Below are 43,846 nucleotides of genomic sequence, written 5' to 3' on the forward strand. Positions count from 1 at the left end.
GAAGTAAACATGTAATTCTAAAGCTATTATCGTTCCAACAGAACGATAATGAATTGACTGTGCCAAATAAGTCCTCTCTCTAAAGAAAGTCATTATTCGTATTGGTCACTCAGTTCATTGATACCTAAAGTGCTTCTAAGAAGCTGCTTGACCGCTCTTTATAAAAAGAACAGAAAAGCCTTTGGATTATCATCAACGAGTGCCCACACAGATTGATAGGTTTAAATTGTTAAAGAGCTTTGCTTTTAAAGTGCTTCTTTCAGAAGCTCTCTCAAGCGGACGGCCATTTTAGCGAGTTAAGTTTGAGTGTCAACCACTTTTTCAAAACTTTATTAAGCACTTGGCTTAGCTAGATGACCTTGCTAACTCGTTCTTCGTTTCTTTCGAAGCCTTCCCGTGTCAGCGAGGGTGCATTATAGAGAACGGCCGGAACTTGGCAAGCGTTATTTGAAGAAATGCCGCCAAACGTTCAATCGTTAATCAATCTGGCTTTTTTGGAGTAAAATTTAAACATTTGAGATTAATCACACCGATAAATTGGCAAAAGTCGGCACATGTTCGTAAAATTCTTGTGTATGTTTTGTTAAAAACGATATCTACCTTTCTGTTATCTTACATATAGTATTCAAATATGAACTCTAATAAAGTTAATCTATCGATTATCGCCCTAGCTGTTCTTGGGGTTATCATTTTCTCGCAGGTTGCCGTTCCGCCTGCTGTTACTTTTATCATTGGTGTTGTTACTACCGTTCTCATCGTTAAGCTTTCTAATAACAGCAGCACCCCAGCGTCACATACATCTGCAGCAACAAAAACCCTGTATGTTGGCAATTTACCTTATAAGGCAAATGAATCTCACGTTCGTGAACTTTTCGCTGAACATGGTGAGGTCTTTGCGGTGCGCTTAATGAAGGACAAACGCACGGGAAAACGCAGAGGCTTTGGATTTGTCGTCATGGCGTCGTCAGACGTTGATGGGGCTATCGACGCCTTAAATGAACAAGATTATATGCAGCGAACCTTAAAAGTTCGGATTGCTAATGATCCTAAGCACCCAGAATCGGACATACCGTCACTGGACTAAAGCCAAGATCGGACAATGTCTCATTTAGCACCTCTGCTTGCCAGGGAGGTGCTGTGCTAAATATCGCGTGGAGCTTTGCCGAACCTTTAATGTCACTGGCGCAATCCTGCTTCTTTTCTCGTGGTTGCAAAAGTTCTTTCACTCGGCGAGCAATCGCATTTCCTGAATCAATCAAAATGACGCCTCCACCAAGTACCAATTGAATTTCTTCTTTTATCAGGGGGAAGTGTGTGCAACCAAGAACGGCTACATCTATATGGTGCGTATTAATAGGAGCCAACAAGTCAGATAATTCACTCAGATCGACAGCCTTACCACGCAGTTTTTCCTCTGCAATATCCACCAGCCGAGTCAACCCAAGCATCTCAATGGTTTTTCCGCCAGAAAAGTTATCGATCAGTTCTTGTGTATACTCTCGTTTCACTGTAGCTGGCGTCGCAATCAGTGCAACGGAGCGATTAGCTTGAATGGAGGCCGGTTTAATTGCAGGCACAACACCAACAACAGAAATAGAGAGGTGCTCTCTGAGATCAGGCAAAACTAAGGTGCTGGCGGTATTACATGCAATCACAACAAGATCGATGTCATGTAACGCTACATGCTGGATGACAATTTCCAGTACTCTGCGTTTCAACGTTTCTGGTGGTAACTCCCCATAAGGGTAAGCTGCATTGTCAAACACATAGGTATAATTGAGATTAGGCAAAAATGCTTTGATCTCTTGGAATACCGATAGGCCGCCAACGCCAGAGTCAAAAATGAGTACGTTTGATATAGATGAATTAGCCACACAGATTACCTAAAACCATAGACAAGAAGATCATACCGACTCTAATAAAATTATCAATCAACCTACCGTCTATGGTTTTGTTAGCTGCCCCCGACAATTTGCCCGTACAGCAAATTAAAAGTCGTACTGCACACTCATATAGTAGTTGCGATCTGGCGTCGCATAGCCTTCTTCCGTTTCATAATTGGTATTGAGGACGTTCCCCACTTTACCAGCAATGGAAACAGCGCTGCTTACATAGTAAGTCGCTGCGAAATCAACCAAAGAATATGGCTCTAGCACTACAGTATTATCAGCATCGTCATAGCGCTTACCTTGATATAAATAGCTCATTTCTAAACGCCAATTCTCTAACAAGTAGCTCGCATTCCATTTAGCGCTATTTTTGGCTCGGCGCACTAATTCGTTACCTGTCGATTTATCTTCAGTATCGAGGTAGTCGTAAGAGACTTCATTGTGAATTGGGCCAGTATAGAATCGACCAACAAGTTGATAGCCTGTAATACTCGCCCGCCCGATATTGGCCATTCCTGAACTGCTTCCAGAAATCATGTCTTCCACAACGTTGTGGTAAGCCGACAAACGAAGGTCTATCACGTTAAAACTGGACTCTATTGCAACTTCCCCTCCTTCCGTCTTCTCTGGCACAAGATTCGGGTTTCCAGCGTAATCTCCCGGCCAAGGGCTATACAAATCATTAAAGGTCGGGGCTTTAAACGACGTTCCATAGCTCCCCGTAAGGCGTGTAATCTGAGTCAGCCAATAGCCGGATGCGATTTGGTAAGTGGTAAAGTTTCCATACGCGCTGTTGCCATCAATGCGAACATTCGCTTCAGAGGACACTTTGCCTTTGGCGTATTTTGCTCCAGTGTAAATTGCGGTGTTATTGCGACTGTTTTGAGCAAATGGAGTCGATGTATTGTCGGCTTTGTCTTGATACCATTCCGTACCACCAAGAAGAGACAAATTCGCATTTGTCTTATAAAGATTTTGCCACGCAATAGAATAGCGGTTTGTGCTGAGAGTATATGCCGGACTAGTTCCACCATAATATTCAGTACTATCTTGGTTCGTCGCTACAGTCGCCGTACTTACTAAACGTTCTTTGTTATATTGCCCTACTAAGCCAACAGCATACTGATTTGCCTTGCTGTTATCGGAGGAGCCAACAAAGCCCCCCGTATCATAGGCCGTATTCTGCCTTTGATAGTAGCCATTAGCTTTCAATGTTAGGTGGTCAGTTTTCTTTATTCCCGTATCAATCGTCAGATACTGAGTATTAAACCCATCATCATCGGCATCTTGAGGATTCGCACTGGTTGGCTGAATATTATAACCGCGCTCTTCTTGATGCGTCGCCGACATATTCAACCAAGCTCGTTGATCGTCACTGGTACTCGCCGTATTCGCACTTAAGTCATAAAGGCCGTAGCTGCCAATACCCGCTTTTACCGAACTCTCCCCATCAACGCCACTAGTGGTAATGATATTAATCACACCTGCAACAGCATCCGAACCATAAACGGCTGCTTCTGGTCCTTGTAATACTTCTATTCTTTGTACGCCGCTGAGCGGTAATGCGGCAAGATTGGCCGCTCCAGTCGTGGCGCTACCGATGCGAACACCATTCATCAAGACAAGAACGTTCTTAGTCGCCCGCCCTCGAATAAAAACGGATTGATTTTGCCCGGCACCTCCGCTATTAGAGACTTGAATCCCAGGTAATCGCCGCAAGACATCAGACAATGAGTTGGCTTGAATCGCGGTAATATCTTGCTTCGTGATGACTTCAACGGGGGCGATCAAATCTTGAACTTGATCTTTGAAAGGGCTGGCGGTTACCACCATAGTATCGTCAGGAGAAGCCGCTATCGCTTGGCAAACGGGTATCACTGACAGTAACGACACAATAGTGAACGCTAACTTAGATTGTTTCATGCGAAATGGGTCCTATAACGCGTTAGTTTAACTGAACCCGAAATTAAATAGCCCGACGGGGTGATGAGTTCAGCTGCTGGCAGGTATTCGGACTCAAGAGCTTGGCAATCGAATTGCCACCTCACACTAGACTTCCCGCACCTTAATGCAGTGTCTTGTTAGTGCTCGTTCTCTATTACCGCTGCGCGTCAGTTCTGGATTCTCACCAGATTCCCTTTTCAGCCATCTAAACAGCTAGATGGCACCAGCTGCGACGATAGTATGGATACGGTCAATCTTTGTCTAGTGAAATTTGAGCTCTCAAGACATCGTTCCATCTCACCGACGTTGTCGCTTCCTAAATATCAACGGAGAAAATTGCTATATATAAAGAGCGACAAACAATAAATCGCTTGGGATCACGTTCAGCACTGGACATCATCTTTAGATTGACTAAAATCTGCGCTCTTAATCTTTGAGCATCTATTTAGACAGAGGCAACATGGCTACTCTTGATACAACACCTCCAAACTATGAGTTTCAGCTAGAACAGAAAGCACAACGACTGAACGATATGTTCGCCCCTTTTGGTGTTCCCGACCTCGAAGTATTTAGATCGCCGAGTCAACACTACCGGATGCGTGCAGAGTTTCGCGTGTGGCATGAAGGCGATGACCTGTATTACGTGATGTTCAATCAAGAGACTCGTGAGAAGTATCGTGTTGACCAATTCCCTGTCGCTAGCGAACTGATCAACCAGATAATGCCTAAATTGGTGGAAGAGTTAAAAGCCTGCGATTCGCTCAGACGCAAATTATTCCAAGTCGATTTCTTGTCTACGCTGAGTGGCGAGATCTTGGTTTCTTTGCTTTACCACCGCCAGCTCGATGACGAGTGGAAAGAAAACGCGCAAATACTGAAAGAGAATCTGGTATCTCAAGGTTACCAACTCAACCTAATTGGCCGTGCGAGAAAAATGAAAATCATTTTGGATCGTGATTACGTGGTGGAAAAGCTCAGCGTACACGGTCAGCCTTACCTCTATCAGCAGGTTGAAAACAGTTTTACACAGCCCAACGCCACGGTTGCAGAAAAGATGCTCGAATGGGCAGTAGATTGTACACGTGACAGTCACGGCGATTTACTAGAACTCTACTGTGGCAATGGCAACTTCTCTCTTGCCTTGGCACAAAACTTCAATCGCGTGCTCGCGACAGAGCTAGCCAAGCCTTCGGTTGACTCTGCGCAATACAACATTGCAGCCAACAAAATTGATAATGTTCAGATCATCCGCATGTCAGCAGAGGAGTTTACGCAAGCAATGGAAGGCCAGCGAGAATTCCGCCGACTCAAGCAAGCGAACATCGATCTGAGCAGCTATGATTGCCAAACCATTTTTGTCGATCCGCCGCGTTCAGGCATGGATATAGACACATGCAAAATGGTACAAAACTATCAACGCATCCTATACATCTCTTGTAACCCTGAGACGTTGCAAGAAAATTTAGAGCAGTTAAGCACCACTCATAAGGTCACACGCTTCGCTTTATTCGACCAATTCCCATTCACGCATCATATTGAAACGGGCGTGTTACTCGAAAAGAAATAAGCATAAAAAAACGAGCCAAATGGCTCGTTTTTTGTTTCTCATGAACACTTAGGCCCTAGACATAAAACCCATCTTTTTACACACCCAAAATAGAAGTGCTAATACAATCAGGATAGCGAGAAAGTTCGATCCTTCTGTTGGGTACTGCGCTTTAATAAACGCAGAATGACCAAATGCTCCGACAAAGAAGCAAGCCAAGCCAAGTAGAGGTGTTCCTTCAGAAACTGGGGTACTCAAATATTCCTGATATAGCGCTTGAAGCGCTAAAAATAACGCAATCAGTGGAAAAATAGAGAAAGACACTTCACTCATTGTCAGCCAAGACAAGATAGCATCACCACACATGCCCGCGACCAGCGCCAACACCAAAGTTTTTCTCTCTGAACCACGATTAACTAGGCTAGTTTCGTTCGACATTAGTTTGTTCTCCTTTTAATCGATGACGTTCTCGTTCTTTTCGGTACCAATAAGCACCTTTGGCAATCATCCGTAACTGTAAAATCAGTCTCTGCGCTAACTGCTCTCGTTCCAACTTGTTTAAATCTAGGGCTTCTGCTCCAGAACTAAACACTAAAGTAACGGAAGACTCCGCTTGGGTAAATGCTTCATTGCGTCCCATTCCAGAACTGACCAAATATTCCGTCAGCTCCGCCGAGAAATGCTGAATTTCTCGAGCGACGGCGGCGCGAAAAGCAAAGGTTGTACCTGAGCGTTCCCGCAATAATAGGCGAAAGACATTCGGGCTATTGTCGATAAACTCCATAAAGGTGTCGACAGAGGTTTTTATCACACTGCCTCCTTTGACAATCCTTTGTCTGGCTTGGCGCATCAACTGGCGCAGCAGCAAGCCACCTTCATCGACCATAGTCAGGCCCAGTTCATCCATATCTTTAAAGTGCCGATAGAAAGAAGTGGGTGCCAGCCCAGCTTCTCGTGACACTTCACGTAAGCTTAGATTCGAAAAACTCCGCTCAGCACTCAGCTGACAAAACGCTGCATCAATGATGGAGCGACGAGTTTTTTCTTTTTGCTGTGCTCGAATTCCCATAATCGTTTGTCTATTTCACCGTTGTTATGCGTCGCTAGCGCTCTCATTCACACCATTAACGGTTAATCTATAGTCCCTAGACCGACAGGCACAGTAAACCGTTAGGGGCCTATTTTGCAACGGTTTCACGCGACTTTATAGACATCACACCGATGATTTCTACCCGTCAAGGATGCGTGACCCATACGATGCTATTCAAGGCTACTCTTTTACCCTCTGTTCTCTATCCGTTAGAATCCCGCTACACTTTCGATTAGGCACATGAATCAAGGAATAAATATGGCTCAAGCAACACATTTTGACGTCATTGTCATTGGTAGCGGCCCTGGCGGAGAAGGGGCAGCAATGGGCCTAATCAAAGCTGGGTTTAACGTTGCTGTGATTGAAAAAGAAAGCAGCGTTGGCGGCGGCTGTACACACTGGGGCACCATTCCATCAAAATCATTGCGTCATGCCGTCAGTCGCATTACTGAATTCAACAGCAATCCACTCTTTTGCCAAAACAGCACCAGTTTACATACTACTTTTTCACATATTCTCGGCCATGCGAAAACAGTCATCGACAAACAAACTCGTTTACGACAAAGCTTTTATGATCGTAACCAATGTCATCTCATTTTTGGCACCGCTCAGTTCGTCGATAGCCACACGGTAGAAGTCACGCATGCAGATAGCAGCACGGAGCGCTTTAGTGCAGATAAATTTGTGATTGCGACGGGTTCCAGACCCTACCAACCAGATAACGTCGACTTTGCTCACCCAAGAATCTACGACAGCGATTCGATATTGAGCCTCGCGCATGACCCTCGTCATATCATCATCTACGGCGCTGGCGTGATCGGCTGTGAGTATGCGTCGATATTTCGTGGCCTAGGGGTAAAGACCGATCTCATCAATACTCGAGACCGGCTGCTATCCTTCTTGGACAATGAAATCTCGGACGCGTTGTCGTATCACTTTTGGAATAGCGGCGTCGTCATTCGTAACGACGAAACCTTCGATAACATTGAAGGCACAGAAGATGGCGTCATAATCCACCTGCAATCGGGCAAGAAAATGCGGGCCGATTGTTTACTGTATGCCAATGGCCGTACTGGTAACACCGATCTGCTGAACTTAATCACGGTCGGCCTTGAAGCGGATTCTCGCGGCCAACTGTCCGTGAATAGCAACTATCAAACCTCAGTCGCGCACATCTATGCCGTGGGCGATGTGATTGGTTACCCGAGCTTGGCAAGCGCCGCTTACGATCAAGGTCGCTTCGTCGCTCAGGCAGTGAGTCAAGGGGAAGCACAAGGACACCTAATCGAAGATATCCCAACGGGGATCTACACTATCCCAGAGATAAGCTCAGTGGGTAAAACAGAGCAAGAGTTAACTGCCGCCAAAATACCTTACGAAGTCGGGCGATCGTCATTCAAGCATTTGGCGAGAGCGCAAATCGCAGGCAAAGATGTCGGCAGCCTGAAAATCCTGTTCCATCGAGAGAACAAAGAGATTTTAGGTATTCATTGTTTTGGGGAACGCGCAGCTGAAATCATTCACATCGGCCAAGCGATCATGGAACAAAAAGGCGAAGCAAATACCATCGAATATTTCGTTAACACGACGTTCAATTACCCGACGATGGCCGAGGCGTATCGTGTCGCCGCGTTGAATGGATTAAATCGCCTCTTCTAGCTATTGACTACCCACCCAAACCGATCAGGTGGAATACTTGGCAGCGGACACCAAAAAAGTGTCACGCTGCCACTGACGAGTAAATACCACAGCTAACGTCGCACCGCGCACCGCCATAAAGCTGAGCATTGCCAACCAAAGGGCATGGTTCCCTAAGCTCTGAAAAGTGTAAAACACCAAGAAAAAACTACACATAGCAAGAAACATACTATTTCGCATCTCTCGCCCTTTCGTCGCGCCGATAAAAATGCCATCAAACAAGAAGCACCACATAGAAATGAGCGGCATCATGACTAGCCATGGCAAGTATTGTAATGCGGTGTTCCGAACATGCTGAATGTCAGTAACAAAGCTGATTAAGCCTCCCCCTGCTAGAGTAAACGCAACGGTCAGAGCCACGCAAATCAGTGCACTCCAGAAGAAGGTACCCAGTAAAGAATCCACCAACTGACTACGGCTATTCGCACCAATCGCTTTGCCCACCATGGCCTCCATGGCGTAAGCAAAACCATCCATTCCATAAGAAATCACCATCAGAAAGCTCATCAATACCGCATTCGCGGCCACGACATCATCGCCAAATGCGGCGCCGCGAAAGGTCATAAAACTGAATGCGGCTTGCAAGCACAACGAGCGCAAAAAAATATCACGATTCAATCTAAGGAAGCGACTCATGCCAGCCATCACTTCTCCCAAAAGAGAAAGAGGCGATGGTAATTGATAAGCGCGCCAAATCCCTCGAGCGCAATATAGTGCGAATATCAAACTGCTGTAATCGGCAATCACCGAGGCCAGCGCTGCGCCTTTCACCTGCCAATGGAAGCCAACCACAAATAACAAATCTAATCCAATATTGGTGACATTCGCGATAATCACCATCCACATCGGGGCTTTGGCATTCTGCGTACCGAGTAGCCAACCCAGTAATACCAAGTTGGTCAGTGCCGCAGGCGCACTCCATACTCGAATAGAAAAATACTGGCTGGCGTAATATTTCACTTGCTCACTGGCATCGCTGTACTTAAAAATCGCGTCAGACAGCCACCCATGAACCAACAACAATACGCTTGCCATCACCAATGCCATCGACAGGCCTTGCACCAGCACCAGAGACAACTTTTTATTGTCGCCCGCTCCGAGCGCTTGCGCCGTCAAGCCAGTGGTCGACATACGTAAAAAACCCAACAACCAAAACGTGACACTAATGACGGTGCTGCCTAAGGCCACCCCACCCAGATACCAAGCATGATCTAAATGGCCTACCACTGCAGCATCGACTAAACCCAGCAAGGGCACGGTAATATTTGACAGCACCATAGGTAAGGCCAACAGCAGCACTTGCTTATGAACGGCTTTATTCAGTAAAGCTTGGGGAATCATAACACTCTCAGGCATCGCGTAAATCAGCGCCTGAGTGTAACCGGATTACCAGTTGATCTGAACGACTACGGGAGTAAAACGGCATTTAAATGATGGGAGTTTGCTCAGCATCCTCTGCCAGACTTTCCATCTCTGGCATGGGCCATCTAATGGTGACCGAACCGAAATCCTCTCCAGCCAAGGAAGAAACTGCACAATGTCTCGCGTAATATCCTGATAGCCATGAGCATAAGATTCAGTACCTAACTTTCTCCCAATCGCAGAGTCACATAAATCTCCTGCCAATACTGCGCAGAGCTGTGCATGATCAAAACGACGAGCTAAAGACAGAACAAAGCGAGCGATCTGTGGATGGGCGCACGACAATAACGATTGCTCACAAATGATCATGACAGGTATGTGCTCGGGAATATGAACGACGTCTAGCCACTGTTCGCACTCTACACTACCGACTTGATGAGAATAGCGCTCGCTACGATGAAAGAGTTTATTCCGCCAAATCAGATTCTCAGTATTATCCAACTCTAGCCAGTGGCAGAGACCATTATCTAAGCGGTAAAAGCGTGTGTCTAAGCCGGCACCAACATTGATCACCCAAGCCGTTGGATGCAATTCGAGAAACTGACGGATCTGCTGATCTAACATCTGAGTTAAACTGGAATAGAGGAGTTGTTTTTGCTGCATCTGCTGAGATGGACAGGAAGTCTTGATTTGGCAGCGTTGGCACGCAGACGCCGCAATGGGATCATAAACTAGATGGTTATTAGCAAGGCTCTCTAAACTCCGAAGCCATAACGGCTGGAACAAATGTTCTGGTACCTGATAGCTAGGCTCCACACTCCTTGGAAACCGCCTCATATCTACAACTCCTCAAAAACCTGACCATTTAAATGATAATGAATATCATTTTCAAAAACAAGTCATTGAGGAGCTTTATTGAAAGGATTGATTAAAGCCAATCAGTGTTACGAATAATACCGACTGCTAGCCCTTCGATTTCAAGGTATTGCGCAGAAAGATCTACCTCGATTGGCGAATAGGCACTGTTCTCTGCGTGCAGCAACACCGTGGAGCCTTGACGCTCTAAACGTTTAACGGTGACGTCTTCATCGAGCCGAGCCACTACGACTTGCCCATCGCGGACATCCTGTGTTTTATGCACCGCGAGCAGATCTCCGTCCATAATTCCTATGTCCTTCATGCTGTCGCCCTGCACCCTCAACAGGAAATCGGCTTGTGGTTTGAACATGCCTGGGTCTACTTGATAACGACTTTCCACATGTTCTTGGGCCAAGATTGGCTCCCCTGCGGCAACTTGACCAATTAGCGGCAAGCCTGATTCGTCGTTTGCGCCGAGCAAGATTCGAATTCCTCTTGACGCTCCGGGGATAATTTCAATTGCCTGCTTTTTGGCAAGTGCTTTCAAATGTTCTTCAGCCGCATTGGCAGAGCGAAAGCCTAGGTCACGAGCGATCTCTGCCCGAGTGGGCGGCATTCCTGTATCATCAATTTTGCTTTTAATCAGGTCAAATACTTGTTGTTGGCGTGGCGTTAAGGGCTTCATAGGTCACCTGTTTTTTTATACAGCTTACTGTGAGTATATACAGTGGGCGAGTAAAATAAAAGCATCTCCAAACATTAAAAGGTGCTGTATTAACCAAATAAGATACTGACCCAGATTACAGCCGTAATTAACATGGTGATCAATACCGCAGCAGAGCCCATGTCTTTTGCTCGCCCAGACAATTCATGATGCTCTGGGCCAATACGATCGACCGCTGCTTCAATCCCACTATTCAGCAGCTCAACCACCATGATCAACAACACTGAACTAATTAGTAATGCACGTTCAAGGCTACTGACATCAACCCAGATAGCCAGCGGTAGCATAACAATCGCGAGCCCCACTTCTTGACGAAAAGCCGCTTCATTTTTAAAAGCAGCCGTCACACCTTTGCACGAATATATGAATGCTTTACCGATACGGGTTAACCCTGTTGCACTACTCTTTGGCACTTTGTTTCCTTTCTTTGGTTAGTTTGTTTCATTGCGATGTAGACCTATCGCAAGATATAAGTTAAAAGGTTCGACCAGCTTCTGCTATCCTTTGCGGAATATCGCAACTTTGATCGATTACGGTCTAGAACTATCAACGCGTCGTCGTTGATGAAATTTTTTGGTACAAGATATTATGCCGTCTCAATTGAATCTACCACATTCGCTGCTGAAATTACCGCTGGCGCTGTGTGTCAAAGAAACTACAATCCCTGCACACCCAGTGGATGAACTGGGCATTGATGTGACTAAGCCTGTCGTCTATGTGTTGCCGTTTGACTCCAGAATAGATCTACTCACATTGCAGAAGCAAGCTTTACGGCTTGGCTTGCCTGATCCGCTGACGCCATTAGAGTTAGGCGGCCAAAAATTACAGCGCTACGTATTTATTAGCGACTCTTCCGCTAAATCCGCACGTAGGCATAACGGTACTGCCAAATCGATAAATCTGTTTTCCCATCTACTCGAATGGCATAAGCAATACCCCAGCTTAGATGTACAAGTTGTGCCAATTACGATTCTATGGGGTCGAAAACCAGGTAAAGAAGCGAATTCACGCCCTTACCTAGAAGCACTCTCCACGTGGAAAAAGACGCAAGCGGTACTCACCTCAGGCAGAGATTGCCTAGTGCAAGTGAGCTCCCCCGTATCCATGCGCTACATGGCTGACAGCCATGGCACTGACAATAAAATTGCTCATAAGTTAGCAAGAGTCGCTCGCATTCACTTTTCTCGTAAGAAGCTGGCAGCCTCAGGTCCTCGCCTGCCGGTCCGCCAAGAACTCTGCCAGCGACTCGTCCGCTCCGAGACTATAGTGACAGCAATAAGCGACTATGCGCGAACCAATAATATTACCGAGGCGCAAGCCGAGGCAGAAGCGCATAAAATATTGGACGAGATCGCCGCCGACTTTTCCTATTCGCTGATCAAAAAAGGCGAACGAGTACTACGCTGGCTGTGGAATCGAATTTACCAAGGCATCACCGTAAGTAACGCCGCCACTGTACGCCAACTCGCACAAGAAGGCCATGAGCTGGTCTACGTACCTTGCCATCGTAGTCACATGGATTACCTGTTGCTGTCATACGTACTCTACCAAGAAGGCATGGTACCTCCGCACATCGCGGCCGGAATCAATCTTAATTTCTTCCCCGCAGGGCCAATTTTTCGCAAGGGGGGCGCGTTCTTTTTACGCCGTACGTTCAAGGGTAATAAACTGTATTCCACCATTTTCCGCGAATATCTGGCTGAGTTGTTTGCCAAAGGCTACTCTATCGAGTATTTCAGCGAAGGGGGACGCTCGCGTACGGGCCGTCTGCTAGAGGCTAAAACGGGCATGCTCACGATGACGATTCAAGCCATGCGGCGCGGCTTACCTCGCCCTGTGACTTTAGTTCCTGTCTATATCGGCTATGAACACGTAATGGAAGTGAGCACCTATGCCAAGGAGCTCCGCGGTAAAAACAAAGAAAAAGAAAACGTTAGCCTAGTCATCAAAACGATTAAAAAGCTGCGAAATTTTGGGCGCGGCTACGTTTCGTTTGGCGAACCTATTCCCCTTAACACTTATCTCAATGAGCAAGTGCCTGATTGGGCGAGCCCTAAGCTTGATAACCACAATGACAAACCCACTTGGATATCTCCAGTGGTGGGGCAACTAGCAAACAAAATGATGACACATATCAATGACGCTGCAGCTGTCAACGCGCTCACCCTATGCGCAACGGCTCTACTCGCGTCTAAACAAAGAGCGCTGTCGCGTCATCGCTTAATCACACAGATAAATTGCTACTTGTCATTGTTCAAGCAAATTCCATATTCAAGCGTCTGTACCATACCTGAGGAAAGCGCCGAGCAGTTACTTGCCCATGCAGAGTCCTTGAACAAATTCGTGATTGAACCAGATTCACTGGGTGATATTGTCTCGCTTGATCGCCACCAAGCAATACTAATGACGTATTACCGCAATAACATCATTCACTTATTAGCACTGCCATCTCTGATAGCTCAGCTAATCGTGCATAAAAAAACGCTGTCCACACAAGATCTACTCACGTATGTCCAGGCACTGTATCCGTTTTTACAAAAAGAACTGTTTTTGAGTACCGATCTTGACCAGTTAGAAGGAAAGGTTCTTTCTTACCTGTCAGAGCTAGCAGCACAAAACCTAGTGATCGTTGAAGGTGACGTCATCAGCGTGAATCAAGCCAACAGCCTGCCCCTGATATTACTTGGCCGCACTATTGCAGAAACTATGCAGCGCTATACGATAGCGTTGAGTCTGTTGGTTGCCCATCCATTTGCTGGCAAGTCTGAACTCGAGAAAATGAGCCAAGAGATTGCGCAAAGACTCGGCCGTCTCCATGGTGTCAACGCTCCTGAGTTTTTTGATAAGAAAGTGTTTGCAACCATGTTTACCTCATTAAAGCAGCAGCAATATATTAAGCCGTGTCATGAGGCGGATTTAGAGCAATGCCAAAACCTAGCCGCACTCTTACATAGTACTCTCGACGCCGAGGTAAGTTTAACCATACGTGAAAGTGTGTGCCAAGCTTCTCTCGCGAACGATGATGCCACTCACCAATCTTGATCAAAAAAGGGGCTCATACGGAGCCCCTCTTCATATCGATATAATACGAACCGCTACCTAGCTACAGGAACGCCACCAACAGTCCGATGGTTATCGCTCCGCCAACATAGTTATTGTTCAAGAAGGCTTGAAAGCATAGATTGCGCTCACGATGACGAATAAGATGCTGCTGAACGGCAAATAACGCTGCTGCTACCAGCACTCCCCAATAGAAGCTCGCACCTAAACTGTAGTATCCACCAAGAAAAATCAGCAGAGCTAAGACGATCAATTGCAGCGCGCCGATGATCATCTTGTCAAATCGGCCAAACAGGATTGCGGTAGACTTGATGCCAATCTTCAGATCGTCTTCTCGGTCCACCATCGCATATTGCGTATCATAGGCCACCGTCCAAAGCACGTTAATCAGAAAAATAAACCAAGCCATCACCGGAACTTCATTCGCCTGCGCCGCCCAAGCCATTGGGATCCCCCAACTAAATGCGAGGCCGAGTACCAGCTGAGGTAAGTGAGTAATGCGCTTCATAAACGGATACACGAACGCCAGCGCTAGACCGATAAATGACAGTTTTATCGCAAGCGAATTCAACATCAATACTAAGCCAAACGCCAATAAACCCAATACCACAAATAAAATAATCGCTTCTTTGCTCGATATCACGCCAGAGGGCAGAGGCCGGTTGCGAGTTCTCTCCACATGTCCATCCACCTTACGATCAGCAAAATCATTAATGACACAGCCTGCCGAGCGCATAATCAGCACCCCTAACGTAAAGACAATGACTAGCTTAAGATCTGGCAATCCTTTTGCAGCAAGGATAAGTGCCCACAACGTTGGCCATAACAGCAGTAAAGACCCAATCGGTTTGTCTAGTCGCATCAATTGTAAATAGCCTTGAAACTTAGTTACTTGAAACTTAGTTACTTGAAACTGAGTCATCTAGTCATTTTCCTTGGTAAACAGGAGATGCTGGCAAAAATAACTCCGCCACCAACATAGGTTTATTGTTCATCCACAATCGAGAGCGACGCGCTAAGAAATCGCCATCCTCGGTTTTTGCCCAGCCAACCTGCAACGCATCACGTCTCACGTTGTCGGTGCTAAATACCGTAATACCGAGAGGTATATCACCTTGCTGTTCAAGATCGTGGTCTTGGTCTGTTAGAGAAGAAGCCGGGATCAGCGTGCGCCCTAGTACCCATGGTTCACTGTCGCCACACAATACGACTTTACGAAGTAGGCAAGGTTCATCAGACAATAAATCGACTTCCTGTGAGTTGAGCTTTTCCGCTTTCACAGGACGGTTGTGCAACAAATCAACCGTCAATTGCTGACAATGTAGTTTAAGTAGTTGTGACATAGAGCCATTTTCCAACAACCAGAGTTTGGCTAAAGGGCTAGGAAAGCAAAAACTGTCCGTGGATTGCCAATTAACTTTTCGTAATGCACTAAGATAAAGAGAGGTGGATTGATTCATACTCGTATTCTATAACTGGCTTTGCTAAATGATGCGACAAAGCTTTTGTATTTAGTCGTCGCGACTGCTTTAATAACTGAACTCAATGTTATTCGCGATTGATGTTCTATTGTAACAAGACTCTAATGATTAAAGTATCGAGATTAAGAGACAAGTCATAAATATGCTTAAACGTTATTTGGTACTGATGGCACTCTCATTGAGCGTCGCTTTTCCGAGTGCAGCGGAAAACCCTGGCACTCCAAAGCTCGCCTATTTTACATTGGAGCCAGATCTGACCACCAACTTTTTCACAAAAGGTAATAAGCTCGGCTATATACAGGTGCGCATTGATATTATGGTCGCCAGCGACACCGATCTTCCGATTATCGAACTGCATCAGCCACTAATTAGAGATGCTGTCATTGAGCTGCTAGGCCAACAATCGGAAGACACAATTAAGAGCTTGGCGGGAAGAGAAGATCTGCGCAAAATCCTTGTCGAGCAGCTCAATGAAATCCTACTCCCTGAGACTGGCCGCACTATTATCGCCGATCTTCTATTTACTAAGTATTTGTACCAGTAGCTAAGCTACTGGTACTTTCGTTTACTGACGTCGATGAATGCCATCAACACGCCGGCAGCCAAACCCGTTAGGTGAGCGACGTTGGCAATGGCCATATAAGGTTGTACGAAACCAAGCACCAGCCATATCAGCATAAACACCGCTAATGCATTGGGTATCCCTAGCTTCAAATGAGGCGCTCGTACACCAATGAGCCACAGATATCCGACACAGGCATAAACGACCCCAGATAAGCCACCAAAGTTCGCACCACCAGCCCAATACTGCCCAACGCCAGACAAAACGGCCGATACCAAAAAGATCTGCATGATCTTTTTGCTCCCGAGAGTCTTCTCAATATCTCCACCCAGGTACCACCACCAAAGCAAATTAAACACAATATGCAGCAATGAAAAATGCAATAAAGCGTGCGTTACCCAGCGCCACACTTGCCACTCCTGGCTCGCTTGGGCGGGAAAGTGCAAAAAACTGAACAAGGTATTGCCCAAACCCAACAAAGACGAACCAAATATCACTAGGCAGAGGGTCATGATCGACAAGGTAAATGGTCCTGCTTTTGCTCGAACCAATGCCATCAATGATGGGGAAGAATAATGCAACACCGCTTTACGGCTATCCGCCATATCCCAAGATGCTGCTTGATACTTATCGCCTCGTGGGTTAGCGATAAATTGCTTTAGCTCGGCCTCCACCTCAACTTGATGTTGAGCATCACTCAGCCATAACGCGAATTGGCCTTCACCTTCTGGCATCAATTGGATTTCAATCTCACGTGATGCCATATAATCAATGAACGCTTGCGCCATTCTCGGGTCACGTAACACCATTAGCCTGACCATAACGTGCTACGCCTCTGCGATTGGTAGACTGGCTTTACGCCAAGCCTCAAAGCCGCCATCAACACTGTATACCTCTTCGAAACCTTGGTTGACGAGGTATTGAGCAGCGCCTTGACTACTTACGCCGTGATAACACATCACTAGAATGGGAGTGGAATAGTCAATCTGATTCGTGAATTCGACCATAGTATCATTGGTCAAATGAAATGCGTCTTGAGGGTGAGAAACCGCAAAAGATTGTGGGTCTCGAATATCGACTAGAGCGGCTTCACGCTTGGTCTGTAGCTCATAGCTATCGGTTACACTGATATGTTGAAACTGGTCCATAAATTTAATCTTTGCTCAATTTTCTTTCGCACTATTGTAACCTATCCATAGCTAGACAAGTACTACAGCGTTGCTCCCTGACCTAAATTGAACAAATTAACACCATTTGTGGATAAACTTGTGAGTTACGTGAATAAAGTGGTTAAGGATTATTTTTACCACTAGATATAGTAATGATCCTTGTTAGGATGTGCATAATTTTCTACATATCCCCAAAACAAGATTGGCGGGGAGTCCAGTTACTATGGGCGAAAGCGCTCAAAGAATGAAAATTTACCACAGAGTTACCCACAAGCTAGCGCTAAGTAGAAGATCAACACTCTTGATCTACTTGCTGATAAAACTGGATAAGATCCGCCAGCGATCGCCGCCATCATACGCAAGGGTTACCATCACACATGTGGATTATTTAAAACAGCAGCACAAACGGCGTCGCCCACCCAGAAAATCGGCTAACGCGATAGCTCCAATAACAAAAAAAAGCCGAGCTAGTAAGCTCGGCCTCGTATTTGTGTTTTCCGTCTGCGCTGACGTTTCGTACGTACTGAAGTTACATATCGCCTACGGCTAATTTCAACTTTTTCATCGCATTTTTTTCTAACTGGCGAATACGTTCGGCAGATACACCATAGGTTTCAGCTAAATCTTGCAAGGTTGATTTTTGATCATCTAACCAACGCGATCGAACAATATGCTGGCTACGCTCATCGAGACTAGCCAATGCCAGACCTAAACGGTTATTAGTGTGCGCTTCCCAGTTTGCAGCTTCTACACTGTCGGCAACATCAGAATGTTTATCTTCGAGGTAAACAACCGGAGCCGTATAAGAGGTATGCGCATCATCGTCTTCAGACGGCATCTCAAACGCAGCATCTTGTGCAGCTAATCGAGATTCCATTTCGCGTACATCAGATGGCTCTACACCCAATTCGCGAGCGACAGTTTCCACTTCGCCATTATTGAACCAGCCTAGACGTTTTTTTGATTTACGTAAATTGAAGAACAATTTGCGCTGAGCCTTCGTGGTGGCAATTTTGACAATGCGCCAATTTCGCAACACGTATTCATGAATTTCAGCTTTTATCCAATGCACAGCAAAGGAAACCAAACGCACACCCACTTCAGGGTTGAAGCGCTTAACCGCTTTCATCAAGCCAATGTTACCTTCCTGTACCAAGTCAGCCATTGGCAGACCGTAGCCTGAGTAACCACGAGCAACATGCACGACGAATCGAAGGTGTGACAGTATTAATCCTTTCGCTGCATCGATCTCAGAGCGATAGTGCAACCTCTCTGCTAGGCTACGCTCTTCATCCACAGTTAACATTGGGTAGCTATTCGCTGAACGGATGTAGCTATCTAAACTATCTTGGGTAACGAAAGCAACTGGATAAGCTTGGCTTGTCATTCAATTCCTCAATCAATTAACGCTGTGGTCCATGGTTATAACCCTGCTATGTTGAACCTAAAATGAACAAGATTCAAGCAGGGCCACTAATTATGCACAAACAAGTTGTCTATACAAGAAGTAAATAACTATCCTCTTGTTCCTTTGCAAAAGTATGACAAGCATCGATTAAACAGGTTCAATTTCCTTTAGGTGCCGTTGCGCCGAGACTTTGGCTGCCGCACCACCAAGCAGAACACCTAAAATAATCAGTAGCAAGGACTCCTGACAGCTGAAGCCGACCAAACTAAAATGGCTGTCGTACAACTTGGCCAGCTCAGTCACACTGTGGTTCAACACCAAGGTAATCACCAAAGTAATCACCCAAGCAATGACGCTCCCCAACAAGCCAAACCAAAAACCTGAATACAAATATGGCCTCAGAATAAAACCATCTGTGGCACCAATAAGCTTCATGGTTTGAATCTCTTCTTTATTTGCCAGAACATTAAATCTAAGGGTGTTGCCGACAATCAGAAAAACTGAGCCCAGCATTAATATAGACAAGGTCGCTACAATAGCAATAACCAAGGTACGAATCGCATCTAAACGTGCCAACCAATCTTCATCTAGACGTACGTCAGTGACATCTTGTTCTGAACGTAATTTATTGGCCAAGTCAGTGATCGCGGCTTGCGCCTCTTGTTGCGGAGTGACAACCAACACTCCAGGCAGTGAGTAATCATCAAGCAAGCTGATGGCCTTATTAAAGCCGGAGTAATGACTCAGGTCTGCTAGGCCTTGCTGCGGGGAAATATAATCAATGGACTTCACTTGCGGCCAGCGCTCAATCTCATCTTTGACGATCATCGCACGAGCATCAGGCGTCTGCACTCTTAAGTAAACGCTGATTTGCGCGGGACTAGACATATCGCTCGCTGCCAACGCAACATTTTTTCCCATAAGGTATAAACAGCTTGGCATAGCCAGCGCCATCGCAATTACGGCTAAAGTGAGAAGATTACTCATCGGCCTTTGCCACAATCCAGCGAAAGAGCTCTTGGCTTGTTTGAGGTGCACGGTAAAAAAACCATCTGTCTTTGGGCCGCTTTGGCCACGACCATTGGTCGCACGACGCTTCCTAGCATTAGCGTTCATAATCTTCGACCTCACTCAAAAAACCTTGATTCAATTCCAAATGACGATATTGAGGGCGTGTATTCACCAAGCTGATATCGTGCGTCGCCAGCAAGATAGTGACGCCTGCTCGATTAAACTCTTCAAACAGTTTCAATACTCTACTGGATAACTCTGGATCTAAATTTCCGGTAGGCTCATCTGCCAGCAATAACGTCGGCCGATTCACCACCGCACGTGCAATGCCCACTCGCTGTTGCTCACCGCCAGACAATTGGTTTGGTAAACAGCGGGCTTTGGCAAGTAAGCCAGTTTTATCAAGAGCTGCAGAGACACGCTTCTTGATGTCTTTTTCAGAAATCGATTCAATTCGCATTGGTAAGGCGACATTTTCATAAACCGAACGGTCCATCAGCAAACGGTGCTCTTGAAACACAATGCCAATATTACGTCGTAAAAAGGGAATGTCTTGGCTGGGAATCCGAGAAATATCGTGGCCGTTAAAACCAATTTTGCCATCCGTAGGCCGTTCAATGGCACAAATGAGTTTGAGTAGTGTGCTTTTACCTGCGCCTGAATGGCCTCCTAAAAAGGCCATTTCTCCTCGGCGTAAGTGAAAATCAACCTTCTGCAAAGCTTGCCTGCCTCCTCGATAAGCTTTGCTCACTTGTTGAAACGTTATCACTCTTACTTCCCCTTTTTGTTTGTTATCAATCCATAAGTGTTAAAGGTTATTCTTCACGACTAAAGAGCGCATCAATAAATTCCTGAGTCTCAAATGGACGCAGGTCATCAATCCCTTCACCAACCCCAATAAAGCGGATCGGGATCTGGAACTGATCAGCAACCGCGAAGATCACACCACCTTTCGCAGTACCATCAAATTTGGTGAGGGTGATTCCCGTCACGGGTGCTACTTCACTAAAAAGTTTTGCTTGGCTGATCGCATTTTGGCCCGTACCAGCATCCAATGTCAGCATGATTTCATGAGGGGCTGAGCCATCAATTTTCTTCATCACGCGGACAATCTTACGCAGCTCTTCCATCAGATTGCTTTTATTTTGCAAACGACCTGCGGTATCTGCAATCACCACGTCAACGCCTCGCGCTGTTGCCGCTTCAATCGCATCGTAGATCACCGAGGCACTGTCAGCGCCTGTATGCTGGGCAATCACTGGGACTTCATTGCGCTCACCCCAAACTTGAAGCTGCTCAACGGCCGCGGCTCTAAAGGTGTCACCTGCCGCTAACATGACTTTTTTGCCTTGGTTTTGGAACTGCTTCGCTAGCTTACCGATTGTAGTCGTCTTACCCACTCCGTTAACACCAACCATTAAGATCACATAGGGCTTTTTGCTCGTATCTACTTCTAGAGGCTGTTCTACTTGCGACAAAATTTCTGCCATTTCTTCTTTCAGCAAACCATATAGGGCTTCACCATCTTTTAATTCTTGGCGACCCGCTTTTTCGGTGAGGCTTTCAATAATCTTGAGTGTGGTATTCATGCCCACATCAGCCATGAGCAGTTGCTCTTCTAGCTCTTCAAATAAATCGTCATCGATTTTTTTACCTTTGAACAAGCCAAAAAAGCCAGCGCCAATATTGGCCTTAGTCCGACTTAGACTACGTTTAAGGCGAGCAAAAAAGCTTTCAGTTGGCTTTTCTTGTTCCTGAACGCGTACTTCTGCTTCTGCTTCTGCTTCTGCTTCTGCTTCTGCTTCTGCTTCTGCTTCTGCTTCTGCTTCTGCTTCTGCTTCTGCTTCTGCTTCTGCTTCTGCTTCTGCTTCTGCTTCTGCTTCTGCTTCTGCTTCTGCTTCTGCTTCTGCTTCTGCTTCTGCTTCTGCTTCTGGCAATGAAAAGTTTCACCTTAGGGTGATAAGCTTTGTCATAGTACAATTCGGGGTTCAGCCAAGTGAACCACTTGGCGCGACGTATAGTATCACTTTATTGACGGTCAAAGAATCTATGGGCAGACATCGCCAACAAAACCAAACACAAAAAAAAACCTCTGCGGGCTCCGTCCGTATTATTAGCGGCCTATGGCGAGGACGAAAGTTAGCAGTGCATCATGCCGACGGGCTTAGACCCACCAGTGACCGCGTCAAAGAAACCTTATTTAACTGGTTGGCTCAAGATATTGCTCAGGCCAAATGCCTCGATGTGTTTGCAGGCAGTGGTGGGTTAGGCTTTGAAGCTGCCTCTAGACAAGCTGACATGGTGACCATGCTAGAATACAACCCTGAAGCTTATCGGCAGCTACAAAGTAACATTAGCAGCTTAAACACGACCAACTTGACCGCTGTATCTTGCGATGCCCTGCAATATTTAGCCAAGCCAGGTACCCCTTACGATGTGGTATTTCTCGATCCCCCTTTCCATAAAGGGCTGCTCGCTCAGGTCATCACATTGCTAGAGAGCAACCATTGGCTAGCTGAAAATGCCTTCATCTATATTGAAACCGAAAAAGCACTGCAACTGGAAGGGATCCCAGAGCATTGGAGCCTACATCGAGAGAAAACCACCAGCCAGGTGAGTTATCGACTATTTATTAGGGAGAATAAAGAATGAAATGGCTAATTTATTTAGCAAAAGCTGGGGTTGGTTTTATTTGGTTTATTTTGATGCTCAATCTGTTTCACCCGTTTGCCGGGCGATCCGCTGTCGTGCTGTATATTTTGACGGCCTTCTTATTCATGATGCACGCACTGCAAATGATGATCTTTATTGGCGCGTTTGGCGATAAGATTTCGATGAGCCGTTGGGAGAAGTGGTCAATTCTGATTTTTGGCGTTTTCTCATTGTTAGATATCCGCCGCAAACACTTTAACTAATGGTATCGGCGCTGGCTAAACCACCCGCGCCGATAAAGCAAAAGCATTATTTTAAAAAAAGCGTTATTTGATCGATTGAACGTAGTTGAGAATACCATTCAAGAACATCTGCACAGAAAGCATCAGCAGTAGCATCCCCATCAATCGTTCGATAGCCGTTAGCCCTTTCTCACCGACCACTCGTTCAAATAGTTCACCTAGTAGTAAAATAAATGAAGATGCCGCCCAAGCAATAATCACAGATATTGCGGTCTCCCCCATATGATCAGGCCTTTGATGAGCAACCAAAATCAGAGTCGCCAAAATTGATGGCCCCGCAAGCATAGGGATTGCGAGAGGCACAATAAATGGCTCTTCTCCTGCCGCGACACCAAAAGAGCCATCTTTACTCGGGAAGATCATCTTCAGTGAAATCAAGAACAAAATAATCGCCCCAGATATCGTGATCGCCTCTTGCTGCAACGAAAGAAAACTCAAAATGCGTTCCCCTGAGTAGAGAAACAGCAGCATGACTGTCAACGCAATGATCAGCTCTCGAATCAATACAATTCGGCGCCTTTTTTTGTCTACGTTACGTAAAAGCGATGAAAAAACAGGTAAATTTCCCATCGGATCCATGATTAAAAAGAACATCACAGCCGGTGCAATAATATCCATGCAGACCCCTAACTTCACTGAAAAGAATAAAACTGGTGCGAATATATCAATAATGGGCAGTCAAGTATCGCTCTTTTTAGGATGAAACTGCTTATATTTATATCGACCATGGTGCTAAATTTTATAGTTGAATACAATCAACAACTTACATTTGAAATAACTAATCCTGCCACTCAATAACGTAAATTCATCCCAGAATAAGGTTCAACTTAAAGTCAGCTCAATCTCATCTATTCATTTATCTAAATTTCGACAAAAACCTATCGGTTTCATACGAGTAATTTGAAAACTTTAAATGAAAATATCATTTAAAAACATTATATTAACGATATTAGCATTAACAATCATAGACCAGTGAGCTTTACGTTTCGCTACCTACCTCGTTATCTAAGATTCTAGCTGGTTTATATCTTTTTAAGCACTGCCAGAAAACTCTCCGCCCTTCAGAGCAAGAAATAAATGGCCGTGACCATATGATTAACAGACAAATGACACTGCTAGCATCAAAAGCCACAAAATCAAAATAGTATACAAGAGATCGATAAACAAACAGATTGTAACGCACTGTTTTAAATAAATATAAACCAAACTCTGGATGCAAAATGAACAAACCGAGCATTATCAGAGCTATGTAAAAAAACACTAAAACACTCAACAAAACCACATTAAAAGCACACTAAACATCACAATTTAGGCATTACGAGTAGAATAAACTTGAAAAACCCTCAAAGTTAGTGCTATTATCATTCCATACGGTTACCCAATTAAACAAAGGAGCAGTGAAATGATTTCTTCCTCACAAAAACAAGGCCTTGTAATGATCGCAGTAGTGTTCGGCCTAATGACACTGCCGATTTTTTACTAGCCAAAAAGCATAGATAACAAAAAGGACGCCATGCGTCCTTTTTGTTATCTATTGTTGTTCAGCACCTTCTCCCTTATTAAGGGCGGAGGTGTTGATGCAATTCATCCCAATGCGCATAGTAAAATCCTAGTGCAGCCATCGTAATTAACATCATCAGCACAATCGCAGTGCGCCAAATAAATCGACTACTTCTTGGCGTCAATTCTTTTTCGCATTCACGACACAACAACAAAAAATCTTGCTTGGCATCACTCGGCGTTTGTTCATCTGAGGTGAGAGTATTGTGAAGCTGCGCGATCTGGTGTAGTTTCGCGATCACATCATGCGGTAGACGCTCCTCACAGCTGCTGATCAGCTGTTCTAACCCCTCGCCTTCGGCGTGGTATTGCGACCTAAGCAAGCTCTCAACTCTATGTGTCCTAAGTACTACCTTTTCAGTCTCAGACATCCGACCCTCCCTAACGATAAGTGTTGATTTTCATCACACTCGTTGTTTTCACCATCGCGCTCGTTCAATTCAGTATGCCCAGTCGCGGAGTGCAACTAAATCGATTACTATGTTGTTGATAGTCAAAATCCATCATCTCAATATTAAAGGTAACTGATGCCCCACACATGCCAACCCCCTTGTGGACGTTACAGCCAAGAATCCGACTATGCTCATACGATGGCGACTCATATCCATGATTTTTGGGAGACGCGTCAGGAAGGCTACACTAAGGCTTACGACGGGATAAAGCTGTACTGGTGCTCAATCACGTCCCCCAAGAACGACAAAGCAGTGCTGGTGGTCAACGGCCGCATAGAGTCAGCCTGGAAGTATCAAGAAGTGTTCTACGATTTATTTCAACGCGGATACAACATCTATTCATTTGATCATCGAGGCCAAGGACTTTCTCAACGACTCGTTGCAGATACTCACATGGGGCATGTGAATGAATTTGATGATTATCTGCAAGATATGAATACGATACTTAGCCAATTCGACCTTAACTCATATCGGCACCGTTATCTCTTAGCGCATTCAATGGGCGCAGCAATCAGCACTCGCTACATCCAAACTCACCCCCAACACCCTTTTCACGCAATAGCCTTAAGCGCACCTATGTTCGGCATTAATATGTCGCCTTGGCTGCAGCCTATCGCATTGGTACTGGCGCAGCTATTCACTGCCTGTACTCCGAACACGACCTATGCCCCAGGCTGCAAAGGTTATACGGACATCGCATTTTCAAGTAACAAACTGACGCAAAGCAAACAGCGCTATCAATGGATCCAAGGTTTATACCAAGCTCAACCAAAGATCCAATTAGGCGGCCCAAGCAATCGTTGGGTATGGCAAGCGTTAATGGCGTGTAAGCAATGTCTGCAATTAACTCGGCAAATTCGTATTCCTTTGCTATTACTGCAAGCGAGTCAGGACAAAATTGTTGATAACAGCAGGCAACGTAAATTCATCCGTAAGTTGCGTAAGGTAAACAAGGATTGTGATTTAAAAGTGATCGAAGGATCGCGGCACGAGCCCCTCTTTGAGCAAGATAAAGCCCGTCACACCGCATTGGACAATATCCTGTCTTTCTACACCCGTATCAAAAACGAGGAAGTCGGGAGCGAATAAGTTTACCCTCTTTTTCCTCTTTTATATCGCATACAATAGCGATCACTTTAATCATACTTTCGATGGAAATGATATGACACCAAACGATACCAAGGCTGTTTTTAAACTGGTTGCTTCCGACTTAGACGGCACATTGCTTACCCCAAATCATCAGGTCAGCGATCTCACCAAACAAACCTTACAACAGCTACACCTACAAGGTATCACGTTTGCGTTCGCGACAGGTCGCCACCATATTGACGTGGCTGGTATCCGTGAACAAGTCGGTATTCCTGCGTATATGATCACATCTAACGGGGCGCGGGTGCACGACGCCAACGACAACCTTCTTTACAGTAATAATGTTCCTGAGCACCTAGTGCAAAGCATTATTAACGTCGTGCAAGACGATCCAGAGATGAAGGTGCATGTCTATCAGGGCGATCAGTGGCTTTTAAACCAAGAAGATGAAGTGATACGTCAGTTCCACAATGAATCTGGCTTTAACTACCAGCTATTCGATTCAGAGCAAGCACCCTGCACCAATATCGCAAAAATCTTTTTTACCCACCCCAGTCATGATCACGACCATCTAGTCGAATACGAAAAAAAGCTTAACGACACCTTTGGTGATCAAATCTACGTGGTATTTTCGACGCCGTGGTGCCTAGAAGTCATGGCTGCAGGTGTGTCTAAAGGGGAAGCCCTTAAAGCCGTTGCACGCCAATTAACATACAAATTAGAAGACTGTATTGCCTTTGGCGACGGAATGAACGATGTCGAGATGCTATCGATGGCGGGCAAGGGCTTAGTAATGGGAAGTGCACATCACAAAGTATTCGATGCACTGCCTAATCAAGAAATCATAGGCACCAATTCCGAAGAAGCCGTAGCCCAGTATCTACGTCAGCACATTCTTGTGTAACGAGTAACACTATTTTGCGAGTGCCATAATAGCTTGCCACTCGCTTTCTCGGACTGGCATCACTGATAAACGAATGCCACGCTTTACCAATGGCATATCAGCAAGTTCTGCTAAACTTTTTAATTTGCTTAAGGGAATGATTCGCGAAAACTTTTCCCTAAATTCAATATCAACCATCACCCAGCGTGAACTATTTGGATCAGATTTGGGATCGTAGTATTCACTTGCAGGATCGAACGCAAAATGATCAGGATAAGCTTCTTTAATCACTCTCGCGACACCAGCAATCCCAATCGTCTTACATGAAGAGTGATAGATCAGTACCGAATCCCCCAGCTTAACCTTATCTCTCATCATATTTCTTGCTTGGTAGTTACGTACACCCTCCCAGCAAGAGGTTTGATTCACACGGAGTGAATCAATGGAAAATGTATCCGGTTCCGTTTTAAACAGCCAATACGCCATGTGAATACCTAATGATAAGTTCAGCGTGTACCCTAGCAGATTATTAAACTAGGGCGTACTCGAATCGGAAACTGGTCGCCAATAAAAACAGACTGCAAATGAAAACCGGTTGATAATCTAGGCGTAATCTTCTATAAACATCAGCAGCGTAACCTCTGCCAGTACATAACCTGAAGCCAATGCGATGAACTATATAGGAAGATGATTATACAACACATCATCTAGAACTTACGGGCCTTGGTGTCACTAGTCGCCGTGGGGCTCGTCTCCGTGTCACTAGTTGTATTATTGCTATTTTCAGTAACGCGCATCAATTGCACACACTCCGATTCCGTTATGGAGTATTCAAATTGGCAGAAATGATCAGGTAATAAATAGAATGGGTGTAACTATGACCTCCCCACATAAGTGTCCCCGCTGCGGCTTCACTCACCAGTGCATCTGCCAGCGTATCCCAACCCTAGATAGCAACACACATATCGCGCTATTAACGCACCCAAAAGAAACGACTCGCTCAACTAACACTGGGCAGTTTTTAGCAAAAAGTCTCCCTCACTGCTCAGTTCATCAATGGGATCGAGTTGCGCCACCCCAATCGCTCATCACCTTGATCAATCAAGCTGACATAGAAGCGTATTTGCTTTTTCCCGACGCTGATAGCGAAAGTGTACACACAAGAATCGCCGCAAACAGCAACCGCTCAACACCAAGCAAAACACCCCTATTCATCATCATTGACTCTACCTGGCAAGAAGCAAAAAAGATCGTCCGTAAAAGTGCTTGGCTAACGCCCTTACCCCATCTGCATATCACACCTAACAAGGCATCAAACTACACCCTGCGCAGAAACCAAGAAGATGGCCACCTGTGCACTTTAGAAGTAGGGTGTGAACTGATGTACACGATGGGAGAGCAGGTACAAGCTAAACAGCTCTCCGACTTCTTTCTACACTACATGAAAGTGTATCAAGCTGATAAAAGTGGTCACCAGCTAAAGCCAAAGTAACAATTGATTGAGGTGAGTCACTTCAACATCGGGTAATACACGTGCTTTGACGTTCGTCCGGATATTCTCAGTATGCGGGTTAAACCAGCACGCCTGAAATCCGCAGCGCTTAGCCCCCAAGACATCAGTACGCAAGTTATCGCCGACATGCAAAATCTTATTGCTAGGCAGCGCCAGATATTGACTCGCTTGGTCAAAAAGATCGGGAAAGGGTTTAGAGCGTCCATCAGGGCCAGCGCGAAAAGTGGCTTCAAAGTAAGAGGCCAAACCGATTTTTTCAACGTTAACGTTACCATTGGTAATGGCCACTAGCCGATAGTTCTGCGCCAGTCTCTTAAGCACACCCAAACTCTCTGCAGGGACATCCACTCGATTTCGATAGATAGAAACTTGTTCCATCGCCGCTGAAGCGGCATGGTTGGCCTCATTAGCTGGGTATCCAAGATCTACAAACCCTTTCTGCAATTGACAACAGCGCCACTGAGTAAGATCATGTTTCAGGTTTGGCTTTTCAATGATCACGGCACGCTTTAGCGCCAGCCACCAGCTCTTAGAGCGAGTACTCGTCACTGGGTGATACTGGTGCAACCAAGATTCGAGGTGTCGCTCCAACTGCAATATGATAGGCCGGTTATCGTATAAGGTGTCGTCAAGATCGAACGTAATTGCCTTTATCTCGGTGCTGCGCCGATAAAAGCGCACTACTTGTCGTCCCTTTTCTTACGCGCTCTCGGGTGAGCGGCATCATAAGCTTGCGCTAGGTGTTGGAAATCTAAATGGGTATAAATCTGAGTAGTGGAAATATTTTCGTGGCCAAGCAACTCTTGCACCGCACGTAAATTATTGCTCGACTCTAACATATGTGTAGCAAACGAGTGCCGCAGTTTATGAGGACTAATATGGCTAGCCACGGCTTGTTTCTGCCCCCACTCGGCCATTCTTTTTTGCACACTTCGATGAGAAATTCGCACTCCTAACTTGGAAACAAACAACCCTTTTTCATCAGCGTTGGCAAGCCCGCCCCGTTCTTTTAACCATTTCGAGACCCACTCTTTCGCCAGCCCAGAAAACGGCACCTTTCGCTCTTTGTCACCTTTACCAACGACTCGTATCTCACCACTATAAAAACCAACATCTTTAACGTTGATACTGACTAACTCGGCTAAGCGAAGGCCCGCACCATACATGAGTTCCATCATAGCGCGATCGCGAATTGCGAGAGGATCATCTTCATTCACTTCTAGCAATTGACCGACTTCATCGACATCGAGGTTTTTCGGTAACGGCCGACTCTTACGCGGCGCAGAAACCCCTTTGGCTGGGTTAGCATCTAGTTCGCCCCGCAAGATTAAAAAATCAAAAAAACTGCGCAACGATGATAACCGTGTAGACAAACTGCTGGCTTTCATACCATCACGTTTGCCTTTTCCCACTAATTGTCGGACCCATGCCGCATCGACTTGCTGCCAGTTTTCTAGCCCCAAGCTAACTAAGTGTACCGCCATGGTGCCTAATTGCTGTTTGTAGTTTCTTTGCGTGTGCAGGCTGAGGCCTTTTTCACTACGTAAATACTCGTAGAAACGGTCCAACGGCTGCTGCAAACTATTAGGAAGAACGGGAGGTGTATGTGTCATATTCGCCTTTCGCTATATTCCAAGGTAATACCTGCACTAGGTGGGTAAAAACCAGTGCTAAATGGCGTAGAAATAACGTATCCATATGAGGTTGAAAATGCCCGCCGTCTTCACTGACAAACGATAAAACCCCTAAAGGCCGCTTACTTATCAAAGGTAAGACGACGCACGAGCCAAGATCAGCAACCGAGACGCCTTCACCTAAGATGAGTTGCCGATCAGATTTCCTTAATCGGCCGAGAAAAGCACTTTTCCCAGCTAGGTGCTGATTACTAAATCTTTGATAATGACTAAGAGGCAAACCATGTATTAGTGAATCAGACTCAATCAGGCGAACGTAAGCCGTCAAATTAAGCTCTCGCGCTTTAGCTTCAATGGCGGTAATCACCTCACGAGTCGTCTCACATTTTAGCATCTTCTCCTGTAAGTCCATAAATTCATAGAAGGTCTTGTCATTGTTAGCGGCTAAGGACATTAAGCCGGTGATTTCTTCTTCTAGAGCCTCTATCCGGTGCCGTTGTCGAGTCAGTTGGATGTGCACTAACGAAACCGCTCCTTGCTCATCACAAGGCAGTGAAAGCTGATCCACCAACTCTGATCTCGATAAGAAAAAATCTGGATTATCTTGTAGGTACGCCGACACTATCTCTGCGCTGAGTTGGTCGGCTTCAATATGAGACAAAATCTCTCCTTTAGTTGACTGAAAGCTGGCCGTCATAAATATGGGTCGCTGGGCCAGTCATGAATAATGACCTATCAGCCCCTTTCCATTGAATATTTAGCACTCCCCCTGGAAGGTGAACCACCACATTCTCGTCAAGGAGCCCTTGGCTCACCCCAACCGCAACGGCAGCGCAAGCTCCGCTCCCACAAGCTTTTGTTTCCCCTGCGCCGCGCTCATACACTCTTAATTTCACTTCATTTCGAGAGACAACTTGCATGAAACCCGCATTCACTCGCTCAGGAAAACGCTCGTGAGATTCTAATAGTGGACCTAGCGCCTCAATGTCGGTGGCATCGACATCTTCAACAACGGTCACCACATGGGGGTTACCCATACTGACAACGCCACAGAACAAAGTATGCGCCTCTGTACGTATAATATAGGTCTTTTCAGCTTGCTTTGCGCGAAAGGGAACCTTACTTGGTTCAAATTCTGGCACACCCATATTGACCCGAACTCGTTCATCATCTTCGAGATTTAGCACCATTTTGCCTTTTTTAGTGCTAACGCTAATACTATATTTATTGGTCAGCCCTTTCATTTGCACAAAACGTGCAAAGCAGCGAGCGCCATTACCACATTGCTCGACCTCACTGCCATCAGCGTTAAAAATCCGATAGTGGAAGTCGGTTTCTGGATCGTAAGGCGCTTCAACAATCAACAGCTGATCAAACCCGATCCCTGTATGTCTATTTGCCAAACGACGGATTAAATCCGGGGAGAAGAAAATGTTCTGAGTAACGCAGTCAACGACCATAAAGTCGTTACCCAATCCATGCATTTTGGAAAAATGGAAGTGCATAATACTGAATTTACTCCGGTAGTATATTTTCGAGTGCCCACAAACTCGACAACTCTTCACGTTGACGAACCAAGTGGCACTTCGCTTTGTCCACCATCACTTCCGCCACTCTTGCTCGAGTGTTGTAATTCGATGACATCACGAAACCATATGCGCCAGCAGACCGTACCGCCAGTAAATCGCCAGCTTCAATATTAAGTGCACGATCTTTACCTAAAAAATCACCCGTCTCACAAATAGGCCCGACCAAATCATAAGTTTTCGCGTCGCCCGTCCTCGGCGAAAGCGGAATGATATCCTGCCAAGCTTGATATAAGGCCGGACGAATTAAGTCATTCATCGCGGCATCAATAATGGCAAAGTTCTTATGTTCGGTATGCTTTAAAAATTCGACACGAGTAAGTAATACACCAGCATTCGCCGCAATCGCACGACCAGGCTCAAAAATAAGCTCAAGCTGCTGATGATTCTTCAAACGTGACAGTAAAGCTTGCGCATATTCAGACGGTTGTGGAGGCAACTCGTCGCGATATACAACGCCAAGCCCCCCCCCAACATCAAGGTGTTTGATGGTAATACCTTGGTTGGTTAAGTCATCAATCAACGCCAGCAACCTGTCTGTTGCGTCAATAAACGGCGTGAGTTCGGTCAATTGGGAACCGATATGGCAGTCGATACCCTGAACCTCTAAATTCGGCAAACTTTGTGCGAGAGCGTAGACCTGATTGGCCCTATCAAATGCAATACCAAATTTGTTGTCTTTAAGGCCAGTGGAAATATAAGGGTGAGTCTTGGCGTCCACATCCGGATTTATGCGCAAAGAAACGGGCGCTTTCACCCCAACCTCACTTGCAACTTGATTCAATCTCTCCAGTTCGGTCTCAGACTCAACATTGAAGCATTTAATTCCTAGCTCTAACGCGCGTTTCATTTCATCCGCTGTTTTTCCTACTCCAGAAAACACCACTTTGGATGGGTCGCCGCCCGCAGCAATCACTCTTTCTAGTTCACCGCCAGAAACGATATCAAAACCCGAACCTAACCGAGCCAACGCATTCAGCACGCCAAGGTTTGAATTGGCTTTAACCGCATAACACACTAAATGTGGGTGCTGAGCCAGAGAGTCATCAAAGGCTTTCCAGTGCCGCTCAAGCGTTGCTCGTGAGTATACGTACAATGGCGTTCCAAAACGCTCCGCGACCTCAGACAGCTCAACGTCTTCGGCCCAAAGCTGCCCATCAGATCGATAGTTGAAATAATCCACTTTTCCTACCTTATTTTGTCGATATCCGTCACTCAATCGCTATTGTGCGGACTGAGTTTGGGTTTCCGTTGTTGGTTCACTTGAGTTCGTCGAAGGTGCTTGGTTGGTCACTTTATCTTTAGGCATGTATAACGGGCCCGTTTGGCCACAGCCAGAAAGTGCGAGCGCGCTAAGCACAAGCAGTGCGGTAAGAGGTTTTTTCATGACGCATATCGTGATTATTCATTCAATGCCCCCTATAATCGCACCACACTCAAGAAATGCAATAGGATAATAATAGATGAACGACACTGAGTTTCATCAACATGTCGATGAACAACTTCAGATTATTGAGGAAATGATCGATGAGTCTGGCGCGGACATTGACTACGAAACGACAGGTAATGTCATGACGCTAGAATTCGAGGATCGTAGCCAAATCATTATTAATCGCCAAGAACCGATGCATGAACTATGGCTAGCATCAAAATCAGGTGGCTATCACTGCAAGTTGCTCGACGGTACTTGGACATGTTCGAAAACGGGTATTGCCTTTCTGCAATTGGTGAAGCAAGAGTGCGAAAAGCAGTGTGACGAACACATAGACTGGCCATAACAATACGATTGGCCAGGAGTGAAGGTTTGCTAAGCGGTCGCCGTTCTAGCAGGCCTAACTTGCGGGGCATTGTCGTTGCGATAAGGCACAACATAATCACCCGCGCCTTGGCCATGGACAATTTGATAATACTGGGGAAGGTTGAAGTTGATCAGTTGATTTGAAAGCTTAGATTCATCTTTCACTGAGGTGTAAAAGTTATTCACATCCGCAATCATCTCATCTTTCTCGCCACTAAACTGATGGTAGACTTCCACTTTATTGGCTTCATCTAACACATAGATATTGAAACCTTTTTCCGTATCCTCGAAGAAAAACTGGATCAAGCCTTCACTGGCAAAACCATCCACCACATGCGGTAGCTGATAATCCTTTTCCTTATCGATCACTAACAAGGTTGAGCCTGTCAGTTTATTGGTTGAAATGCAGCGATAAAAATCTATCGCATTTTCCAGTTTCTGTACCGAGACACCACGACGCTCAAAAAACAAGCCATACATAGTGCTGCCAATTCGAATCGCTTTGAAAGTGCGGTTCTTGTCTTGCTCAAATGGCGTTAAGCGCAGTTCGATACATTCTGCCAACAGTTGGTAAATGGTGTTACGCATGACGCCGCACAAGTTTTTGCTATAGCAAAACACATCCACCGATTCCGGCGGCAGCGCATCTTGGTGCATTTTGCCCAATATGGTTTTCAATGCATCGAGAATGGCGGTTTCACCTTTAAAGTGCAACGTTCTCACTTCGTGCCATGAATTGCGGTAAACCAAATCAACACTGCCAACCAAACTCACCGGCTCAGCACCAAAGCTAAATATATCGGTATTTTTCAAATCCACTTTCAACGACTTAGCGCTAATATCTGCTGTGGGATCCGATTCAAAATTAATAAACATAGCCAATTGGCTAATCTCACATGGACTCGACAGTGCTTGCATTGTCGGACGGCGTTTATGCAACGAAAACGTATTGCGTAGATCGCTGACCATTTGATAAAACTTATCGATATCGATGTGAGCATCGCGCACCACAGAATGCAATCGGGTACCTTCCGTGATCAAGCCATTGAAGAACGCCCACGCCACCAATTTGCTGAGGTATTCATTATGCTCGAGCTTTGGCTGGCCAATGATGCGGTGTGCGACAAGAGGCTGCTTATACAGATACCAGCCCGGTTTATTCACCCGTCCCTTACGCACTTCAATAAACGTAAGATCAGGTTCATGTAAATCAGGCGAAATCTGCGGATTGAGCAGGGTAACTTTACCCGGCAACACCTCAAAAGCGGCATACAACTTGCGGGCTAAAATACTGATATCTTGGGGGCTGATGCGTGAAGTAATGCCATTACGCCGTGCAAATTGAATGAGGTTTCGATAACTCAGCATCAACGCATCAAGTAACGCATGATGAAAAACTTTAACCTGTTCTACTTTCCAGTGACGACGGTCATCAAGCTCTTGTAATGTTGCCTGACTCCACTGCCACGTCTGCACCATCTCAGCTAACGCATCGCGTCGCCATTGAACAGAACCCACCCCAGGATCTCGCGACAGCTTCTCGTGCGTTTTAAGGTAAAAACACTTACGGACTAACTCCATCCGCGTCGTATCACCAATCCGCTCCAAATAGCGAGAGACTTTCTCGAGAATCAGGTAATAGGCGTCCATCCCGTACAGGTCTTGTTGATAAGCAAAAAAGCGTCGTTTGGTATCTAGACTGAGCAATTGAGTGTGGGGATACTCCCAAGAGTACGCCTCAAGTAAGATGGCTTTGAGCACCGACTTGTATGGAGAGTCGATACTCTTATATAACTGCCATAAATTGGAGCCAAAGTATTCCTCGGCTGGGATACCATCTAGCTGCCCAAAGTCTATCCACTCATCACAATCAATGTAACCTGCTTGGCAAAGCTCAGCGACGTATTCGTCGTAGCACTCTTCCATTTCTGGTGGCACGATCTGCCAGACCAAACGTTGCCCTGCTAATCGAACCGCAGAGCGGTAAAACTCATCAAGCAATAATAAGTGCTGAGATGAACCACAGTTGTCACCCGTCATTTCCTCAGAACAGTTACTGCGAAACCTTTGCTCGTCGATCAGAAAGAAATTGGCTTCTACCCCTAACTTCTGCGCCCATGCCGTAATCCGACTGCACTTTTCGGCCAGTTTATCACGGCGTTCTTTCTCAAGAGATGGGGACACACATACCCAGACATCCAAATCGCTTGAGGAACTTTGGCCAATCGACGAAGTACTGCCCATAGTATAAAGCGCTAAGATATCGCAATGTGGGCTGGTTTCTGTCGCTTTCTGCTCTGCGTTAAAACCCATATCTTCGAGAAGACTAAGCAAAGCCGAACTGGATTGAAAAGCAGAGACCCCTGATGGGACATGTTCGTCGTAGTAACCGGGAATTGAAGGGTGATTAAAATGAAATAAGGCGGGAATTAGGTGAAAAACTCGCTGACTCGGCAGACTCATAAGGGCCAACGCCCGCTCAACACGCTGCTGGTTAAGCTGGTCCAATCTTTGTATTAACGTCTCTGTATAAGCCTGCAAGGTGAAGTCCTTGGTTTGAGTCTCAACAATCGCCCTGACTGTCTTTTGTGCAAAATCAGTCGTAAAACGTGATCAATGTAACACTTTTTCAATTCTTGGTAAAGAAATGAACGACCACGAATAACCGTTAAGCATCAAGCTGTTTATCCGTTTTCACTGGAGCATAGTGTGGTACGTATCTCTTTTTTCTAATAATAATCCGTTTTATAAACGAGAGATCAATCACACTATTTGTCCTTTAGCGGTTATTTTCTGTCTCCAATTGCGGCGCACCTAACTTCAATAGAAATACTTTTGTTTTATAGGATGATACGATTGGTCTTTCGACTCCAAACACAAAAATAGCATGACTACGTCCAATACCATTCGCATTGCAACACGCAAAAGTCCACTCGCACTCTGGCAAGCTCACTATGTAAAAGATGCACTGATCGCAGCGCACCCCGGACTCCAAGTTGAGCTCGTCACTATGGTCACGAAAGGCGATATCATCCTCGACTCACCATTAGCGAAAGTGGGTGGTAAAGGGCTATTTGTGAAAGAGCTTGAAGTGGCGATGTTAGAAGGTAGAGCCGACCTCGCCGTTCATTCAATGAAAGATGTGCCAGGCGAATTCCCTGAAGGCTTGGGACTGGTGACCATTTGCCAACGTGAAGACCCACGTGATGCGTTTGTCTCTAATCAATACCAATCAATCTCTGACTTACCCGCTGGGGCTGTAGTAGGCACATGCAGCCTACGCCGCCAATGCCAAATCAAAGCCGCGCGACCAGATTTGGTGATTAAGGAGCTGCGGGGCAACGTTGGTACACGACTGGGTAAACTAGACACTGGTGACTACGACGCCATTATCCTCGCGGCAGCTGGATTAAAGCGATTAGAACTGGAACAAAGAATACAAAGTTACATCGAAGACACCGAATCTCTGCCGGCTGCTGGGCAAGGGGCTGTGGGAATAGAGTGCCGCGTAGACGACTCTCGTCTATTGTCTTTATTGGCACCACTGAATCACCCAGACACCGCCGACCGAGTCACCTGTGAGCGAGCGGTGAACCTGACTCTAGAAGGCGGCTGCCAAGTGCCTATCGGCAGCTATTCGGAGCTGGAAGGCGATCAATTGTGGCTTAGAGCACTTGTCGGTGAGCCCGATGGGTCAGAAATCATTCGTGGCGAAATTCGCGGCCCACGTCAGCAAGCTAAACAACTGGGTACTCAATTAGCCCAACAACTGCTGGCCGATGGCGCAGAATCAATCTTAACGAAACTGTATACCGAGCACTCATAATCCAATGAGCGTGTTGGTAGTGCGCCCCGGGGAGCAAGGGAAAAAACTGGGCAACCTGTTGGAAAAAGTGGGCATTGAAGCTATTCATCACCCTGTTGTAACAATTCTCCCTGGCAACGAGTTACCACATTTGACTGCCCAGCTGCATAGCGTCGATATCGTCATTGCGGTTAGCCAACATGCGGTAACTTTCGCTCAAGAATACCTAACTCAACAATATCAAATAAGACACGACGTTGCTCACTGGCCCAAACAAACGAGCTATTTCGCTATTGGTAAGACGACAGCTGACACATTACACAATGTATGTTCTCTCCCAGTTCAACACCCAAAAAAAAGCGATAGTGAGCACTTACTCGAATTGGATGATTTACAGAATGTAACTGGTAAAAAGGTTCTCATCCTACGCGGTAACGGTGGCCGTGAGACTCTATATCAAACGCTGCAGGAACGTGGAGCCTGTGTCCACTACCTCGAAAGTTATCGCCGCGAACCTCTCCCATTTCTATCTAACGTGTGCATCCCACTTTGGCAAAAACGGAATGTGCAAAGCATCGTCATCACAAGCAGCCAGCAGCTGCACCTATTTATGTCTCATATTCAACCTGCATACCAAACTTGGTTGCTAGGGCGAACACTGCTTGTCCCAAGTCAACGCATTCACGCTGATGCGAAAGCTTTAGGGTTCAGCCATATCATCAATACACGTAGCGCAGCCAACTCTGATCTGCTCGCTGCGATTAGGAATCAGTAATACAGGACTTTAAGCAAATGAAAAAGAATAACGATCAGCATAATGAACCTGAGAAAAAAGACACCAAAGCATCGTCTGAGAAGCCATCCAAACCACAAGCCAACGCTGAGGCTAAGACTCAACCAAAACGTGGGTCTAAATTGGCCGCTTTAGCGCTACTTGTGTCCATTGTTGTCGGCGGCGGATTAGCCTATAAAATCCACCTAAACAGTCAGCAGTACCAAACTCAAATCAATGAACTGCAGCAGAAACTACAACAAAATCAGAACCAATTAGATAGTCAGCTCAGCACGGTTACCACGAAAACACAGCAACAAATTACCAACTTAAACCACGCAACTGATGTCGCTTTAGCGCAAAAGCAGAAAAGTATTAAGAGCCTGCAAATGGCACTGTCTGATATGAAAGGTCGCCGCCCTAGCGATTGGATGCTCGCGGAAGCCAATTACTTGGTGAAACTGGCTGGGCGTAAGTTGTATATGGAACACGATATATCCAGTGCCATCGCTTTAATGGAAGATGCCGATCAACGCATCGCCGCGCTCAACGATCCAAACCTATTCCCACTGCGCAAAGCGATGGCTGAAGACATCACCAAGCTAAAATCACTGCCTATTGTCGATCAAGACGGGCTAGTGCTGCGCTTAATGGCATTGCAAAAACAAATCACTCAACTGCCACTAGCGAATGCCATCTTACCGCAATCTAACACTGAGCAAGAACCGGAAGTCAGCACTGATATTCATGACTGGAAGAGCAACCTGCTGACATCACTAAAAGACTTCTCCGCCCACTTCATCACTTTCCGCTCACGAGACGGTAACGTCATCCCGCTATTGTCACCCAAACAAGAGTTCTATTTGCAAGAGAATATGATTGCGAAACTCGATTTGGCAATCAAAGCAGTATACGACGAAAATAATGCCATCTACTCGACAGCGCTGGGTACCGCTTCTACTTGGTCGCGTTCGTTCTTCAACCAAGACAACACACAAGTGAAGCAATTTGAATCCACTTTAGCAGCGCTCACTAAACAAAACATTCATATCGACTATCCTGTCAAACTCGAATCACAAAGTGCACTGTCTAAAGTGATTGAGCAGCGCATCAATACCAAAGTGACCAGCCTCACTGGGGAGGATAAATAATGTTTAGACTGATTTTCTTGTTTATTGTTCTTGGCGGTGGGCTCTTTGTTGGCTCACATTACGCAGGCCAGCAAGGCTATGTGTTGATCTCCATCGCCAATAAAACGCTAGAAATGAGCGTCACCACCCTAATGATTTTTGTAATCGCCGCACTGGCGGGTTTATTTATCCTTGAGAGTATATTGAAAAAGTTGATTCGCTCCAGCTCAACCACTTGGCAATGGTTGACTGTGCGAAAAATACGCCGCGCCCGACGCGACACCAATGAAGGCGTTATAAAATGGTTAGAAGGTGACTGGAAACAGGCGGAACGTAAAGTCACACGCCGAGCATCACACCACGACATGCCACTGCTTTGCTACCTAGTTGCCTCAGAAGCCGCGTTGGAAATGGGAGAGGAAAGCAAGCGAGATCATTACTTGCAGCTGGCTGAGAAACAGGCTGATTCAAAACTAGTGGTCTCACTAACTCGCGCCAAACAACAAATCCGCCTGCAAAAGTATCAGCAAGCTTATGACAGCCTAATTCAGCTAACCAAAACCAACCCCAACCACCCACTCGCGCTTCAGCTACTCAAAGAGGTGTATGTTGAATTGCAAAAATGGCAAGCCCTATCGGATATCCTGCCCCAACTACGCAAAGTGAAAGCGCTAAGTGAAGTGCAATTACAGCAACTCGAGGTGCAAGTACAGTGTGGTTTACTGTCAGACATCGCTTTGCACCAAAGCAACGATACTCTGATTCAGCATTGGGATCAGCTAGCGAAAAAGAGTAAAGCTCAACCGGAGATCATTGTGCACTACGCGAAACTGCTCGTTGACAAACAAGCATCAACTCCGGCATTCGATCTGATTAAATCGACCCTCAAAAAGCAATCGATTGGTGCGTTATACACCTTGCTTCCTGAGATTGAGCTAACAGATAACCAAGATGCTCGATTGCTGCTTGAGCAAGCCTTAAACAAGAATGGTAATAACGCGGATGCTCTGAGCGCGCTGGCACAATTTGAAATGAAAGATAAACAATGGCCCAACGCCCAGCAGCATCTAGAAAAGTCTTTATCGATACGCTCGAGTGTGCGTGATTATCATTTATTGGCCACCACGTTAGAACAGCAAAACATGCTACAAGCAGCCAATGACGTCAGCAAAAAAGCACTCACTTTAGTACATTCTGCCCAGAGCTAAGTCATGTACTAACCAAGCCGCTCGTAAAACTCAGTAATAAAAAAAGCCAGTGGTGTATACCACTGGCTTTTTTTATTCTATTTATTGTTTCGCATCAGTACCCGTTCTTTTCCCATTCCTTCGCCTTGGTTATCATAGGCGTGATGGTTGAACCCTGCACTATGATAGAAAACACCACCACCGCATAAGTCATTAAGACCAAGATTTCTTTGATATCGACGCCATGGACCTGCTGCACGCCCGCTGGAATCGCCATCGCCATCGCGAGTGCTAAACCACCGCGCAGCCCACCCCAAGTGAGGACTTTCACGGATTCCGGATTGTATCGACGAAAACGACTAAACAACAGATAGGATGCTTTAACACTGATATAGCGGCTGCTTAGCACCATAGGCACCGCAATCAGCACCGCAATAATATCTAAGTAGTGGAAGCTAAACGTCAGCATAATAAGGCCTATCAGCAAAAATAAAATCGCGTTCAAGATCTCATCAACCAACTCCCACAAATGGCTCATTTGCTCAGACTCCTGCTGATCAAATCCTCGTCGGGTGATATTGCCAATAATAATACCCGCTGCGACCATCGCGAGCGGCGCGGACACATCTAGGTGCTCACCCAATACATACCCAGCCGTCGGGATCAGCATAGTAAGAATCAGACGCATCATGCTATCGCTACTTCGCTTTATAAGCTGATGGAAAACACCCCCTAGCAATAAACCAAAAACGATTCCCCCTACCGCTTCATGGAGAAACAGTTCTAGCGTCCCCCACGCCGTCGGCGTCGACTCACCAAAGGCCACTTGGTAAAGCGTCACAAAAACCACTAAGCCAACACCATCGTTAAATAATGATTCCCCTTCAATTTGGGTCGATACTCGCTGTGGCGCGCGCATTTTTTTGACAATGGCCAACACCGCGATTGGATCAGTTGGAGAAATCAGTGCTCCAAATAAACAGCAGTAGATAAAGTCGATTGGGATGCCTACTTTCTGAAAGAGAAAGTACATGACACCCCCAATAAAGAAGGTCGAAAATAAAGTGGCCACCAAGGCGAGAAAAGAAATTTCTAATTTTTGATCTTTGAGGTGTGGTAACTCAATGTTAAGTGCACCGCCAAACAACAAAAAGCCCAACACACCTTTCAGCAAAAAGTCATCAAACTGGATATGTTCCAACATATCAACCAGCTCGTGTTGCTGATGCAACGATACTAAGCCTAGGCGGCTCAACAAGATCAACGAAACAGAAATCGCAACCGACCAGCCCGTGATCGCTATTGTCGTTTGAAATCGACCAAACCTATGATTAAACATGGCAATAAACACCGCCAACGCAGCGATAATACAAATTGTGTCATACACAGACATATCTTACTTTTAACTCCTAACTCAGCCCATCAAACACCATGCTGTCTACCCGTAAACCTGAGCTTGCGAGTCAACGTCCGAGGTTATCTGGCGATTGACCAGCAAACATACTTGGACAAAAAGACAGGGCATCATAGAACGCCCAGCATGATGATTTATTGTTCTAATTCATGTTTAGATCTCATGGCCGCTATGTTTTACTGACAGAACAATAAAATCAATCAGTTTCGCTCTTAGCCGCCCAAGAATTTATTCACACGTCTTTAGTAGAGCCTTTTCAAGGCCTAAATTGACCACGCACAGAAACGAAAAAAGCCATGTTAAATAACATGGCTTTCTCTATTTTAGGACAAGCTAGTATAACTGCCGCAGCAATTAGGCAATCATGATCCCTGCGACGACCGCAGATAACAAGCTAACCAGCAAACCTGTGTAAACCAATTTAAAACCATAGCTCGCCACAATATCGCCTTTCTCGGAGCAAAGTCCTTTCACCGCGCCAGAAATCACACCAACCGAACTGAAGTTGGCAAACGAAACGAGGAAGACAGATACAACGCCAACGGTATGGTGATCGAGAACGTGAGCGTTTTTGCCTAAATCCATCATAGCGACGAACTCGTTAGCCACGACTTTAGTTGCCATAATACTGCCTGCCGTCACCGCTTGATGCCAAGGAATGTTCAACATAAAGGCAACAGGGGCGAATACGTAGCCCAGTACCTCTTGGAAGGTGTGGTGAAACACCATATCAAACACGTTATTAATCGCGGTAATGAGTGCGACAAAGCCGATCATCATCGCTGAGACAACCACCGCGACTTTAAAACCGTCCATGATGTACTCACCGATCATCTCAAAGAAACTTTGTTTACGATGGCCTGGCTGCTCGAGAAGCTCATCGGCTTCGTTAACTTCGTAAGGATTCACTACAGAAACAATAATGAAAGTACTGAACATATTAAGCAAGATAGCCGTCACGACATAACGAGGTTCAACCATCTGCATGTAAGAACCCACAATTGACATCGACACGGTTGAAATAGCAGTAGCAGAAAGCGTGAATAAGCGTTGATTGCTCATTTCAGGAATCAGCTGTTTGATGGCAATAAAGTTTTCAGACTGGCCAACCAACAGTGAGCTTACCGCGTTAAAAGACTCTACCTTGCCTAAGCCATTAATTTTGCTCAGACCGAGTCCTACTACCTTAATGATAATAGGTAATATTCTAAAGTGGCGTAGAATACCAATGAGGACAGAGATAAAAATGATCGGCATTAGCACGTTCAGATAAAAAACAAAGTGACCTTTTTCCACTAACCCACCAAACACGAAGTCAGTGCCTGAGCTAGCGTAGCCAAGTAGCTTTTTAAAGAAGCTGTTGATGGCACTAACAACCGTTAATCCCACCGTTGTTTTCATTAATGCCCAAGCAAGCACTAATTCAATGACCAGCATTTGTAGGATCGGGCGCGTTTTAATTTTTCCTCGGTCTGAACTGGCGACATAAGCCAAAGTTAAAACGACGAGGACACCAACAACCAAAAAGAGTATTTTTCTTAAGTCAAAAGACATGGAGACACCAAACATTATCTCTAGTTAACATAAATGGATAGAGAGAGGGGAATCCCAGCGCTTTGGCTATGGGCATTCCACAATGTGTGGAATGATTCAGTGCGGAGGAAAAACCCGGCTCTCATGAGAATCCAGAGTCCTTCCTAAATTCGACTTTTGGCTTAGTTTTACTAAGCCCATATTGCAAAAAACCCCGCATAATAGCGAGGTCTACAATAAATGGCGGAGTGGACGGGACTCGAACCCGCGACCCCCGGCGTGACAGGCCGGTATTCTAACCAACTGAACTACCACTCCGCACTAAATTTGTTGTCTGCAGCAACCACAGCCCCAAAAGGCAAACGATTGCTTGTCGATACATTAAAAATCCTGCCTCAATGAGCAGGATTTCAATCTAAATAAAGTCTTATGGAAAGATTGCTTTATTCAGGTTTTGGCTTTCATCTTTTTCTAAAAGATGAAGACCTAAAGTAAGCCTGGCGATGTCCTACTCTCACATGGGGAAACCCCACACTACCATCGGCGCTATTGCGTTTCACTTCTGAGTTCGGCATGGAATCAGGTGGGTCCACAATGCTATGGTCGCCAAGCAAATGCTTAAATTCGGAAAGCTGGCTTTAAAAGTTCATCACACATTCAATTCGTTCTTGGCTTTGAGTCCACAAAACCCCTTAGGTGTTGTATGGTTAAGCCTCACGGGCAATTAGTACAGG

The 43,846-nt window shown here is 45.7% G+C and carries 42 protein-coding genes, 1 tRNA gene, 1 rRNA gene, 1 pseudogene and 1 riboswitch; of the genes and pseudogenes, 15 read left to right on the plus strand and 30 right to left on the minus strand.

From position 1 onward, the window contains the following. Positions 1 to 631: 631 nt before the first annotated feature. Entirely contained in the window at positions 632 to 1,084 is a 453-nt protein-coding gene (locus L4C34_RS19700; protein ID WP_428791015.1) for an RNA recognition motif domain-containing protein, read from the plus strand. Here the strand turns inward: L4C34_RS19700 and murI are convergent. After that, positions 1,047 to 1,874: a glutamate racemase gene (gene murI, locus L4C34_RS19705; protein ID WP_428791016.1), complete on the minus strand. Its 828-nt coding sequence runs from the start codon at positions 1,872 to 1,874 to the stop codon at positions 1,047 to 1,049. The genes L4C34_RS19700 and murI overlap by 38 nt on opposite strands. 114 nt (positions 1,875 to 1,988) lie before the next feature. Continuing rightward, positions 1,989 to 3,812 (minus strand): TonB-dependent receptor domain-containing protein, encoded by a 1,824-nt coding sequence (locus L4C34_RS19710; protein WP_428791017.1) that lies wholly within the window; start codon positions 3,810 to 3,812, stop codon positions 1,989 to 1,991. Between the two features lie 61 nt (positions 3,813 to 3,873). Next, positions 3,874 to 4,076, minus strand: a riboswitch (cobalamin riboswitch). 217 nt (positions 4,077 to 4,293) lie between these two features. Between L4C34_RS19710 and trmA the strand changes: the two genes are divergently transcribed. Continuing rightward, positions 4,294 to 5,400: a tRNA (uridine(54)-C5)-methyltransferase TrmA gene (trmA, locus tag L4C34_RS19715; protein WP_428791018.1), complete on the plus strand. Its 1,107-nt coding sequence runs from the start codon at positions 4,294 to 4,296 to the stop codon at positions 5,398 to 5,400. 48 nt (positions 5,401 to 5,448) lie between these two features. On the opposite strand, the gene L4C34_RS19720 is transcribed toward trmA, so the two are convergent. Together L4C34_RS19720 and fabR are read right to left on the minus strand one after the other, a co-directional pair. Next, positions 5,449 to 5,817, minus strand: coding sequence for a YijD family membrane protein (locus L4C34_RS19720; protein WP_428791019.1), 369 nt, complete (start codon positions 5,815 to 5,817; stop codon positions 5,449 to 5,451). Beyond that, positions 5,801 to 6,448 (minus strand): HTH-type transcriptional repressor FabR, encoded by a 648-nt coding sequence (gene fabR / locus L4C34_RS19725; protein ID WP_428791020.1) that lies wholly within the window; start codon positions 6,446 to 6,448, stop codon positions 5,801 to 5,803. Before fabR ends, L4C34_RS19720 begins: the two co-directional genes overlap by 17 nt. Before the next feature lie 279 nt (positions 6,449 to 6,727). Here fabR and sthA point away from each other — a divergent pair, with 279 nt between their 5' ends. Next, entirely contained in the window at positions 6,728 to 8,128 is a 1,401-nt protein-coding gene (sthA, locus tag L4C34_RS19730; protein ID WP_428791021.1) for a Si-specific NAD(P)(+) transhydrogenase, read from the plus strand. Positions 8,129 to 8,152: 24 nt separating this feature from the next. On the opposite strand, the gene dinF is transcribed toward sthA, so the two are convergent. The 4 genes from dinF to L4C34_RS19750 form a co-directional block, all read right to left on the minus strand. Next, on the minus strand, positions 8,153 to 9,523 hold the full coding sequence (gene dinF / locus L4C34_RS19735; RefSeq protein ID WP_428791022.1) for an MATE family efflux transporter DinF: 1,371 nt from the start codon (positions 9,521 to 9,523) through the stop codon (positions 8,153 to 8,155). A 30-nt stretch (positions 9,524 to 9,553) separates the two neighbouring features. Continuing rightward, positions 9,554 to 10,366: a class I SAM-dependent methyltransferase gene (locus L4C34_RS19740; protein ID WP_428791023.1), complete on the minus strand. Its 813-nt coding sequence runs from the start codon at positions 10,364 to 10,366 to the stop codon at positions 9,554 to 9,556. Positions 10,367 to 10,457: 91 nt separating this feature from the next. Continuing rightward, complete coding sequence (lexA, locus tag L4C34_RS19745) at positions 10,458 to 11,072, minus strand: transcriptional repressor LexA (protein WP_428791024.1); 615 nt, start codon at positions 11,070 to 11,072, stop codon at positions 10,458 to 10,460. A gap of 89 nt (positions 11,073 to 11,161) precedes the next feature. Next, the gene (locus L4C34_RS19750; RefSeq protein ID WP_428791025.1) at positions 11,162 to 11,524 is read right to left on the minus strand and encodes a diacylglycerol kinase; all 363 of its coding nucleotides are present in this window, start codon (positions 11,522 to 11,524) and stop codon (positions 11,162 to 11,164) included. 175 nt (positions 11,525 to 11,699) lie between these two features. On the opposite strand from L4C34_RS19750, the gene plsB reads away from it, so the two are divergent. Next, complete coding sequence (gene plsB / locus L4C34_RS19755) at positions 11,700 to 14,153, plus strand: glycerol-3-phosphate 1-O-acyltransferase PlsB (protein ID WP_428791026.1); 2,454 nt, start codon at positions 11,700 to 11,702, stop codon at positions 14,151 to 14,153. A 61-nt stretch (positions 14,154 to 14,214) separates the two neighbouring features. On the opposite strand, the gene ubiA is transcribed toward plsB, so the two are convergent. Then, positions 14,215 to 15,093, minus strand: a complete 879-nt coding sequence (gene ubiA, locus L4C34_RS19760) for a 4-hydroxybenzoate octaprenyltransferase (protein ID WP_428791027.1) — start codon at positions 15,091 to 15,093, stop codon at positions 14,215 to 14,217. 4 nt (positions 15,094 to 15,097) lie between these two features. Beyond that, complete coding sequence (locus L4C34_RS19765) at positions 15,098 to 15,631, minus strand: chorismate lyase (protein WP_428791028.1); 534 nt, start codon at positions 15,629 to 15,631, stop codon at positions 15,098 to 15,100. Between the two features lie 163 nt (positions 15,632 to 15,794). On the opposite strand from L4C34_RS19765, the gene L4C34_RS19770 reads away from it, so the two are divergent. Further along, a complete protein-coding gene (locus L4C34_RS19770) occupies positions 15,795 to 16,196 on the plus strand; it encodes a flagellar basal body-associated protein FliL (protein WP_428791029.1) in 402 nt (133 codons plus the stop codon). Between the two features lie 5 nt (positions 16,197 to 16,201). Here the strand turns inward: L4C34_RS19770 and glpG are convergent, their stop codons facing one another. The 6 genes from glpG to ftsY all read right to left on the minus strand — a co-directional run bounded on the left by glpG (position 16,202) and on the right by ftsY (position 21,739). Then, positions 16,202 to 17,035, minus strand: coding sequence for a rhomboid family intramembrane serine protease GlpG (gene glpG / locus L4C34_RS19775; protein ID WP_428791030.1), 834 nt, complete (start codon positions 17,033 to 17,035; stop codon positions 16,202 to 16,204). A gap of 6 nt (positions 17,036 to 17,041) precedes the next feature. Next, entirely contained in the window at positions 17,042 to 17,362 is a 321-nt protein-coding gene (glpE, locus tag L4C34_RS19780; protein ID WP_428791031.1) for a thiosulfate sulfurtransferase GlpE, read from the minus strand. Between the two features lie 550 nt (positions 17,363 to 17,912). Then, positions 17,913 to 18,770 carry an RNA polymerase sigma factor RpoH gene (gene rpoH, locus L4C34_RS19785; protein WP_428791032.1) on the minus strand — a complete coding sequence of 286 codons (858 nt, stop codon included), beginning with the start codon at positions 18,768 to 18,770 and terminating at the stop codon, positions 17,913 to 17,915. A gap of 168 nt (positions 18,771 to 18,938) precedes the next feature. After that, complete coding sequence (gene ftsX / locus L4C34_RS19790) at positions 18,939 to 19,907, minus strand: permease-like cell division protein FtsX (RefSeq protein WP_428791033.1); 969 nt, start codon at positions 19,905 to 19,907, stop codon at positions 18,939 to 18,941. Next, on the minus strand, positions 19,897 to 20,571 hold the full coding sequence (gene ftsE, locus L4C34_RS19795) for a cell division ATP-binding protein FtsE (protein ID WP_428791034.1): 675 nt from the start codon (positions 20,569 to 20,571) through the stop codon (positions 19,897 to 19,899). Before ftsE ends, ftsX begins: the two co-directional genes overlap by 11 nt. 46 nt (positions 20,572 to 20,617) lie before the next feature. After that, entirely contained in the window at positions 20,618 to 21,739 is a 1,122-nt protein-coding gene (ftsY, locus tag L4C34_RS19800; RefSeq protein ID WP_428791035.1) for a signal recognition particle-docking protein FtsY, read from the minus strand. Positions 21,740 to 21,851: 112 nt separating this feature from the next. On the opposite strand from ftsY, the gene rsmD reads away from it, so the two are divergent. Then, positions 21,852 to 22,454, plus strand: a complete 603-nt coding sequence (rsmD, locus tag L4C34_RS19805; protein ID WP_428791056.1) for a 16S rRNA (guanine(966)-N(2))-methyltransferase RsmD — start codon at positions 21,852 to 21,854, stop codon at positions 22,452 to 22,454. Then, positions 22,451 to 22,717 (plus strand): DUF1145 domain-containing protein, encoded by a 267-nt coding sequence (locus tag L4C34_RS19810; RefSeq protein ID WP_428791036.1) that lies wholly within the window; start codon positions 22,451 to 22,453, stop codon positions 22,715 to 22,717. The genes rsmD and L4C34_RS19810 overlap by 4 nt, the downstream gene beginning before the upstream one ends. A 63-nt stretch (positions 22,718 to 22,780) precedes the next feature. Here the strand turns inward: L4C34_RS19810 and L4C34_RS19815 are convergent, their stop codons facing one another. Next, a complete protein-coding gene (locus L4C34_RS19815; RefSeq protein WP_428791037.1) occupies positions 22,781 to 23,374 on the minus strand; it encodes a YhgN family NAAT transporter in 594 nt (197 codons plus the stop codon). A gap of 941 nt (positions 23,375 to 24,315) precedes the next feature. Then, positions 24,316 to 24,687 (minus strand): DUF4145 domain-containing protein, encoded by a 372-nt coding sequence (locus L4C34_RS19820; protein ID WP_428791038.1) that lies wholly within the window; start codon positions 24,685 to 24,687, stop codon positions 24,316 to 24,318. 156 nt (positions 24,688 to 24,843) lie between these two features. Between L4C34_RS19820 and L4C34_RS19825 the strand changes: the two genes are divergently transcribed. Next, entirely contained in the window at positions 24,844 to 25,857 is a 1,014-nt protein-coding gene (locus L4C34_RS19825; RefSeq protein WP_428791039.1) for an alpha/beta fold hydrolase, read from the plus strand. Between the two features lie 73 nt (positions 25,858 to 25,930). After that, positions 25,931 to 26,761 carry a Cof-type HAD-IIB family hydrolase gene (locus L4C34_RS19830; protein ID WP_428791040.1) on the plus strand — a complete coding sequence of 277 codons (831 nt, stop codon included), beginning with the start codon at positions 25,931 to 25,933 and terminating at the stop codon, positions 26,759 to 26,761. Between the two features lie 9 nt (positions 26,762 to 26,770). Here the strand turns inward: L4C34_RS19830 and L4C34_RS19835 are convergent, their stop codons facing one another. Continuing rightward, positions 26,771 to 27,226, minus strand: a complete 456-nt coding sequence (locus tag L4C34_RS19835; RefSeq protein WP_428791041.1) for an EVE domain-containing protein — start codon at positions 27,224 to 27,226, stop codon at positions 26,771 to 26,773. A 391-nt stretch (positions 27,227 to 27,617) separates the two neighbouring features. Here L4C34_RS19835 and L4C34_RS19840 point away from each other — a divergent pair, with 391 nt between their 5' ends. Beyond that, on the plus strand, positions 27,618 to 28,232 hold the full coding sequence (locus tag L4C34_RS19840; protein ID WP_428791042.1) for a tRNA-uridine aminocarboxypropyltransferase: 615 nt from the start codon (positions 27,618 to 27,620) through the stop codon (positions 28,230 to 28,232). On the opposite strand, the gene yigB is transcribed toward L4C34_RS19840, so the two are convergent. The 6 genes and pseudogenes from yigB to lptM form a co-directional block, all read right to left on the minus strand. Continuing rightward, complete coding sequence (yigB, locus tag L4C34_RS19845; protein WP_428791043.1) at positions 28,218 to 28,934, minus strand: 5-amino-6-(5-phospho-D-ribitylamino)uracil phosphatase YigB; 717 nt, start codon at positions 28,932 to 28,934, stop codon at positions 28,218 to 28,220. The genes L4C34_RS19840 and yigB overlap by 15 nt on opposite strands. After that, complete coding sequence (xerC, locus tag L4C34_RS19850; protein WP_428791044.1) at positions 28,934 to 29,866, minus strand: tyrosine recombinase XerC; 933 nt, start codon at positions 29,864 to 29,866, stop codon at positions 28,934 to 28,936. Before xerC ends, yigB begins: the two co-directional genes overlap by 1 nt. Next, a complete protein-coding gene (locus tag L4C34_RS19855) occupies positions 29,838 to 30,548 on the minus strand; it encodes a DUF484 family protein (protein WP_428791045.1) in 711 nt (236 codons plus the stop codon). The genes xerC and L4C34_RS19855 overlap by 29 nt, the downstream gene beginning before the upstream one ends. A 10-nt stretch (positions 30,549 to 30,558) precedes the next feature. Further along, positions 30,559 to 31,392: a diaminopimelate epimerase gene (dapF, locus tag L4C34_RS19860; RefSeq protein ID WP_428791046.1), complete on the minus strand. Its 834-nt coding sequence runs from the start codon at positions 31,390 to 31,392 to the stop codon at positions 30,559 to 30,561. Between the two features lie 10 nt (positions 31,393 to 31,402). Beyond that, complete coding sequence (gene lysA / locus L4C34_RS19865; protein ID WP_428791047.1) at positions 31,403 to 32,656, minus strand: diaminopimelate decarboxylase; 1,254 nt, start codon at positions 32,654 to 32,656, stop codon at positions 31,403 to 31,405. Positions 32,657 to 32,770: 114 nt separating this feature from the next. Next, positions 32,771 to 32,860 (minus strand): annotated as a pseudogene (gene lptM / locus L4C34_RS19870) (LPS translocon maturation chaperone LptM); the annotation flags it as partial. 76 nt (positions 32,861 to 32,936) lie between these two features. Between lptM and cyaY the strand changes: the two are divergent. Next, positions 32,937 to 33,251: an iron donor protein CyaY gene (cyaY, locus tag L4C34_RS19875; protein ID WP_428791048.1), complete on the plus strand. Its 315-nt coding sequence runs from the start codon at positions 32,937 to 32,939 to the stop codon at positions 33,249 to 33,251. 29 nt (positions 33,252 to 33,280) lie between these two features. Here the strand turns inward: cyaY and L4C34_RS19880 are convergent, their stop codons facing one another. Next, complete coding sequence (locus tag L4C34_RS19880; RefSeq protein ID WP_428791049.1) at positions 33,281 to 35,812, minus strand: class I adenylate cyclase; 2,532 nt, start codon at positions 35,810 to 35,812, stop codon at positions 33,281 to 33,283. A gap of 346 nt (positions 35,813 to 36,158) precedes the next feature. Between L4C34_RS19880 and hemC the strand changes: the two genes are divergently transcribed. The 4 genes from hemC to L4C34_RS19900 are packed head-to-tail and all read left to right on the plus strand — an operon-like array spanning position 36,159 to position 40,186. Then, positions 36,159 to 37,097, plus strand: coding sequence for a hydroxymethylbilane synthase (gene hemC, locus L4C34_RS19885; RefSeq protein WP_428791050.1), 939 nt, complete (start codon positions 36,159 to 36,161; stop codon positions 37,095 to 37,097). A gap of 4 nt (positions 37,098 to 37,101) precedes the next feature. Beyond that, positions 37,102 to 37,851: a uroporphyrinogen-III synthase gene (locus L4C34_RS19890; protein ID WP_428791051.1), complete on the plus strand. Its 750-nt coding sequence runs from the start codon at positions 37,102 to 37,104 to the stop codon at positions 37,849 to 37,851. A 17-nt stretch (positions 37,852 to 37,868) separates the two neighbouring features. After that, the gene (locus tag L4C34_RS19895) at positions 37,869 to 38,999 is read left to right on the plus strand and encodes a uroporphyrinogen-III C-methyltransferase (RefSeq protein ID WP_428791052.1); all 1,131 of its coding nucleotides are present in this window, start codon (positions 37,869 to 37,871) and stop codon (positions 38,997 to 38,999) included. Further along, positions 38,999 to 40,186, plus strand: a complete 1,188-nt coding sequence (locus tag L4C34_RS19900; protein ID WP_428791053.1) for a heme biosynthesis HemY N-terminal domain-containing protein — start codon at positions 38,999 to 39,001, stop codon at positions 40,184 to 40,186. The genes L4C34_RS19895 and L4C34_RS19900 overlap by 1 nt, the downstream gene beginning before the upstream one ends. Positions 40,187 to 40,280: 94 nt before the next feature. Here the strand turns inward: L4C34_RS19900 and L4C34_RS19905 are convergent, their stop codons facing one another. The 4 genes from L4C34_RS19905 to rrf all read right to left on the minus strand — a co-directional run bounded on the left by L4C34_RS19905 (position 40,281) and on the right by rrf (position 43,723). Continuing rightward, positions 40,281 to 41,558, minus strand: a complete 1,278-nt coding sequence (locus tag L4C34_RS19905) for a cation:proton antiporter (RefSeq protein WP_428791054.1) — start codon at positions 41,556 to 41,558, stop codon at positions 40,281 to 40,283. Between the two features lie 375 nt (positions 41,559 to 41,933). Continuing rightward, positions 41,934 to 43,133, minus strand: coding sequence for a NupC/NupG family nucleoside CNT transporter (locus L4C34_RS19910; protein ID WP_428791055.1), 1,200 nt, complete (start codon positions 43,131 to 43,133; stop codon positions 41,934 to 41,936). 220 nt (positions 43,134 to 43,353) lie between these two features. Further along, positions 43,354 to 43,430, minus strand: a tRNA-Asp gene (locus L4C34_RS19915). A gap of 177 nt (positions 43,431 to 43,607) precedes the next feature. Beyond that, positions 43,608 to 43,723: ribosomal RNA gene (rrf, locus tag L4C34_RS19920) — 5S ribosomal RNA — on the minus strand. Between the last annotated feature and the right edge of the window lie 123 nt (positions 43,724 to 43,846).

It is taken from the genome of Vibrio profundum (assembly GCF_050337555.1).
In the GTDB taxonomy this organism is placed as follows: domain Bacteria; phylum Pseudomonadota; class Gammaproteobacteria; order Enterobacterales; family Vibrionaceae; genus Vibrio; species Vibrio profundum.

Coding starts and splice junctions, on each gene's coding strand:
- L4C34_RS19815 (WP_428791037.1), bottom strand. CDS start 23,374: ATGGATATTATTGCACCGGCTGTGATGTTCTTTTTAATCATGGATCCG.
- glpG (WP_428791030.1), bottom strand. CDS start 17,035: ATGGTCAGGCTAATGGTGTTACGTGACCCGAGAATGGCGCAAGCGTTC.
- L4C34_RS19710 (WP_428791017.1), bottom strand. CDS start 3,812: ATGAAACAATCTAAGTTAGCGTTCACTATTGTGTCGTTACTGTCAGTG.
- dinF (WP_428791022.1), bottom strand. CDS start 9,523: ATGCCTGAGAGTGTTATGATTCCCCAAGCTTTACTGAATAAAGCCGTT.
- L4C34_RS19765 (WP_428791028.1), bottom strand. CDS start 15,631: ATGAATCAATCCACCTCTCTTTATCTTAGTGCATTACGAAAAGTTAAT.
- L4C34_RS19810 (WP_428791036.1), top strand. CDS start 22,451: ATGAAATGGCTAATTTATTTAGCAAAAGCTGGGGTTGGTTTTATTTGG.
- L4C34_RS19825 (WP_428791039.1), top strand. CDS start 24,844: ATGCCCCACACATGCCAACCCCCTTGTGGACGTTACAGCCAAGAATCC.
- L4C34_RS19770 (WP_428791029.1), top strand. CDS start 15,795: ATGCTTAAACGTTATTTGGTACTGATGGCACTCTCATTGAGCGTCGCT.
- L4C34_RS19820 (WP_428791038.1), bottom strand. CDS start 24,687: ATGTCTGAGACTGAAAAGGTAGTACTTAGGACACATAGAGTTGAGAGC.
- L4C34_RS19700 (WP_428791015.1), top strand. CDS start 632: ATGAACTCTAATAAAGTTAATCTATCGATTATCGCCCTAGCTGTTCTT.
- L4C34_RS19830 (WP_428791040.1), top strand. CDS start 25,931: ATGACACCAAACGATACCAAGGCTGTTTTTAAACTGGTTGCTTCCGAC.
- lexA (WP_428791024.1), bottom strand. CDS start 11,072: ATGAAGCCCTTAACGCCACGCCAACAACAAGTATTTGACCTGATTAAA.
- cyaY (WP_428791048.1), top strand. CDS start 32,937: ATGAACGACACTGAGTTTCATCAACATGTCGATGAACAACTTCAGATT.
- plsB (WP_428791026.1), top strand. CDS start 11,700: ATGCCGTCTCAATTGAATCTACCACATTCGCTGCTGAAATTACCGCTG.
- L4C34_RS19740 (WP_428791023.1), bottom strand. CDS start 10,366: ATGAGGCGGTTTCCAAGGAGTGTGGAGCCTAGCTATCAGGTACCAGAA.
- L4C34_RS19900 (WP_428791053.1), top strand. CDS start 38,999: ATGTTTAGACTGATTTTCTTGTTTATTGTTCTTGGCGGTGGGCTCTTT.
- hemC (WP_428791050.1), top strand. CDS start 36,159: ATGACTACGTCCAATACCATTCGCATTGCAACACGCAAAAGTCCACTC.
- L4C34_RS19720 (WP_428791019.1), bottom strand. CDS start 5,817: ATGTCGAACGAAACTAGCCTAGTTAATCGTGGTTCAGAGAGAAAAACT.
- rsmD (WP_428791056.1), top strand. CDS start 21,852: ATGGGCAGACATCGCCAACAAAACCAAACACAAAAAAAAACCTCTGCG.
- dapF (WP_428791046.1), bottom strand. CDS start 31,392: ATGCACTTCCATTTTTCCAAAATGCATGGATTGGGTAACGACTTTATG.
- rpoH (WP_428791032.1), bottom strand. CDS start 18,770: ATGACAAGCCAAGCTTATCCAGTTGCTTTCGTTACCCAAGATAGTTTA.
- L4C34_RS19910 (WP_428791055.1), bottom strand. CDS start 43,133: ATGTCTTTTGACTTAAGAAAAATACTCTTTTTGGTTGTTGGTGTCCTC.
- L4C34_RS19840 (WP_428791042.1), top strand. CDS start 27,618: ATGACCTCCCCACATAAGTGTCCCCGCTGCGGCTTCACTCACCAGTGC.
- L4C34_RS19905 (WP_428791054.1), bottom strand. CDS start 41,558: ATGTCTGTGTATGACACAATTTGTATTATCGCTGCGTTGGCGGTGTTT.
- L4C34_RS19895 (WP_428791052.1), top strand. CDS start 37,869: ATGAAAAAGAATAACGATCAGCATAATGAACCTGAGAAAAAAGACACC.
- fabR (WP_428791020.1), bottom strand. CDS start 6,448: ATGGGAATTCGAGCACAGCAAAAAGAAAAAACTCGTCGCTCCATCATT.
- xerC (WP_428791044.1), bottom strand. CDS start 29,866: ATGACACATACACCTCCCGTTCTTCCTAATAGTTTGCAGCAGCCGTTG.
- glpE (WP_428791031.1), bottom strand. CDS start 17,362: ATGGACCAGTTTCAACATATCAGTGTAACCGATAGCTATGAGCTACAG.
- sthA (WP_428791021.1), top strand. CDS start 6,728: ATGGCTCAAGCAACACATTTTGACGTCATTGTCATTGGTAGCGGCCCT.
- ftsX (WP_428791033.1), bottom strand. CDS start 19,907: ATGAACGCTAATGCTAGGAAGCGTCGTGCGACCAATGGTCGTGGCCAA.
- ubiA (WP_428791027.1), bottom strand. CDS start 15,093: ATGACTCAGTTTCAAGTAACTAAGTTTCAAGTAACTAAGTTTCAAGGC.
- L4C34_RS19890 (WP_428791051.1), top strand. CDS start 37,102: ATGAGCGTGTTGGTAGTGCGCCCCGGGGAGCAAGGGAAAAAACTGGGC.
- L4C34_RS19835 (WP_428791041.1), bottom strand. CDS start 27,226: ATGGCGTATTGGCTGTTTAAAACGGAACCGGATACATTTTCCATTGAT.
- trmA (WP_428791018.1), top strand. CDS start 4,294: ATGGCTACTCTTGATACAACACCTCCAAACTATGAGTTTCAGCTAGAA.